This is a genomic window from Amycolatopsis sp. NPDC059657, assembly GCF_042734395.1.
Classification (GTDB): Bacteria; Actinomycetota; Actinomycetes; order Mycobacteriales; family Pseudonocardiaceae; genus Amycolatopsis.
This window is the reverse complement of the sequence record NZ_JBHWEB010000069.1, coordinates 1-54,055: the sequence shown is the minus strand read 5'-3', so window position 1 is coordinate 54,055 and position 54,055 is coordinate 1. Positions and strand designations below refer to the sequence as shown.

57 protein-coding genes are annotated in these 54,055 nt (G+C 64.7%); 16 read left to right on the top strand and 41 right to left on the bottom strand.

Translation table 11 applies throughout. The features are described 5' to 3' along the window. Positions 1-133: 133 nt before the first annotated feature. From ACFV15_RS31035 to ACFV15_RS31000, 8 genes are all read right to left on the bottom strand, one after another. Positions 134-322, bottom strand: coding sequence for a hypothetical protein (locus ACFV15_RS31035; protein ID WP_378354706.1), 189 nt, complete (start codon positions 320-322; stop codon positions 134-136). A gap of 32 nt (positions 323-354) precedes the next feature. Next, positions 355-1,248 (bottom strand): type II secretion system F family protein, encoded by an 894-nt coding sequence (locus tag ACFV15_RS31030; protein ID WP_378354704.1) that lies wholly within the window; start codon positions 1,246-1,248, stop codon positions 355-357. 4 nt (positions 1,249-1,252) lie between these two features. After that, complete coding sequence (locus ACFV15_RS31025; RefSeq protein ID WP_378354703.1) at positions 1,253-2,161, bottom strand: type II secretion system F family protein; 909 nt, start codon at positions 2,159-2,161, stop codon at positions 1,253-1,255. After that, positions 2,158-3,606, bottom strand: a complete 1,449-nt coding sequence (locus ACFV15_RS31020; RefSeq protein WP_378354701.1) for a CpaF family protein — start codon at positions 3,604-3,606, stop codon at positions 2,158-2,160. Before ACFV15_RS31020 ends, ACFV15_RS31025 begins: the two co-directional genes overlap by 4 nt. Then, positions 3,603-4,472 carry a chromosome partitioning protein gene (locus ACFV15_RS31015; protein ID WP_378354699.1) on the bottom strand — a complete coding sequence of 290 codons (870 nt, stop codon included), beginning with the start codon at positions 4,470-4,472 and terminating at the stop codon, positions 3,603-3,605. The genes ACFV15_RS31020 and ACFV15_RS31015 overlap by 4 nt, the downstream gene beginning before the upstream one ends. Before the next feature lie 38 nt (positions 4,473-4,510). After that, a complete protein-coding gene (locus ACFV15_RS31010) occupies positions 4,511-5,224 on the bottom strand; it encodes an SAF domain-containing protein (protein ID WP_378354698.1) in 714 nt (237 codons plus the stop codon). A gap of 113 nt (positions 5,225-5,337) precedes the next feature. Continuing rightward, positions 5,338-6,039, bottom strand: coding sequence for a hypothetical protein (locus tag ACFV15_RS31005; RefSeq protein WP_378354697.1), 702 nt, complete (start codon positions 6,037-6,039; stop codon positions 5,338-5,340). A gap of 320 nt (positions 6,040-6,359) precedes the next feature. Then, entirely contained in the window at positions 6,360-6,944 is a 585-nt protein-coding gene (locus ACFV15_RS31000; protein WP_378354695.1) for a hypothetical protein, read from the bottom strand. A gap of 228 nt (positions 6,945-7,172) precedes the next feature. Here ACFV15_RS31000 and ACFV15_RS30995 point away from each other — a divergent pair, with 228 nt between their 5' ends. Then, positions 7,173-7,802: a prepilin peptidase gene (locus ACFV15_RS30995; protein WP_378354694.1), complete on the top strand. Its 630-nt coding sequence runs from the start codon at positions 7,173-7,175 to the stop codon at positions 7,800-7,802. A 786-nt stretch (positions 7,803-8,588) separates the two neighbouring features. Here the strand turns inward: ACFV15_RS30995 and ACFV15_RS30990 are convergent. The 5 genes from ACFV15_RS30990 to ACFV15_RS30970 all read right to left on the bottom strand — a co-directional run bounded on the left by ACFV15_RS30990 (position 8,589) and on the right by ACFV15_RS30970 (position 13,343). Then, on the bottom strand, positions 8,589-8,927 hold the full coding sequence (locus ACFV15_RS30990) for a DUF6355 family natural product biosynthesis protein (RefSeq protein WP_378354692.1): 339 nt from the start codon (positions 8,925-8,927) through the stop codon (positions 8,589-8,591). Between the two features lie 95 nt (positions 8,928-9,022). Beyond that, positions 9,023-9,409 carry a DUF6355 family natural product biosynthesis protein gene (locus ACFV15_RS30985; protein WP_378354690.1) on the bottom strand — a complete coding sequence of 129 codons (387 nt, stop codon included), beginning with the start codon at positions 9,407-9,409 and terminating at the stop codon, positions 9,023-9,025. 188 nt (positions 9,410-9,597) lie between these two features. Further along, on the bottom strand, positions 9,598-11,871 hold the full coding sequence (locus ACFV15_RS30980; RefSeq protein ID WP_378354688.1) for a helix-turn-helix domain-containing protein: 2,274 nt from the start codon (positions 11,869-11,871) through the stop codon (positions 9,598-9,600). A gap of 21 nt (positions 11,872-11,892) precedes the next feature. After that, complete coding sequence (locus tag ACFV15_RS30975) at positions 11,893-12,216, bottom strand: hypothetical protein (protein WP_378354687.1); 324 nt, start codon at positions 12,214-12,216, stop codon at positions 11,893-11,895. A 197-nt stretch (positions 12,217-12,413) separates the two neighbouring features. Further along, a complete protein-coding gene (locus tag ACFV15_RS30970; protein ID WP_378354686.1) occupies positions 12,414-13,343 on the bottom strand; it encodes a UbiA family prenyltransferase in 930 nt (309 codons plus the stop codon). 230 nt (positions 13,344-13,573) lie between these two features. Here ACFV15_RS30970 and ACFV15_RS30965 point away from each other — a divergent pair, with 230 nt between their 5' ends. Genes ACFV15_RS30965 through ACFV15_RS30955 form a run of 3 tightly spaced genes read left to right on the top strand, consistent with a single transcriptional unit; the run spans position 13,574 to position 15,898 of the window. Further along, positions 13,574-14,146, top strand: coding sequence for a hypothetical protein (locus ACFV15_RS30965; RefSeq protein WP_378354685.1), 573 nt, complete (start codon positions 13,574-13,576; stop codon positions 14,144-14,146). Continuing rightward, positions 14,143-14,703 carry a hypothetical protein gene (locus tag ACFV15_RS30960; RefSeq protein ID WP_378354684.1) on the top strand — a complete coding sequence of 187 codons (561 nt, stop codon included), beginning with the start codon at positions 14,143-14,145 and terminating at the stop codon, positions 14,701-14,703. Before ACFV15_RS30965 ends, ACFV15_RS30960 begins: the two co-directional genes overlap by 4 nt. Before the next feature lie 4 nt (positions 14,704-14,707). Continuing rightward, complete coding sequence (locus ACFV15_RS30955) at positions 14,708-15,898, top strand: MAB_1171c family putative transporter (protein WP_378354683.1); 1,191 nt, start codon at positions 14,708-14,710, stop codon at positions 15,896-15,898. 266 nt (positions 15,899-16,164) lie between these two features. On the opposite strand, the gene ACFV15_RS30950 is transcribed toward ACFV15_RS30955, so the two are convergent. After that, positions 16,165-16,455, bottom strand: a complete 291-nt coding sequence (locus tag ACFV15_RS30950) for a hypothetical protein (RefSeq protein WP_378354681.1) — start codon at positions 16,453-16,455, stop codon at positions 16,165-16,167. Continuing rightward, positions 16,455-17,081 (bottom strand): helix-turn-helix domain-containing protein, encoded by a 627-nt coding sequence (locus ACFV15_RS30945; protein WP_378354679.1) that lies wholly within the window; start codon positions 17,079-17,081, stop codon positions 16,455-16,457. Before ACFV15_RS30945 ends, ACFV15_RS30950 begins: the two co-directional genes overlap by 1 nt. On the opposite strand from ACFV15_RS30945, the gene ACFV15_RS30940 reads away from it, so the two are divergent. After that, the gene (locus tag ACFV15_RS30940; RefSeq protein ID WP_378354677.1) at positions 17,080-17,502 is read left to right on the top strand and encodes a hypothetical protein; all 423 of its coding nucleotides are present in this window, start codon (positions 17,080-17,082) and stop codon (positions 17,500-17,502) included. The two genes, ACFV15_RS30945 and ACFV15_RS30940, sit on opposite strands and share 2 nt — an antisense overlap. Positions 17,503-18,066: 564 nt before the next feature. On the opposite strand, the gene ACFV15_RS30935 is transcribed toward ACFV15_RS30940, so the two are convergent. From ACFV15_RS30935 to ACFV15_RS30880, 12 genes are all read right to left on the bottom strand, one after another. Continuing rightward, positions 18,067-18,933 (bottom strand): S1 family peptidase, encoded by an 867-nt coding sequence (locus tag ACFV15_RS30935; protein ID WP_378354675.1) that lies wholly within the window; start codon positions 18,931-18,933, stop codon positions 18,067-18,069. Positions 18,934-19,004: 71 nt separating this feature from the next. Next, positions 19,005-19,391, bottom strand: coding sequence for a hypothetical protein (locus ACFV15_RS30930; RefSeq protein ID WP_378354673.1), 387 nt, complete (start codon positions 19,389-19,391; stop codon positions 19,005-19,007). Between the two features lie 510 nt (positions 19,392-19,901). Then, the gene (locus ACFV15_RS30925; RefSeq protein WP_378354671.1) at positions 19,902-20,669 is read right to left on the bottom strand and encodes a class I SAM-dependent methyltransferase; all 768 of its coding nucleotides are present in this window, start codon (positions 20,667-20,669) and stop codon (positions 19,902-19,904) included. Then, positions 20,666-20,929, bottom strand: coding sequence for a hypothetical protein (locus ACFV15_RS30920; protein WP_378354669.1), 264 nt, complete (start codon positions 20,927-20,929; stop codon positions 20,666-20,668). The genes ACFV15_RS30925 and ACFV15_RS30920 overlap by 4 nt, the downstream gene beginning before the upstream one ends. A gap of 336 nt (positions 20,930-21,265) precedes the next feature. After that, positions 21,266-21,586 (bottom strand): hypothetical protein, encoded by a 321-nt coding sequence (locus ACFV15_RS30915; protein ID WP_378354667.1) that lies wholly within the window; start codon positions 21,584-21,586, stop codon positions 21,266-21,268. Positions 21,587-21,725: 139 nt separating this feature from the next. Further along, positions 21,726-22,133 (bottom strand): hypothetical protein, encoded by a 408-nt coding sequence (locus ACFV15_RS30910; RefSeq protein ID WP_378354665.1) that lies wholly within the window; start codon positions 22,131-22,133, stop codon positions 21,726-21,728. Between the two features lie 355 nt (positions 22,134-22,488). After that, complete coding sequence (locus ACFV15_RS30905; protein WP_378354664.1) at positions 22,489-22,794, bottom strand: hypothetical protein; 306 nt, start codon at positions 22,792-22,794, stop codon at positions 22,489-22,491. After that, entirely contained in the window at positions 22,775-23,272 is a 498-nt protein-coding gene (locus ACFV15_RS30900; RefSeq protein ID WP_378354663.1) for a hypothetical protein, read from the bottom strand. Before ACFV15_RS30900 ends, ACFV15_RS30905 begins: the two co-directional genes overlap by 20 nt. Positions 23,273-23,291: 19 nt before the next feature. After that, entirely contained in the window at positions 23,292-23,558 is a 267-nt protein-coding gene (locus ACFV15_RS30895) for a hypothetical protein (RefSeq protein ID WP_378354661.1), read from the bottom strand. Between the two features lie 218 nt (positions 23,559-23,776). Beyond that, complete coding sequence (locus tag ACFV15_RS30890; protein WP_378354660.1) at positions 23,777-23,947, bottom strand: hypothetical protein; 171 nt, start codon at positions 23,945-23,947, stop codon at positions 23,777-23,779. Between the two features lie 228 nt (positions 23,948-24,175). After that, positions 24,176-24,514 carry a hypothetical protein gene (locus tag ACFV15_RS30885; protein ID WP_378354658.1) on the bottom strand — a complete coding sequence of 113 codons (339 nt, stop codon included), beginning with the start codon at positions 24,512-24,514 and terminating at the stop codon, positions 24,176-24,178. Continuing rightward, positions 24,511-24,816: a hypothetical protein gene (locus ACFV15_RS30880; RefSeq protein WP_378354657.1), complete on the bottom strand. Its 306-nt coding sequence runs from the start codon at positions 24,814-24,816 to the stop codon at positions 24,511-24,513. The genes ACFV15_RS30885 and ACFV15_RS30880 overlap by 4 nt, the downstream gene beginning before the upstream one ends. Positions 24,817-25,581: 765 nt before the next feature. Here ACFV15_RS30880 and ACFV15_RS30875 point away from each other — a divergent pair. Then, on the top strand, positions 25,582-26,433 hold the full coding sequence (locus tag ACFV15_RS30875) for a helix-turn-helix domain-containing protein (RefSeq protein ID WP_378354655.1): 852 nt from the start codon (positions 25,582-25,584) through the stop codon (positions 26,431-26,433). Next, the gene (locus ACFV15_RS30870) at positions 26,423-26,617 is read left to right on the top strand and encodes a DUF397 domain-containing protein (RefSeq protein ID WP_378354708.1); all 195 of its coding nucleotides are present in this window, start codon (positions 26,423-26,425) and stop codon (positions 26,615-26,617) included. Before ACFV15_RS30875 ends, ACFV15_RS30870 begins: the two co-directional genes overlap by 11 nt. Positions 26,618-26,893: 276 nt before the next feature. Here the strand turns inward: ACFV15_RS30870 and ACFV15_RS30865 are convergent, their stop codons facing one another. The 5 genes from ACFV15_RS30865 to ACFV15_RS30845 are packed head-to-tail and all read right to left on the bottom strand — an operon-like array spanning position 26,894 to position 31,373. Then, entirely contained in the window at positions 26,894-27,826 is a 933-nt protein-coding gene (locus ACFV15_RS30865; protein ID WP_378354653.1) for an aldo/keto reductase, read from the bottom strand. Continuing rightward, positions 27,823-28,488, bottom strand: coding sequence for a PolC-type DNA polymerase III (locus ACFV15_RS30860; protein ID WP_378354652.1), 666 nt, complete (start codon positions 28,486-28,488; stop codon positions 27,823-27,825). Before ACFV15_RS30860 ends, ACFV15_RS30865 begins: the two co-directional genes overlap by 4 nt. A 25-nt stretch (positions 28,489-28,513) precedes the next feature. After that, positions 28,514-29,776: a hypothetical protein gene (locus ACFV15_RS30855; protein ID WP_378354650.1), complete on the bottom strand. Its 1,263-nt coding sequence runs from the start codon at positions 29,774-29,776 to the stop codon at positions 28,514-28,516. Continuing rightward, positions 29,773-30,315 (bottom strand): nucleoside-diphosphate kinase, encoded by a 543-nt coding sequence (locus tag ACFV15_RS30850; RefSeq protein WP_378354649.1) that lies wholly within the window; start codon positions 30,313-30,315, stop codon positions 29,773-29,775. Before ACFV15_RS30850 ends, ACFV15_RS30855 begins: the two co-directional genes overlap by 4 nt. Then, entirely contained in the window at positions 30,312-31,373 is a 1,062-nt protein-coding gene (locus tag ACFV15_RS30845) for a thymidylate synthase (RefSeq protein WP_378354647.1), read from the bottom strand. The genes ACFV15_RS30850 and ACFV15_RS30845 overlap by 4 nt, the downstream gene beginning before the upstream one ends. A 230-nt stretch (positions 31,374-31,603) precedes the next feature. Here ACFV15_RS30845 and ACFV15_RS30840 point away from each other — a divergent pair, with 230 nt between their 5' ends. The 3 genes from ACFV15_RS30840 to ACFV15_RS30830 all read left to right on the top strand — a co-directional run bounded on the left by ACFV15_RS30840 (position 31,604) and on the right by ACFV15_RS30830 (position 35,749). After that, entirely contained in the window at positions 31,604-34,630 is a 3,027-nt protein-coding gene (locus ACFV15_RS30840) for an orotidine 5'-phosphate decarboxylase / HUMPS family protein (RefSeq protein WP_378354646.1), read from the top strand. Next, the gene (locus ACFV15_RS30835) at positions 34,627-35,100 is read left to right on the top strand and encodes a GNAT family N-acetyltransferase (RefSeq protein ID WP_378354644.1); all 474 of its coding nucleotides are present in this window, start codon (positions 34,627-34,629) and stop codon (positions 35,098-35,100) included. The genes ACFV15_RS30840 and ACFV15_RS30835 overlap by 4 nt, the downstream gene beginning before the upstream one ends. Positions 35,101-35,335: 235 nt before the next feature. Next, on the top strand, positions 35,336-35,749 hold the full coding sequence (locus ACFV15_RS30830) for an Lsr2 family protein (RefSeq protein ID WP_378354642.1): 414 nt from the start codon (positions 35,336-35,338) through the stop codon (positions 35,747-35,749). A gap of 690 nt (positions 35,750-36,439) precedes the next feature. Here the strand turns inward: ACFV15_RS30830 and ACFV15_RS30825 are convergent. Further along, positions 36,440-36,850, bottom strand: coding sequence for an Imm1 family immunity protein (locus ACFV15_RS30825; RefSeq protein ID WP_378354640.1), 411 nt, complete (start codon positions 36,848-36,850; stop codon positions 36,440-36,442). Beyond that, complete coding sequence (locus ACFV15_RS30820; RefSeq protein WP_378354638.1) at positions 36,838-37,572, bottom strand: DddA-like double-stranded DNA deaminase toxin; 735 nt, start codon at positions 37,570-37,572, stop codon at positions 36,838-36,840. Before ACFV15_RS30820 ends, ACFV15_RS30825 begins: the two co-directional genes overlap by 13 nt. A gap of 135 nt (positions 37,573-37,707) precedes the next feature. Between ACFV15_RS30820 and ACFV15_RS30815 the strand changes: the two genes are divergently transcribed. Together ACFV15_RS30815 and ACFV15_RS30810 are read left to right on the top strand one after the other, a co-directional pair. Then, positions 37,708-38,094 carry a hypothetical protein gene (locus tag ACFV15_RS30815; protein WP_378354636.1) on the top strand — a complete coding sequence of 129 codons (387 nt, stop codon included), beginning with the start codon at positions 37,708-37,710 and terminating at the stop codon, positions 38,092-38,094. Positions 38,095-38,160: 66 nt separating this feature from the next. Next, the gene (locus ACFV15_RS30810) at positions 38,161-38,517 is read left to right on the top strand and encodes a hypothetical protein (protein WP_378354634.1); all 357 of its coding nucleotides are present in this window, start codon (positions 38,161-38,163) and stop codon (positions 38,515-38,517) included. A gap of 6 nt (positions 38,518-38,523) precedes the next feature. On the opposite strand, the gene ACFV15_RS30805 is transcribed toward ACFV15_RS30810, so the two are convergent. Further along, complete coding sequence (locus ACFV15_RS30805) at positions 38,524-38,901, bottom strand: hypothetical protein (RefSeq protein ID WP_378354632.1); 378 nt, start codon at positions 38,899-38,901, stop codon at positions 38,524-38,526. Positions 38,902-39,038: 137 nt separating this feature from the next. Beyond that, positions 39,039-39,422: a TIGR02391 family protein gene (locus ACFV15_RS30800; RefSeq protein ID WP_378354631.1), complete on the bottom strand. Its 384-nt coding sequence runs from the start codon at positions 39,420-39,422 to the stop codon at positions 39,039-39,041. A 652-nt stretch (positions 39,423-40,074) separates the two neighbouring features. Here ACFV15_RS30800 and ACFV15_RS30795 point away from each other — a divergent pair. After that, entirely contained in the window at positions 40,075-41,457 is a 1,383-nt protein-coding gene (locus ACFV15_RS30795; protein ID WP_378354629.1) for a hypothetical protein, read from the top strand. Between the two features lie 367 nt (positions 41,458-41,824). Here the strand turns inward: ACFV15_RS30795 and ACFV15_RS30790 are convergent, their stop codons facing one another. Beyond that, positions 41,825-43,852, bottom strand: coding sequence for a trypsin-like serine protease (locus tag ACFV15_RS30790; protein ID WP_378354627.1), 2,028 nt, complete (start codon positions 43,850-43,852; stop codon positions 41,825-41,827). Positions 43,853-43,961: 109 nt separating this feature from the next. Beyond that, entirely contained in the window at positions 43,962-44,477 is a 516-nt protein-coding gene (locus ACFV15_RS30785) for a hypothetical protein (RefSeq protein WP_378354625.1), read from the bottom strand. A 455-nt stretch (positions 44,478-44,932) separates the two neighbouring features. On the opposite strand from ACFV15_RS30785, the gene ACFV15_RS30780 reads away from it, so the two are divergent. Continuing rightward, a complete protein-coding gene (locus ACFV15_RS30780; RefSeq protein WP_378354623.1) occupies positions 44,933-49,033 on the top strand; it encodes a polymorphic toxin-type HINT domain-containing protein in 4,101 nt (1,366 codons plus the stop codon). An 11-nt stretch (positions 49,034-49,044) separates the two neighbouring features. Then, entirely contained in the window at positions 49,045-49,500 is a 456-nt protein-coding gene (locus ACFV15_RS30775; protein WP_378354621.1) for a barstar family protein, read from the top strand. 674 nt (positions 49,501-50,174) lie between these two features. Here ACFV15_RS30775 and ACFV15_RS30770 read toward each other — a convergent pair. From ACFV15_RS30770 to istA, 3 genes are read right to left on the bottom strand one after another with little or no spacing between them, the layout of a single operon-like run. After that, positions 50,175-50,483: a hypothetical protein gene (locus tag ACFV15_RS30770; protein WP_378354619.1), complete on the bottom strand. Its 309-nt coding sequence runs from the start codon at positions 50,481-50,483 to the stop codon at positions 50,175-50,177. Continuing rightward, on the bottom strand, positions 50,443-51,264 hold the full coding sequence (gene istB / locus ACFV15_RS30765; RefSeq protein ID WP_378354617.1) for an IS21-like element helper ATPase IstB: 822 nt from the start codon (positions 51,262-51,264) through the stop codon (positions 50,443-50,445). The genes ACFV15_RS30770 and istB overlap by 41 nt, the downstream gene beginning before the upstream one ends. Continuing rightward, positions 51,261-52,886, bottom strand: a complete 1,626-nt coding sequence (istA, locus tag ACFV15_RS30760; RefSeq protein ID WP_378354615.1) for an IS21 family transposase — start codon at positions 52,884-52,886, stop codon at positions 51,261-51,263. The genes istB and istA overlap by 4 nt, the downstream gene beginning before the upstream one ends. 172 nt (positions 52,887-53,058) lie before the next feature. Between istA and ACFV15_RS30755 the strand changes: the two genes are divergently transcribed. Beyond that, a complete protein-coding gene (locus ACFV15_RS30755; RefSeq protein WP_378354613.1) occupies positions 53,059-53,685 on the top strand; it encodes an ATP-binding protein in 627 nt (208 codons plus the stop codon). Positions 53,686-54,055: the final 370 nt, after the last annotated feature.

The window sequence follows — 54,055 nt, the reverse complement described above, 5'->3', positions numbered from 1 at the left end:
ATGTGCCATGCCGGACAACCGACAACTTTCACGGCCAACCGACATCTCGCCGACAACAACACCGGTCACACCGACAACTTCAGCGGATCCCTACAGGTGGCTGGAGGGATGTGTGTGGTGTGGGCATGGCGGCCTACAGGTTGATGCCGTTGGCTTTGGCCGTGATCTTGGTGACCAGGATCGCGATTACCGCGAGCGCGGCGACGACCAGCAGCGCGGTCACCAGCACGGTCTCGGTCGAGTATCCGGCCTCCGGTTCGCGGCGTAGTGCCTCGATCCTGGCGCGTAGCGTTGTCCACAATGCGGTGACAAAGTCATACATCGTGTTCTCCTTTCTTAACTGGCAAGCGTTTTTCAGAGTCCATTGAGGACTTGCGTTAGCGCGGGGTAGGCGATGAAGGCGAGAAACCCGAGGAACAACGACATGACCGGCAGCGACATGCGTTCGGTCGCGGCTTGGGCGTCGCCTTCGGCGTCGGTGATCTGGTGTGTGCGCAGCGCGGCGGCTTTGGCCGCGAGGCTGACGCGGACTTTCGCGCCTTCGGTGCCGGCCAGGCTGACCGACGCGGCGAGTTCGGACAGCTCGGTGACAGCGAGTTCGTCGCCGAGCTGGCGCAGGGTGGCCCACGGGGTGGTGCGGGTCAGCCGCGCGGTGTCGAGTGCGCGCTGGATCTGGGTGAACGCCCAGCCGTGCCCGATGGCTACCGAGTCGTTGAGCGCGCTGTCCACACCGGCGCCACCGGCCAGCGTGATCCACACCAGATCCAGGTACGCCGACAGCGCGTGCCGGAACCCGGCCCGCAGCTTTGCCGCCTCGGACTTGGCGCGCAGATCCGGAAACAGAAAGCCTGCGCACGCCAGGACCAGGCCCGCGATGATCGGGAACTCGAAGCCCAGCGATAACCCGGCCAGGGAGAGCAGGATCTGCAGCAGTGCTGGGGCGAGGATCCCGGCGACGGCGAGGATCGCCTTCTCCGCCAGATGCGTGGACACCGGACGCCCGATGACCGTCAAGTCACGAGTGAGCCGGTCGCTGGGGAGTCCGAGCGCCCGCAGCGGGCTGACGAACGGGCGGCCCAGTTTGGCGGCGAAGCCGGTGTCGTCGGCGGTCACGATCGGCGGAGGTGCCGGGGGAGCGCTGCTGCGCGCGAGGATCGTGCCGAGTGCGGGGCGCGGCGGGAACAGCCACACCGCGAGCGCCCACAGCCCAATCCCGGCTCCCGCGCCCAAGGCCAATGTGGTGATCATGGCGTCACACCTGCCTTTCCACGGCCAGCGCTGCGGTGGATGAGCCGGAGTTCATGCCGGGGCAGGAGAGGAACCTCACCGGTTCGGCGACTTTGGCGATGCGCACCAGCCATGCGAATCCGATAGAGAAGAGGGCGCCGATGCCGAGCAGCACGATCTGGCCGCTGGTGGAGTCGTAGGCGGACAGGTAGGACCGGTTGAGCAGCACGACCGCGACGGCGAACGTGAGCGTGGTGCCTACGATCACTCGCACTGAGGTGCGGGTGCGGGCCCTGCCCGCTTCGACCCGCATCCGCATCGAGGCCTGCTCGCGGGCGGCGTGGGCAAGTGAGCCGAGCAGGTCGCCGAGCTGGCGAGCCTGCTGCTCGGCGGCGAGCACGAGTGCGGCGATCACGAGGTCACCGGTGGGGTCGGCGAGCTGCTCGGCCAGCCGGCGCAGCGACGGCGCGAGCCGCTCCCCGTTCTCCAGCCGGGCAGCGAGTTCGGACAGGTCGCCGCGGATCGCGGTCGGCGCCAGTGGCGCGGTAGCGAGGATCGCCTGCTCTAGTCCGGCGGCGGCGGAGAGGGTGTCGCGCAGCATCTCGGTCCAGGTGGCGACCGCTTCGATGCGCGCGACCCGGCGAGCGTGCTCGGGATCGCGGCCGAGAACGCGCGGGACGGCCCAGCACGCCAGCCCCGCCAGGATCGCGCCGACCACCCAGCCGGTGGCCACCCCGGTCAGCACAGCCACCGCCAACGCGATGACCAGCCGTGGCAGCCGGTGCGGGTCCCGCTGCCCAGCGTGCCGCCGGGGCCGGTGCGGCCGGTCTGGATCCACCCCACGCCAGCCGATGACCACGAGCAGAAGACCGGCTCCGGCGCCGCCGCCGAGCAGCGCGGCCACGGTGACCGACAGGCTCAATGACGTTGTCATGACGGCCACCACCCGTCGGGCTGCTCGAGCACGCCGGGGTCGAAGCCGACATCGACGAGGTCGTCGAGGGTGTCGGTGCGCAACGTCCCGGCGACCGGGCAGGCGCGCCGGTCGGCGCCGGGCCGGTACACCTCGTTGGACACGACCTGCGCGCCGTCGGCGTCGACGACCTCGCGGATCGAGGACACCACGCGCGTCGTGCGGTCGGTGCCGCGGGCGAGATGCACGACGAAATGGACCGCGCTGGCCACCAGCAGATTTGTAGCCTCGAGCGGGAGCCGTTCGACGCCTTGCGCGGCATAGGAGGCGAGCCGGGTGAACGCGATCCGCGAGCTGGACGCGTGCAGGGTCGCCATCGAGCCGTCGTTGCCCTGGCTCATCGCGTTGCACATCGGGATCACCTCGGGCCCGCGGATCTCGCCGACGATCACCCGGTCCGGGCTCAGGCGCAGCCCGCAGCGGACGAGTTCGGCTTGGGAGATCACGCCTTCGCCTTCGATGTTGGCCTCGCGGGCTTGGAACGCGGTCACGTCGGCGTGGATCTCGGGGTCGAACTGCAGACCGAGTTCGAAGGCGTCCTCGATGGTGACGATCCGCTCCATCGGGTCCATCTCCGCCGCCAGCGCGCGCAGCAGCGTGGTCTTGCCCGCTCCGGTGCCGCCGGTGATCAGGATGTTCTTGCGCGCCTTGACCAGCGCGCGCAGGAACTGCTCGAGACCGGGGTCGAGGGTGCCGCGGGCACGCAGCTCGGCCAAGGTGGCGGTGAGGTAGCCGTGGCGGCGGATCGACAGCGCGGTCACCCCGCCGTCAGTCACGCCCATCACCGCGAACAGCCGCTCCCCACCCGGCAACTGGAGGTTGAGGATGGGGGAGCCCTGGTCGAACCGGCGTTCCTGGCTCGACGCCCGCGCGGCGAGCAGCCGCACCAGATCGGTCAGCTCCTCGTTCGACCCGGCGATCGGCCCGACCTGGGCGCGGCGGCCGTCGTTGTACTGCACGAAGACCCGGTCGAACCGGTTGACGTTGATCGTCTCTACCGCCGGGTCGTCCAGCAGCGGCTGCAAGCCGGCCATCCCGAACAGCTCGTTGACGACCTCGCCGATCACCCGCTGCTCGAGGTCGCGGCCCACCAGCGCCCGGTTGTCCATCAGCTCGCGTTCGCTGTGCACCGCGACCGCGTCGTCCAGGATCATCCGCGCCAGCGTGTGCCGGGACTCGCGGGTCACGGTGGCGCCGGTGCGGCGCTGCTGGGCTTCGACCTGCTTGGGCAGCTCGGTGGCCAACGTGTCGCGCAGATGCTGACGCAGTCGCTCTTCGGCGGCCGAGGTCTCGACAGCCAGACGATCCTGCACGGGAATCGCCGCAGCCGGTGCCTGCGGTCGCAGCGGCACCAGAGGCGGATACCGGTTGCCGCTCACAGGCCGGCCATTGACGGGCACGTTCATGACGCCGCACCTCCCCGAGGCGCTTGGTCATCGAAGCCCGGCTGGGCAGGCCGCGGGGCTGGCGGCGGGCGAAGGCCATGGACCGCCACGAGGTTGTCGGGCACACCCGGTACCGCACGCAGAACAGGCGGCTGAAGGACAGGAACGACCTGCTGCGGCACCTGCGCGGATTCTGCCGACGCTGCCAGCGTGCGCGCGACTGTGTGCGCGAACCGGCCCAGCGGCGAGTGTGACGGTCCAACCCGGCGCCACCGGAAACCGCACGGCCGACCACAGAGCACCGCCGCGCCATAGACATCCTCAGGAACCCTGCCCCACGGAGACACGCCCAGTTCGCGAGCGACCTCCGTCGTGGAATAGCCGTCTCCAACGAGCAACAGCACCGAACGCCGCGCCCAGCGGCCGACCTCCGGCAGCCGCCGCGCCAGGTGTGCCAGGTCGTCCGCGCGGGATCGGGCCAGCAGCACCATCACGTCGGCGGCACGCACGAACGGCATCGCCGATGACCCAGCGTCAACCCGTCCGCAATCGACGATCACCGCTGCCCCCGGCTGATCCGCGGCCAGGCGCAAACCACCCGCATGCGCCGGGCGATCGGAGGTCAACGCCAGCAACGCCGCCCGCGCTCGATCCGCGTCCGGCGGGGCCGACACCACCAGCAGCCCACCAGGTAAGGACTGCGTGTGCTGCCACGCCAACGCGGGGTCGGCACTTCGGCGCCCGGCCACCGTCAGGCTCACCAGACCGGGTGCCGACTCGAGACCGAACCGTGTCGCGATGTCACCACCTGATGGATCGGCCTCGACCAGCAGCGCCCGAGCAGGTTCCGGCCAGCGAGCCGCCAACGCGACCGACAGTGTGGTCACCCCCGGTGACCCTTTCAAACTGACCAACGAGATCAGCATCAGCGCCCACCTCCCGCCAGCATCACCAGCGACACCTGCCCGGCCGGCACCGCGGCGACCTGGCGAGCGACCGCTTCGGCCAGCTGCACCGACACGACCGTCACCTGCTCGTTCGGCGGCGAGGTCACGCTGACCACCGTTGCCGGCCACGACGGTGCGGATGAATCCGGTGCCGGTGGACTTGCCACCGCCGCGCCGGCAGGGTTCGGCACGAACACCACCGTGACTCGCGTTCCTGCTGACACTTCGGGAGGAACCTGGCCCGATTTCAACGACAGGGAGGCAATGGCTTGTCCCGCAACAGGAATCACGGGCGCACCGAGTGAATCCCGCGTCAGCAGGGAACCTGCGGCGAGGCTGGTGGCCATCGTCTTGCCGACCACGGTGTTCGCCTGGGAGGCGTCCAGAGTGGCCACGTCGGGATCGACCGCCACACTGGCTTGGCGCAGGTCTTGGGCGGTCACCACGTGGCCGACTGGGACGGCGCGTACCAGCGCGAGGACGGGGCGCCGGTCGCCGGCGCTCACCGAGATCAGCACGAACCCCGCCGCGCATGCCACGACCAGCAGCCCGCCGAGCGCCAAATGGGGGATGCTCCGGCGACGGCCCACCCCACGCAGCCGTGAGAACGTCGCGGGTTTTCTTTTCGAGCTCAACCACGGCGTATCGGCGGTGCGGTCGTTGTCGGTTTGAGTGTCATTGGTGGTGCTCACGCAGGGCCTCCAGGCATGGGGGTAGTACGCCGCGTCGCCATGTGGAGATCGGCGTTCGGATGGACGAGTTGGTTCTGATTACGTTGTGAGGAGCGGGGATCCGCTGGAGAAGGTCAGCGGCCGCCGTTGTTGAGCGCTTGGGATTCGGCGACGCGGAACGCCGCCTCGCCGGTCGTGGTCATGTCCGGGAAGGTGCCGCCCTGGCCCGCGCCGGACCACGACACGGTCCAATGCACCGTCGCAACCACCGCAAACGCTTGCCCAGGTTGACGAGCAGACGAGATGCGATACGTGTGACCGCAATCCGGCGAGGACGCTTTCGGATCGTTCCCCGCGCGGAACGGTGTCCCCGCACCGCGGCAGGTCACCGTGCTGCCGTCACCCATCGACCAGGACACCGACGTCGGAGTTGCCACCGCCGTCACCGACACACCCGGCACCGACGCTGTCGCCGACACAGGGCCCCAGCCACCGGAGAGCCACACCCAGGTGGGCAGGTTCACCAGCTGATCCCCGACCGGGTTTACCGCGATCGTCGGGGCAGGCAGCCGCAACTGCTTGCGCGCCATCTGCGCGAGCTCAGCCGGTGAAGGCAACGCGGCGGCGCCCGGTGCTTGCCCATCCGCGATCCACACCGGCGGCCGGTACAGCCCGTCCCGGACGCCCGAGGTCGAGCATTTCCAAACGTACCAAGCCCCTGGCTTACCCGGTGCCGGCTGCGCGGCCAGCTGGCCAGCGTCCGACCTCGAAGGGCGCGTGTAGGCGGCAGGGTGTACAACGACACCGGAGTTCGCTGATTTGGTGAAGGACGCCATCGCGACTCCACCGGCTGGAGGCTGATAATTGCTCTTCACATACGAGCAACTCGCCAATGTCGACTTACCGCCTACGACGGTGTCTCCACTGTCTTTCCCGCTGTTGCCAGAACCAGGCTTACCTGGATTCTTGTTACCACCACCAGGTTTCTCGCCGGGCTTCGCAGGGGTTCCGCCCTTGCCCGCACCTAGGTCACAAACGGGTGTAGGGTTCTGGCTGCAGGCAGCACTGCCATAGCCGTCATCGCCAATTGCTTGAGCGGTTATGCAGAGCAAGCTGGCAGCTATGATGCTGCTGATGATCGTGATGCGGTGCATGGTCAGCACGTCCCGACATCGTGTACGCCAAAGTCTGAAACCTTCCAGGACCCGTCGGCTTGCTTCTCGACGATGGCATTGATCAAGCGACGGCCGCCGGGTTTGTCATCGGAGAGCTGGCCGTTGTCCGCGCGGTACTTCAACCACTTCGTCGAGTCACCGCAGTCGGTGACGATGATCTTGAGCGGATCGAGTGCGGGCTCCGCGGAGGTTACGTTCGGGCTCATGGTGGGCTCGCCCTTGGTCACCAAGCCGTTGTAGCGGTCGGCGTACAACCCGCGAGACATGTTCGTGAGTGCGATACCGGTTGCGTGCCGTCCGAGTTCCGGTGACTGCCAGTCCGAGGTAGCGCCCGCCGCGACGAAATCGCGCCACATACCGGTGTATGCGGCGAGTGCCTTTTGCTTCGCCTGATCCGCAGGTGAGGCGGGTGACGGCGTCGTCGCCGATGTGGCCAGGGGAGTGGTGGTGGCAGCTCGAGAAGTCTGGTCGTCGCCCGAGCTGCACGCGGTCACGGTTACCAGGGCTGTCGTCGCCACGCAGAGCATTCCAGCGGTGATCTGCGCCTTGGTGGTCCGTGCTCCCATTGCGTCTCCTCGGTTCGGCGACGTCGGAACGTCGAAGATTGTCAGCATCACTGTCATACACCGACTTGGTGCGGCGATTCCGCAGTACGAGTGGTCCGAACCGTTCCTTCCTCGGGTGGCGAAGAAGGTGTCACTCAGTCGGATGAACGCTGATGCGGGGTCGTGCTCGCTTGTCCACAGTGGTGGAATGGCGAAATTCCAGCTTCCTGTCGCCGGCAGGCGGTAGTCGTGGCGGGCTGGTTGATGGTCGGCTACGTCCTTCTCGGCAGTGCGGTAGGCACGGTGCTGAGCATCGCCGCCGTTCGGGTGTACGCGTCGGAACGGCAGAGTTGGCTGAGCGGACGGACGGCGAGCGCGGTCGCGACTGCGGCACTGTTCGCCGAGCTGGCGTGGTGCTTCGGCGCTCGCGCTGAGCTTGTTCCCTACGGCATCCTCGCAGCCGTCTGTGTTCCGCTCGCCGCGGTGGACCTCGCCGAGATGAGACTGCCGAGTTCTCTGGTGTTGCCGCTTTACCCAATCTTGGTCAGCTTGTTCGGCGCGATAGCGGCCATTCGACATGACGCCGCCGGCTTCCTGCGTGCGGCGGGCGGATGTATCGCGATGGGTTGCTTCCTGTTGGTGCTGGCCGTGGCTTACAGAGGCCAGCTTGGTGCTGGTGATGTCAAGCTCGGTGGCGTGCTTGGCTTCGCGGTCGGCTGGGTCAGTTGGCCAGCTGTGTGGGCGACCGCCTTTCTGTCGGCAGGACTGGCTTTGTTGGTTCAAGTCAGCCTGCGTGCTCGCCGTGATCGCGGTGATCTCGCGTTCGGGCCTTTTCTGATCGTTGGCATGTTCATCGCGCTGGCCTTGGCGAGCAAGTAGCGTTCCGACATCTTTCAGGACTTGCGGCCGCAAAGGCGGGGACGGACGCGTCGGCCTAGTGGGGTAGGGGGATGATGAGCGGTAGTTCGGGTGAATCGCCACGCCGACGCCAGCAACGCGACTCGGGACTGATGAATTCAGGGAGTAGCTCATTTGAGTCAGCCTCTCTGTGCGGTATGACGACTCTGTTTCCGAAGTGGTACACGCCGGCGACCCAACCGCTGAGCAGGTCGCGGGGAGGTGTCACCTGACGGTCATTCAGGCGCCGACACAGGCTCGTGGTTCAAAGGCAATCGGTCATCGAGAACCTTCCTTCGTGTCTTGCTGTTGTGCACGGATGTGCTAAGTCTGTCGCTTCTGTGGCGGTGATTCTCACGGAGCGCATGCACTTCGAGGCTCAACTGGTTGACTCATGTGGTCGCGTGTGGACCGCCATGAACTGGAGATGCACCATGTCCTCCGTGATCACGTGATGAGGATGTGACGGGCGTCTGGGGATGGGGAATCGTGTTCGACGCCCGTCACGCCTCGCGAACTCCGAACTCGTCGGAGCTGCGACTGGGGATCCTCAGGTAGGGATCGGGACCCGATGCTCGGTGTCGAGTTGTTGGCGCGGGAATTGACGTCGGCGACGGCAACTCGATCTTCAGATGGGAGGTGTGCTCGTAGGGGCGTGGGTCGCTGGCGTCGATCCCGAAGAGCTGTGGCTACAACTCGACACGGGCGAAACTCGGGTCGCCATGGTTAAGGTTGCTGCCTAGTGCGCGAACATTCGTCCCGGGGCGGTCAGCACCAGATGCCGCCATTCCACCAGGCGTCCACCACACGCCAGCGAATTCCAGGTTGAAGATTGTTAATGCCGGGGTGCACACACACTTCATGGATGCCGCCCCAGATGTCCTGGGCATCGACCATGACCGTCATGCCGGTCCCGGCATCGCAATGGCGGTACATGCCCATCGGGTAGTAACCGCAAACATCGGTGATCGATTCTGTGTCGAGTGGCGTGACAACCCTTGCGGGCGCGTCGATGTAGTTCTCGGCATGCGCTGTGACGGGGATAAACATCAGCGTGAGTGCGACGGCTGCTCCGCATGCAGTACGTCGTGCTGCTGACAGTGTCATCGCTGGTACTCCTTCCAGGAAGTGTGAATAGATGGTTCCCGCGTGTTCGGCGAGGGCGATGGAGTTGTGGACGCTTCGTTTCGAAGCTCAGCCGTTCAGTAGAGGCCGGGCGTGCAGCCAACGCGGCCGTTGAATGAGGCGCCTGTGACCTTGACGTACCACGGGAGGATGGGTGGCAGGTAAGTGAGACCGGGGCCGACGCAGACTCTGAAGCTGGAGGCCGGCCACGTCTTGGTGTCGAGTCCGACGTTATCCAAGGAACCGCAATGGCGATACATGCCGTCGTCGTTGTAGCCGCAGGCATGGCCAGCCGCCGTCGCATCGATGAAAGCTGGGGTCTCAGTGGCCTCCGCCTCAGTCGGCGTGGCGACCACGGCCAGTATCAGCGGAATACTGCACAGGATCACGCTGACCGCGTCGCGCCGACGTTCCCGCGACACCCACCTCGTCTTGTTCTCCAAGAAGCTCTGATTGTTTCGCATGGCTCCACAGTGGACGATCTTGCTGCACCATGGAGAAAATCCACGTTCACAAATCTGTCCTTTTATGGGGCACTTTCTGTGCTTTTCTTGTCAAGATCGAAACGGTTTTCATTACCGGAGGACGGCGGGCGGCAAGCTGCCTGAATGATATTCGCGTACGGTGCAGAAAGGTAGATGCTGAGGAAGGTTCAGCTGTCACTCGAGTGCGCGTGGGCATTGAGCGCGGCGACGCGAGCGTGCAAGTCGAGCGCGCGCGGATCTCGAAGATCGTTGAGTATGCCTGCTGCCGCTGTGTAGGATTCTCTGGCCTGGAGGGGCTTATCCATGGCGGAGAGTGTTTCCGCGTATGCAATCAGGGTCTCCGCTTCGGCCCGACGTTCACGGCTGTTGCAGCGAAGCTTCAACGCTGCGTCCAGATGCCCCAGGGCGACCCGGTGCCGACGGTCCCGCAGCAACAGCAATCCGTACTGATGATGCGCGAGACTGAGAGCAGGCGTAGCGTTCGACCGCTTGGCGTTCTCTAGTGCTGACAGTGCACACTGGTCCGCTGCGTCGTCGTCGCCGGCCGCTTGGTAGGCGTGGGCAAGCACCGCGCGCGTGAACGCCAGCCCGAAGTCGAAGTCCAATTTGGAGAACAGTTTCTCCGCCAGCTCGAAACGCGCCTGCGCCTCGTCGCGGCGCCCGGCGGAGAGGAGTGCCGCAGCGAAAGTGACCGAAACCCAGCCAATCAGGCGGTCGTCATTGCCCAACTCGGCGCGCAGCTCGAACGCCTCGCTCAGGCGCTCCAAGGCTTCTTCTGTTCGCCCGAGCTCATGCTGCACCCAGCCCAGACTGTGCAGCGACCAAGCGATTCCCTGCGGACTTCCGCAATTGCGTGCAGCGGCAAGACCTTCCGTGGCAGCGGTCAGCCACATGCCCCAGTTCTTGGTTACGTAGAAGTAGGGAAGAAACAGGGCCGGCAGCATCCATCCAGCATCGCGCCCTCGGCCACCGCGCGCGTGCCGGGCGACGTGGACGGCGGTCTTCACCTCGGTGTCGCACCAGGCGATGGCCCCGTCGTAGCCGCTCTCGGCGAAAGTTAATGGTTCGACTTCACTGTCAGGCTCAGGTGTGAATGCCGAGCCTGCCCAGCGCGGTGCGAGAGTATTGCCAGCGTGCCAGGCAGTGGCGGTGTACCACGCTAGTACACGATCGCGCGCGCGCTCCACTTCGGACAACGGCTCGTCGATGAAGGCGCGCTTGGAGGCATACGCGCGCACCAGGTGGTTCATGCGCAGGCGACCGTCGGCGTCCTCGTCGAGAAGGTGCGTCTGGCGTAGCGCCTCGAGCGTGGGGCGAGCGGCCTCGACTGTGAGGCCTGCGGCCGCGGCGGCGGACTCGGTGCTGATGAGGTGGGCGGGGCTGATGCCAAGAAGTCTGAATACCCGCTTGGCCAGGGCGGGCAGTGCCAGGTAGGAGAGATCCAGAACACTATGGATGTTCACCGCCGCGTCAGGCGAGGTGAACAGGTCCAATCGGCGCTCTTCGACCGCCAGATCGTCGGCCAATGTCGCCAAAGACCGGCGGTAGCGCTGTCGAACGTGCTCAGCCGCAATCAGGACTGCAGTCGGCAACAGCCCGCAGCGACGCACGACAGCTTTAGCGGCCACCGGTTCCGCGTTCACCAGCGCGTCACCGACGCGCTGCCGCAGCAAGGTGAGCGCCTCCTGAAGCGACAGCGGGGGAAGGTCGATCTGCAGGCCGCCGCTGCGCAGCAGGAGCGTCCGTTGATGTTCGCGACTCGTCGTCACCACGGTGCTCCCGGCCCCAGGGAGTAGATGCCGGACCTGCTCGTAGTCGGCGACGTTATCGAGGACTACAACGGCTGGCCGCTGCGCGAGCAGTGACCTGTAGAGCGCCGCGCGGTCGGACAGCGTGCCGCGCTTGGCGCTGTTGCCAGCGCCAAGCGCATGCAAGAACGCCTCCAGCACATCATTTGGGTCCGCGGCTATGCCTGGTGCTAGGCCTCGCAGGTCGGCGTACAAGCAGCCACCCGGGAAACGGTGCTCCACGCGAGCTGCCCATTGCAGCGCCAGCTCCGTTTTGCCGACCCAGAAGCCGCCTTCGATCACTACCGTGACGGCTACTCCGGGGCGGTTCTGCGTGATCAGCGCCTCGTCGAGCTGATGCAGATACTCGTCGCGGCCGACGAAACAGGCCGCGGCGGGAGGTAGCTGCATCGGCCTCGGTGGTGTGTGGCACGCAGCTTCTTGAGCCTGTGCGATCCGTTCCAGTTCCCCGCCGGCACCAAGTGCTTTGTCGATCTTCGTGACAACCGCTGGAAGCAGACGGCGGTGTCCGTGCAGCATCTTCGACAGGTAGCTCGGACTGTAGTTCGCTCCCGCGGCGACGTCCTCCAGTTTCATGCCCCTCGCCCGCGCTAGGCGGTGAACGGCTTCAGAGAAACTGTTGATCGACCTCATGGCTCACCGCGGATCCATCTCTTATTGCGCGGCGCAGGTGTGGGTGAACTCCGCATCACACCAGTTAGTCAGCACAACGTAGCCACCCGGGGGTAAGCTGTTGTCGACGATGATTTGGTACGGCTGGCGCTCGGATTCGAGATACGCCCGGCACAGCAGTACGCTGGCCCAGTCAAGTCCTATCCAGTAGGCGTACTTCCAATGCATCGACGGTGCAGGATCCCCGTCGCGTATGGGTTCGTAGCGATCGGGTTCCGAAGCACCAGCCCAGGTAACCCAGGTGCGGCGCTGCTCGGTGAGCTGCACGAAGTCGTAGGCATCCATCTTGATCACAATGGCCGACATGTGCGGGGTCCTTCCTGCGGCATTACGCGTGGCGACGTGACGGCGGCCTGGCCGACCACCACGTCGCCACCTCCTCCTGCCCGGGGGATGAACGCAGGAGGACACCCAAACTTGCGTTTCAGTTAATATAGTACCTCGAAGTCTAGATCAACATCGAGAGAAGTCAACTGGAACGCAAGTTTTATCCGAGGGGCAGGTCAGAGGGCGATCTGGACGAGGGGCACGGTGGCAATGGCGGCTTCACCAAGCGCAACGAGCGGGAGGATGCGCGTTCGGAATCGTCTCGAGTCCAGCGCGACTTGTTGTGATTGCCGGGCCAGCGACGGCGCGAACGCGACCAGGAGCACGACCACGTGCGCACTGATCCCCAACGCCGCCAGTGCGGGGCCGAAACGCCACCACAGCCCGACGTCAAGTATCGCTAAGCCAACCGCCATTGTGGCGCATGATGCCAACGTGACCTGGTGGCGGCCGTGCAGCACGCTGGGCGTGTTGAGGCCGGCGGCGGCGTCCGCGTGGTGGTCCGGTACCGACCACCACGCGGTGCGACCAGCGGACAACACCCCCAACGCGAAGAAGATCAAGCAGGTGGTGATGTCGAGGTCCGGCCGGACAGCCCAGTATGAGAGCAGGCACGGCGTGGTCGCTACGGCGGCGCCGTATGCGGCTGCGCCAGCGAACCCTCGGGCCTTCAGGTGTGCGGGCGGAACGTTGTAGAGTCCCTGCAGCGCCACAACCGTGAGGCCGGCAGTCAGACTCATCCAGTGACCGGTGGTCAAGGTGACCCAGGCTAGCAAGGCGATCCCGACTGCGGCCTCTGTGGCCGCCCAGAGAGCGACGTGCTCGCGACCGAGTTCGCGCACCGCAGCCGCCTGATAGCTCTTGTCCTCGTGTCTTTCGTCTGTCGGAACGTCGACCAGCGAGTTAAGGGCCAATCCCGAGGTGAAGAGCAGCCCGTTCGCCAGGGTGGCCGCCAAGATCGTGAGCGACGCGAGTTCGGCGACGCTGCTCACCGCGTACAACGATCCCCAGGTCGAATAGCATAAAGCATTAACAGGCAACGGCCACTCAAGGCGATGCGCGATGATGAGATTTCGGAAATACCGCAGCCCCGCGATCGTCAGCACGATGCTCCCTCGAGTACCCGAGCATGCCCTTGCCGCCTCGTTACGCCATAGATGATCTTTCGGGTGGCACCCCTTCCTTGAAACTTGCGTTCCAGTTAAGCTTCCTTTCGAAGGATGGCTACGCCGAAGTTGGAAGTCAACTGAAACGCAAGCGGTCACCCAAGCGAGGTCGCTCACTTGGCGTAGTCCGGGACTGATCAGGTCCGACCGAGTACGAGAGGAGTGAGTGCGTGACGACAGACGAGCACTCACCAGAAGCCGACCGCCAGAAGCAGCGGGCGCCGAGCTCGGTCTCCGAGAAGCTGAATTTCCTCATCGAGCGCAGGAAGAAAAACGGCGGCACCTACAAGAGCGTGCACCTGGCCAAGTTCGTGGAGGAGAAGACGAAAGGGTCGTGTACCCCGGCATACATCAGCAAGCTCAAAAACGGCAAAGGTGATCTCCAGATCAGCTGGGCGAAGCTGGAGGCGATCGCGCTGTTCTTCGAGGTGAGCGCGGACTTCTTCCGCGAAGACTACGACTGGTCCCCGGAACGCCTTGGTGCGCAGCTCGACCTGCTCGCGGCCCTCGGCAAAGGTGACGCACGGCTGCGGGCCGCGCGCGCCATCCTCGGCATGAAACAGGACGAGGTGACAGCGATGCTGCCCCAGCTCACAGCACTCGTCGACAAGATCAACAGTGGCAGCGCGGCTTCGACCCCACCTCCGCAGCGCCAAGGCGCCGAAGGCAGGCCGGCGACATTACTACCGCAGTTCCGCGCTGCAACCAGCGGAGATCCACAAGAACAAGGGGGGCCACTGTGAGCGTCTCGGACCTTATGCTCAGGCGCCGCTACAAGAAGATGGCACGCGCGCTGATCGACATCGACCCCACGCGAGACCCGATCGACAGTTTCGTGGCGGAGCTGTCGTCAACCCTTGACCGCGAAGTCAAGCTGCTGCCGACCCAGTTCGGCGTGACCCGAGCGTGTGGCGTGTTGATCAGCGACGACCCACGCAAGACCTACTACATCTGCTACCCCTCGGACGCCAAGCGTCTGCTCGCCGCACAGGTGGTCTTCCACGAAGGCGCACATGCCTTGCTCGGCCACGACGACGACTTCCGCGGCAACGAAGACTTCAGCAAGGTCGACTCCGCTGAGTTCGACGCGCTCCGCAAGCTCCTGCCCGACATCGATCCAGAAGCGATCCGCAGGCGTCTCGCCCGCACGGAATACGACGCACCACAAGAGACGGCGGCCGAAACCCTCGCGTCGTACATGACGGCCCAGATGTCCGGTCCGGGAGCCGCTCTCCGTCGCCACCGCGGCAGCGACAACGACGTGCTCAGCTCACTGTTCGACATCCCCCAGCCGCATTGAACCCATGATCGGCTACTACGTCTGCGGGCTCGCGATCGCAGTCGCCCTCATCCGGGTCATCGCCCGCCGCCGCCTGCCCAACGGCCCAGTGACCAATTACCTGATCGCACTGCTGCTGACCGGCGGAGCGGCGTCCGTCTTCATCTCGCCAGCGACGATCTCGGCCATGGCCACATCGAAGCTCGAGCCCTTTCCTCATTTCACGTACTTGATCGGCAGCCTGCTGTCGATTTCGGCCGCCTTCTGCGTCACGGCGATGCTTTCGTACGGCCTCAACGCAGATGAGGTCGCCTACCGACGCACCCGCAGGTACGCCATCCTGCTCGCTCTCTGCTCTGCGGCCATGGTGTCGCTGCTCCTGAGCCTCCGACCGGAACCCGCCGAAGACTTCCTGGCAACGTATGGATCAGACGGCCGAGTCGTGGCGTACCAGATCATTTACATCGGGTTCATCGCCCTCGCCGCCTGCGAGTTCATCGTGTTTATTACGGCCTATCTGCGCGACCGGGCCCCGCGCAGGCTGGTCAAGGTCGGGCTGCAACTCGAGATCGGCGGCGGGATCTGTGCGACGATCTGGTGTCTATGGACGCTCGCCCACAGCCTAGCGGGTGCCTTCGGCGGCATCACTTCGATCAAGTGGGATGCGGTCTCAGAGGTGATCAGCGCGGTCTGCCTGTCCTTGATGGCCTTAGGCGCGGCCTGCGCCTGGACGATGTGGACAACTCCCCTTCGCAGCCTCGCGGACAAACTGTGGGAATTCCATATGTGTCGGGTCCTGCGTCCACTGTGGCTACGACTCAGCATTGTCGGAACCCAATGGGCGCTGCCGATCCCGGGGCTGGGGCTCGTCCGGCGAGTTGTCGAAATACGCGACTTCCAATATCGCCTGCGGGGATACGTCCATCCGGACGTACAAGCGTGGGCAAGGGCGCGAGCCGAACTAGAAGGATTGTCCCAGGAGGACGCCGATGCGCTTGTCGAGGCCGTGGCGATCCAATCAGCCGTCGATGCCTTCGAAGCTGGCCACTTCTACGGGGCGTACCTAGTCGACACACCTTCAGGTGTGACCATCGACAGCGATGACGAAAACCTTCTGATGGCCGACGCCCGTTCCCTGGCGCGGGTCGACGAGATGATCCGCACCAGCCCCATTGTGCGCCAACTTTGCGCGCAGGTCGCCTCGGCCCGGGATTGACCGCCACCGAATGAGCGGATGCCTCCGGAGACCTGATTATCGCCACACTCGCTAAACCACCGCCGGTGCATCCGGCACCTGCACTGGTTCGAGTTGGCAAGGCGCGTGGAAGGGTTCGCCGCTGTCCGTGGCGCCCGTTAAAACCAGCGCCTTCCTGTCGGTGTTCTGACTCGGGCGTCTCTCCACCTCTCCGAGGCGCCCGCACCGCCCCCGGCCGCTCCTCTGGGCACCACGCTTCGCTGAGTCGAGTAGGGGGCTTCTTTCGGCTACTCGACCGAGTCGGCGTCGTAGGTCCGTGCCACCGCAAGGCCGATCTCGATGCCATGCTTTAGAACCGTGGTGTAGTCCAAGCCCAGCACCACGCAGATCTTCGCCAGCACAAAGGGAGACATCCTCACGTCGCCTGTCTCCACCTTGAAAAGGGTGTTGAGATTGAGACTGAAACCAGTGCGCCGCAGCACCTCCGGTCGGGACAGAAGCAACTTGTCCCGCTGTGTAGAGAGCAGCAACCCGATAGCCTGGGCGCACTCGGCCTCGCCGGCTTCTACTCGTGTCATCAGCTGTCATCCACCACGATCAGCGCTTCGGCTTCCGCCCGCCGGATCGTGTCTGCCGGACAAGTGCCCAAGGCGCGGCACATCCTCACGTCCATGTCGACAGTCGCCTGTCTGAGTCCCAGCTCCCAATTTCGGTAGGCATCTATAGTCGCCCCGCACTTCATTCGAATCACAACATCGTTCCGGCTCAAACGCTTTTCCAAGCGGACCCTCAGGAGCAGGTGTCCCATAGCCTCAGTGAATCGGGCTGTTGAGAGCATTTCGTATTTTTCGAGCTGCTCCTGCGTCAGCTCTGGAACGGGTTCATCTGCGGGAATATCAAGGATTGGTGCGCGCGGAGCCCTGTTCGTCTCGATCTGTTTGAGGTAGTCAACGGCTGCTGCAGATTCAGCCTTGGCGAGAACTGTCGCAGGGCTCAGATTCAACACCTGGCACGCGACAATAAACTTGTCCAATGGTGCGAGTACTTCAGCTCTTTCCCATCTGGCATATGCGCCGGGACTCAACTGGCCGCCGATGCGCAATGTAATATCGCGCCAAGACAAGTGCATCCCATGTCGCGCTTCTTTGAATTGCTGCCCGATTGAATTCAGTAGCAGTTGTCTGTCCAAGTTCTGAAAAAGCATGTCCACTACCCTGTTTCTTATTCTTGTGGTTTATAGCGTTGGTTCACCGGCGGTGATCGGCTTGCAAGATTTCCGTGATGTGCTCATGTACCAACGTCGGGTCGAGCTGCAAACCACCGGAGATCATGTGCATCCGGTAGAAGTCTCTGCCGGCCCTCCTCGATGGCAATCCCGATCTCCGCTGGCATCGACACTAGGCGCATTCGGCGTCAGCGGCGGTGGTTGGGTGGAGGGGGGTGGCAGGTCTGCCAGTGAGCGCCACCTCAACGCTTCAGAGAGCTTCTTTTCCAGCCCTGCAAGGCGTTGTATGGTTCGCGTGTACCTGCTGACCTGCGCTACGGTCGCGACATCTTCGGATGTGCAGGTGAAGTCGGTGATCGTCGCGTACAGCACGCCGCTGGCCTGGTCGAGAATCGAATAGACACCGGCGAAGCGGTCGTTTCTGCAACGTGCCTGTGCGGACTCGATAGATTTGATGGCCGCGTGCATCCACAGAACATCGACAAGGTCGTCGTTCACCGGGCCGTTCCGTTTCCTGCTGGCTTCCTGCTGCGGGGAGACGGGGTGACGTGGTCTGCCGGGTGTGACATTGACCAACCGGGGCGGCGCGGTTCAGGTGGCAGATCGCCTGGATCGCCGGACCTGCTTCGCACACCGGCCGTAGTCGTGCGGTGATCGTTGCGCGGTACCGAACGCCGCGTCGTTTTGTGGCTGGTTGGCCAGGTCGTGTGAGACATGTGGTGGTTCCATTTCGTGGTGAATGGCGGGGGTCCTGCGGGACTGTGTTGAACCTGCAGGTGGCCACACCCTGGGAGCCCGCCGAGGCCGCGCGCAGCGAAGGTCGCGTGACAATCCGCGCGGCTGGCGGGTTTCGTTGCTAGTACTGGTGGTCGGCTGCCGGAGCCGGTCGGAACTGGGCGCTTGCAAGGCGCGCCGCCTTCTCCAACGGTCCGGCGGCGCGCCCGGGTGTTGCTGGGCCGCTAGATCACGTCGCACGGCCGTAGTAGAGGTACTTCCGGTAGAACGGCGCTGCCTCGACGATGTCGGGGCCGGTGCCGCACTCAGCTGTGCCGCGGCTGGTGATCCCGACGAACTTCGGCACACCCCGGACGAGAACAACGCTGGGTCCGCCGGAGTCCCCCCTGCACAATCCGTCTGTGCCGTGCGGATTTCCCAGGCACGTCTCCGGCTTGGAGATGAAACCGGCGCTGCACTTCTCCGGCCGCAGCGCGGGGTGTTCGATCTGCTGCAGCGCACGGGGCAGCGTCGTGCCGTCGGGCGCGTCGATACCCCAGCCGTAGGTGACAACCCGGTCGCCGGGGTTCGCCGGTGCACTGGCGAGCTGGATGGTCTGCAGGTCCAGCTCGTGGTCGAGCGTGAGCACCGCGACGTCGTCCACCGGCTTGTCGGGCGCGCCCGCGCCCCACTGCCACCCCGGATGCACGTCGATCCGCACAACGCGTGCGGTCTCCCCGCCGGCCGCGCGGTCCTTGCTTGCTCGGACGAAGAAGGACTTCGCCTCGACGGGAATGTCCGCAGACTCGACGGTGAAACGGCTGATCAGCGCCATCCTGGCGGACGCGCTGGGCTGCGGTGGCATGTTCTGGACGCAGTGCGCGGCGGTGACCAGCTTGCCGCGGAAGAGCACCGTGCCGGTGCACGTGGTCTTGTTGGTGATGCCGTAGGCGGGCGCGTCGTAGTTGAGCGCGGCTACCCACGAGGTGTTGCCGGTGGCCTCATGGCCGCCGATGATGTACGGCTCAGCGCCCGCCGTCGCGGCGGCGGGCGCGGCCTGTCCGGCCAGTAGCAGTGCTGCCGCCGCGAGACCGCTGGCGATAGTACGTGTTCTCAAAGTCCTTCTCTCATCTCGATTTCTCATGTTGTGAACGACTTCGGGCATCGCGCCCGAAGAACAAGGGGGCGTCAGCGGTCGCCGTGACCCGGTGGCGTGGGCGCCTCTGCCAGTGAGGACCAGCCCAGAGCGGTCGACAGCTCCTTTTCCAGTTCCGCCAGGCGCTCTGTGGTGCGCGTGAAGCGACGGACCAGCGCGGTGGTGGTCACCTCGGCGCGTGCATGCAGGTCAAAGTCGAGGACCACCCCGTACAGGGCGCCCACCGCCTTGTCGAGAACCGAGCGCGCCCCCAGATAGCGGTCGCTCGCGCAGCGCCGCTGCGCGGCCTCGATGGCCTTGAGCGTCTCGTGCAGCCACAATTCACACTCCGAGGCGGTGGTGTCGGCGACGTCGGGAGCGCTGATCAACGCGGTGCGTGCGGAGTCGAGAAGCGTGTGCGTACGACGGAAAAACTGCATGTCAGAACCACCACGCCGCGCACGTGATCAACCGGGTGCAGGCAGAGGCGCGGATGGCATCGGTGTGGAGCTGGGCGACGGAGGAGCGCGCGTCTGCTTCGTGTGCCCGGCGCGTGAGGCCCTGGTGGGGATGAAGGTTGCTGATGGTCATGGAAAAGCCGGTTTCTGGGGGCTTGCGTCTACTGTGGACGCGAGGGTGGCATGGGCTGAGACTGCGCTCGACTGATCGGGGAAGAAGTCGGGTTGAAGCTGCAGCTGAAGTTGGCTGTACTCCGGCTGATCGGGATGGTCGAGTTGGAGAAAGTAACTCACGCGGTCCTCTGATATTCCAGTGCCGTTGTCGGTGTTCAGTAACCGTGGTGCGGATCCGCAACCGTTGCCGCTGAGTGTGTAACAAGCGAAGTCGGGCAGTTTCTACTCAGCGTTGGAGCTGTCGCGCTGGCTTGAGACGCATGCGAACCCGTGCGGCCACGCCGGTCGCGGAGGTTCTCGGCGGTGCCGCTGGTTCTCTCAGAATCCTGTGTCCATACGGTGAAACTCGGCGACGTATGTGTTCCCTTGCGATTCCTTGACCGCGGCGAGGCGCCACCCATGGTGCAGGGTCAGCCGCGCAAGGTCTGATGCCGAGGCGTACAGCAAGTCGGACCACGGCGTCGCGACATCCTGGTATCGAACCCGTGCGCGCTGCTGTCCCGGCCACAAACCCGCGCGCAGGTTGTTCGCCGCTAGTTGCTTGCCCCGCGGTGAATCGACATCAGGGACAGCGCCTTCGCCGATCAGTTTCGCGTCCCGGGCCGTGACCTGATGCAGCTGCCGGAGGGTAGCCCCAGCCTTGTCGGGGGACCGCAGCAGCAACAACCCCATACCTAGTAAGAGAACCGTGTCGAACCGCCGTGGGGCATAAATTGAGGCAACCTCATTCAGATCACCGCACGTCACGTCAGTCACACCGCGTAGCTTGGCCACTTCCACGGCCCCGGGCGAGATGTCCAAGCCGGCCACGGCGAGCCCGTCGTCTTGCAAGGGCACCGCGAACCGTCCCGCCCCGACGCTGAGGTCCAGCACATCGCCTTGGATACGTTCGTAGCCCCACCAAGTCTCGTCTGGCCAATCCAAAGGCCGCCGGAATAAGTCCTTGGTATCGACGATGCTGAGGTAGCCGTCGTAGAACTCGCGGACGTGCTTACCCTTCGCCCTGGTGGCTTCGGATGCGTTCGCGTCGCGCAGCAGTAGTCCCATGGCGTCGCCGATCCGTGGCCCCGTGTACTCCGTGTTCACCGCGTTCCCTTCCGCAGCCAGCGATACGTCTCCGTGGCCACCGCGACACCGGCGAGCGCGCTGAGCGCCCACAGAAGAAACAGCAGCCCATCAGCCTTCGGCGAGTGACCATCGGGCGAACCGGCCTGCTCGAACGCGCTCAGGTAGAAAGCCAGGAAGTACGACAGGATGGCCAGCAGCACGGCGACAGCAGCGCCGGCTCCGCATGAGAGCCACACCGCCGTTGCACGGCGGTCGGCATCGGGATCGTCCGGGGTCACCGGGTCGCCTCAGCGTCGGGAAGCCAGAAAAGCTTGCCGGTGTACGACGCGACGGTGAAACGACGTATTTCCATGTGCAGGAACACTTTCTACTGATATTGAATGGCGCCGGAGCTGTCTGGAATCGGCACCCGTGCCGCGGGTTTCCTCTGAACAGGGAAAGAAAGAGAGCCTTGCTGCAGGCGCCGTCGCAGCTCCCAGCGCCACCCACGAAGTCCGTCATCGGGCGAGGAGCTCACCTGGCGGCTCCGGCCACCTGCCAGCGTCGATGACATAGAAGGCCATCGCCCAGGCGCCGAGAACCCTGATACACGTGAGTGAACAGCCACCGGCCGATCAGCACGACACCACCTCAGGATGCCGCTGCGTGTCCCGCGCGGCTTTGTCCCTCGCGTAGACGACCATTTCCCGCGCGCGTCGCTCCGCGACCAGCGGAGCAAGTCCAACCTGGGAAAACAGCAAGAACAGGTGCAGGGCGGACATCGAGGTGCCGCCGCCCTCCAACTGCCCTAGCGTCCGAGCGTCCATCGTGAGGCCGGTCTTGGTGATCAACTGCTCCGGCGAAAGGTGGCTCGCGAGCCGTTCGTTGCGCAGGATCGAACCCAACGCTCGCGCGTGTGCCGCTTCGTCGTCGGTTGACCAGGTCATACGAGACATAGGTCGACTCCCTTTCGTTGTGGATGGCAGAGTTCAGGGCTCCGTCGTAGCCTGGGGTAGCCACATCGCGGAGGGGATCCGCCTGGCGCCACGTACTGGGTTCGCGTCGTCAAACCACTACGGGCGACGGCCTGTGGAACTATCGATCTTCGATCGGAACAGGCCGGAACGATGCGACGACCCACAGTTTCGGAACCTCAAGTCCAGGAAGGGCATCCAGTTTTCTCTCAGATTCCTCTTCGAGAGTGCCCGGATCGGGAAGGCCGATCATCTTTTCCAGCACTGACACCGCCTTGCCGTGGGTGCTGAAGAGGTGGTGTTTTGGATTGAATGGCCCATTGGTGTCATCCGACGGGTCGCAGAACGCCCGGTACCCCAAGGCACTAGAGTCGCCCTGGACCAGGATGACGTCTGAGATCTCGTCGGTGTGTACTCGGAGGTAGCCGATCCCGATCGGCTGTTCCTCGGGGCCTGCTATGTACCCCTTGTACCCCATGAGGGTCAGCTTCCGGATGAGCTCGGCGAAGTACTCCTCGGGTGAATTCACTGTACCCACGCCTTCTTTCCGCGAGGTTCCAGCCAAACGGGGATAGGGCACGTCGTCGATGGGCCGGATTGGATCGCCGAGTAACTCGAAGTCTCGGTGTTGTGTGTATCGGTGAGTCGTGGCAGGGCTGTCCGCAATACTATGCCGACCCATTGCGAGACCCCACAGTCGTCCTTGTATTCATGAGTTCCTACCAATCTGCGCGATTGAAAAAGTAGAATGATGTGGCTAGCTGCTACTCCAAACCCTGAGTGCGCTCTTGGCCGCGTTACTTTCGGCGAGCGAGGTCGAGTGCCGCGCTGTGGTGACGCCTAGCTTTAGCCGAGATGGGTGAGGTGTCCACAGTGGATATTGTCTAGATCGTGCCGTTGGCCAGCAGGTGAAAGAGCGTCCACTGGCCAGCCACAATGGCGCCTTGGGAGCCGTCCGGGCGCCGCATTTCCCAGCGGAGTTCGTTGCCGACATGCCTGGCGGCAACGTCGCCAGGCACGAAGTGCTTGTTGCGCAGTACTTTCGCCCGTGTCTCGGCGTCCGTTCGGGCGTTCTTGAACCCGTCGTCGTCCGCAGCGAACCACACTCCGCTGGAAGGGTTGCTCAGCGGGACGTAGTAGGCACGCATGAGCACCGACCGGGCGGGGAAGCTACGCGGGCTGCTCAGCATCAGCCGCCGCACCCCCCTTGGCGTCATACGCACGGAACAACCTCGCGAACTCACGCAGGGTGCCCTTTTTGGACCCGATCCGGCCCTCCTCCACGTCGTAGGCGAGCTGCAGCAGCATCCTGCGCAGGTCCGCGACTGTCTTCTCGCCTCCAGCGGGTTCAAGCCGGTAGCCCGGCCAGTAGGCGACGATCTCCTCGCCCGTCATGCCCTCGGCGGTGGTGGTGCGGGTAGCCGCCGCCATCCGCTGGATCTCCCGCACCGGATTCCACTCCTGGTCACCGACCGCCTGCAGGTTCGCGGCAACCAGAGCCACGATAAATTCCGCTAGCTGTCCGGCGTTCTCGAAGTCGACAGCCCAGCACGTGTTGCTGTCAGGCAGTCTTCGAGCTGGCGTGTACGTCTCCTGGACGTCGTCCCAGTCACGCCCGACCGAACGCAAAGCCTGCTTCACCGTCGCGCGGTCAATTGTCGTACTCATACCGGTTTCTCCGCTATTTCTAGGATTCACTTACTTCTTGTACTGGTTGCCGCGGGTCGGAGTGCTCACCAAGCGCGACGCGCCCACGCTCGGTGATGTGGACGTAGCGGTATCCCGGCCAACGGCGTTCGCTCAGCTCGACCAACCCGTGCCGCTGAAGCGCGAACACCGTCGGATTCTGCTGGTCGGTGCATGGCGCGCACCCGCCGCGCAGCACGCAGTCGGTCAGGACGGCGTGCTGGACGTCGCTGAGCCGGAGCGGCTGCCCGGCGTCAGTTCGTAGCATCGGTTACTCCCCTTCGCTCCTGCGTGCGTATGGCGGCCGGGGTCGAACCACGCCTTCGGATTGGTAATTGCCCGCGAATTTTCCGTCGGTTCGGACTGGAAACACCGGGGAACTGAGCGAGTCGCCGGCGCGCGTGAGTCCACGAGCCGGCCCCTCGGCGAGGCGCGTCAGCATCGTCTGGGGCGCGCTTCGGCGGCGATGGTTCGTTGGCGCACGCGCTAGCGCGCGACTTCGACCCATATGACGGCAGTTCCCGGCGAAGCGCGGATCTGCAGCCGTGCGTCGCAGCGTTCGGCAAGCAGTGACACGGCATCCAGAATCGCGTCGCACGTCTTGCGGTCGCCGAGATACTCGATCAGCCGGTCCTCGAGCTGCTCGAAGTTCTCCATTCATCCCCCACATGGTGTGCACGAACGCGCACACCAACGGCCGCATGTTCTGGGGCGGCCCCTCAGCGCGGTTGACGATGGGCGCCTGCTCGGACGCAGTAGTGCTTGGCGTAGCACAGGTGAACAGCGTGTCGCCTAGGTTTTGCTCCGGTTCCGCTCGTGCATGATGTGGAGGCCACGCCCAATCTGCATGAATTGGATTGGTCGCGATGATCCGCTCGGAGGCGCTCACGGCGTCACCGGCCCGACGGTCGGCCACCCGAGCACCTCGCGCAGCACATCGGCGACCGCACCTGGCTGCGCCTTGAGAGTCCACGGTGCGTGGCGGGTGACCGCATCACCGTGCTTCGGGTCGTGCTCGCGGCGGTAGCGCCAGGCCTGCGAGATGAACTCGCTCACCGTGAGCGTGTCCACGTACTCGATACCGTGCGAGGCGCCGCGCAGCTCACCCGTGATCACGGTGGCCGCCTCCGGGGCGTCCCCCACCTGGAAGGTGTAACCCCGCTCCTCGAGGAGCTCGATGAAGCCGACGTCCTCCGGCGTGATCCACGCCGGGTAGCCCCTCACAGCTCGTCCGGAGATTGGGCAACCGACGGCCATGCCTCGAGCACGGTCTTCAGTACGGTGCGCAGTGACCCGGCGGTGTCGAGCACGACAGTCGTTCCGGCGCTGTTCTCCTGCACCCGCCAGCCGCTCGACGCTGCCTGCCGGCAGAGCTCCACCTTTTCGCGGTAGGCCCCGAGCTGCCGGATGCCGTCGATGGTGTGCATGCCCGGCGTGTCGCGCACGCTGAACGAGAAGCCGCACGACTTGGCGCGTTTCACCGCGGCGAGCTCATCGCCGCACAGCCATCCTGGATACTCGGTCACGTCGACACCCGTCCCGATATCGACGTGACCGAGCTTGAAGCGACACGAGGCAAGGGCTGCGGGACGCACGTGCCTCGTGCCCACCGGCCGCTGCTTCCTTTACGGGGGGTTCGGGAAGTCGCGGTCGGGGCTTGGGGGGTCTTGGTCACGTTGCCTGCGTCGACCTCGCCGAAGATCTTCACCGGTGTGACCGAGCATGCTGATGCGACTGTTGGGGTATGACGTACAGACGCACGCGGCCTGAGCAGGCCCTGGGGTCGACAAAGTTCTGACCTAGGCCGGTCGATTTCTGATCTGCGCAGGTCGATCGACGTAGGCCACACGACCTCACTGGCAGTGCGAGATCGCTGTTCAGGGAACTGTCCGCGCGACTGCTTCTTGGTGGGTGTGTGGCTTCTTCTCCACAGAACGGTCGCGAGAACCGCTGCCGCGATACAGATGCACGCTGCGGCGACGGTGCCTGAGACTCCACCTTCCGCGGGCTCGTATCCCGCCCCCAATGCAAGGCCGCCGCTCGCCTCAAGCGCCGATAGCCCCATCGGTCGCCTCCCGTCTTTGGGTCGCACCTACTTGATGTCTGACCTGCGTCGACGGGGTGAACAGAGGCGCGCTTCACAGCCATTTTCGTAAAGGGCACCGTCCCCTGCGGGGACGCCCACCCCGTCGACTAGGCGACCCTAAACCCGTGCGCACGCACGGTTCAATCCTCCTTTTGGGTTTAATCCGTGCGCACGCACGGTTTATGGTGACGCTATGCTGCCGCGCATGGCTGTATCCACGCGCGCGAAGGCGAACCTCGGGCAGTTCATGCGCAACATCCGCGTCGAAGCTGGCTACTCGCCAGCCGAGATCGCCGAGCTCCTCAAAGTCACCGTCAGCACGTACAACCGTTACGAAGTTGGGGATGTGCTGCCGCCCTACGGTGCGGTGTTTGCGCTGCTCCAGATATGCGGAGCAGACGAGGTGAAGGAGCAAGCCGACGAGCTTTACGAGGACGCGAAGAACGAGCCCAAACCGATCCGTCTGCCTAGTGGTACGTCCCGCGCCGTTCGGAAGTTGATGACTGCGGAGCGCGACGCAGAGTGGATCAAGGCCATCGCCGGGCTACCCGTGCCTGGAATGCTCCAAACCGGCAGGTATGCCAGGGCGCTCGTTGAGGCGAACCGCAGGCTACGGGATCCGAAGGTGTCGCCAGACACAGTTGTCAGGCTGCGCCTCGAGAGGCAGAAGCGGCTTTCATCCGCCAAGCCGCTTAGGTACCACGTGATCCTCGACGAGGGAGTCATTCGTCGCGAGGTAGGCGGACCTGCGGTTATGCGTGAACAGCTTGAGCATATCTTGACGGTGGGCGGCCAAGACAACGTCACTGTCGAGGTGCTGCCGTTTGCGGCAGGAGCCTATGGACCAATGTCTGGACCGTTGACGCTGGTGGGCTTCCCTGAGAGTGACGAAGTCGGTGTCTACCTGGAGCACCCTGCGGGTGGCTCTTGGGTGGATGATGTGGGTGAAAGACGCTTCACAGCCACGTTCGAGGATGTATCGGACCTCGCGTTGGGGTGGCCCGACTCGGTGGATCTGATCAATGGACAGATAAGGGCACTGACGAATCGTGAGTGATGAATTGGTGTGGATTAAGAGCAGTCACTCGGGAGGAGCCGTCAACGACTGCGTTGAAGTCGCGTTCCCGCGTGACGGCGGAGCCCGTGTGAGGGACAGTAAGGATCCCGACGGCGGTGATTTCGAGTTGAGCGGTCCAGGTTGGCTGGGACTCCTTGCTGCTCTGGACGATTGTCGACACTAGGTGACCGAATTTCGCTCTAGCGGGCCTCAGTCCCTTAGGCGCCGGGGCCCGCTAACCCAGCTGTCTGGGTGCTGCATAGGGAGTCGTTGCTCAGCCCTGAATCATGACCATTCGTACCGCCAACTCCGGTTCGTTTGGCTGATCGTCTGCCAGCAGCCGGGTAGACACCTGTAGACGCCTCCGTGAGCGTACGGCAGCGTCGGGGCAGCCGGCCGCAAGTGCCAAACGTCAGCAACGCAGTCGATGTTGGGCCTTCGAGCCGCCGTTGAGAAGGAGCTATGGGCCTCCGGCCGACGCGATCTCCTCAATTTCGTCGTTACTCAGGTCCAACTGTCGAGCGAGGAGGTTGTCTCGGAGGTGAGCGGGACGGCTCGTTCCTGGAATGGGCATCACTGCTGGGGATGCGTGCAGCAGCCATGCGAGCGCAAGCTGTGCCGGTGTGACGCCTCGGGATTTGGCCAGCTGCGCAAGGCGGTTTTCGGCTTGGAGCAGGTGACCGGCAGCCAGTGGCGCATACGGGACGAAGGGGATTCCGTGCTGTGTGCAGTAGCGTAGGACGTCCTCATGCGTTCTGGCTCCGATGCTGTACTTGTTTTGCACGGCAGCGACGTTGACGTGTGCGCGAGCTTGCAGAATCTGCGGAACTGTGACCTTGGATAGGCCAATGTGCTGGATTTTGCCTTCTCGTTGCATGTCTGCCAGGACGCCGACTTGGTCTTCGAGTGGGACTGCCGGGTCGATGCGGTGGAGGTAGTAGAGCCCGATTCGTTCCAGTCGCAATCGGCGGAGGCTCATTTCCACGCATTGGTGTAGGTACTCGGGCCTTCCGAGGGGCGCCCACCTGTTGGGTCCTTGCCGGGTCATGCCGCCCTTGGTGGCGATCAGTAGGTCATCCGGATATGGGTGCAGTGCATGACGGATGATCGATTCCGCTGTGGACGGTCCATAGGCGTCGGCGGTGTCGACGTGCGTGATGCCCTTCTCAACCGCGACGCGAAGAACGTGGATGGCGTCGTCCCTGTGTTGCGGCGGGCCCCAGTGTCCGGGACCGGTGAGCTGCATGGAACCAAACCCCAGACGGTGGTTCCGATCTGCGCCGACGGGCAAAGCACGAACAGACACGGCTTGTGCGCCATCGCTCATGGTTGGCGAGCTTGCCGCGCAAGCGGAGTTGAGCAGGCTGCCCGGCTTTTCGTTGTGGCTGTTCACAGGGAATCCCAGAGGGTGTGCTGCTCGGCGGGTTGCGCGGGGTGGGGGTTTCCGTCCAGATCGAGTCCAGCGGTGCTCAAGAGAGTGCCGAGCTCCGTCTCTGTCGCTGGCCGCTCACGTAAGAAGGTCAGGAGCAGAGTCGCCGTGGCTACTGTGTCCCAGAGGGCGCGATGCGGTTGACCGCCGTGTGACGCTTCGGTGATGGTCTCGGTGAGTTCGAGGCGTTCGATCCACGCCTGCAGCCCGTGTCCCTTCTTGAGTTCGGGATGCCGGTGTTTGGCCAGTCGCAGCGTGTCAATGAGCCCGGCTGGGGCCGCGCTGGGCACTGTCTTGTGTAGGAGGCGCCAGTCGACGCGGACGTTGTGGCCTACCAGGCGCGCACCAGCGACCATGTTGATGATCGTCGGCGCGACTTCGTCGAGGGAGGGTGCCTGCTCGAGGACTGCATTGGTGATGCCAGGTGATGTCCAGGGGCCGCGCGTGATTTTCCGCTGAGGGTTGATCAAGGTGCTGTACGCGAGATCGAGGGCAGGGGCACCGTCGCGGATCGGAACGAGTGCGATCTCAAGGATCGCCTCCCCAGCGGGGTCTTGGGGTCCGCTGCCTTCGAGGTCGATGGCGACGAGGTCGGCGTCGGTCCAGGGGACTGTGTGGTCGGGCACGGTCGCTCCGTTCGGTCCTGGTGGGTTACTCGTCATCGAACCGCGTCGCGTGGGCGAGTTCATGGCGCACCGCCGCAATGCGCTGCTGATCCGCCTCATCGGGGGTGAACCCGAGGAGGGACCGGCCGTGATTGCCGGTGAAGTGCGGCAGTGTGGTGTCCCAGATCTGGAAACCGGTTTGGTGCTGGATGGGATAGCGCTGCTGCTCGCTGAGACCGCGCGTCCAGACGTGGCCTTCGTCGAACACGACAGGGGAGGAGTATCCGAGCTTGTCGAAAATGCTGTTGAGTTCGGCGTCGGTGGGTGGACGGTGGGCGTCGCGGCAGCGGTTCTGTTGGGCCAGCGGGCAGATGTCGCAGAGTTCGTTGACGCCCCAGTGGCCGTTGTAGTCGGCGACGTCGTGGACGGCGGCGACACCGCACGATGTCTTGCGGTACAGCGGTGTGCTGATGCCTGACGCTGTCCACGCGGCGACCACCTTCGCGTCGATTTCCGCGGGCATGGCCTTGCGGCGGGCGACGTCGTCGAGATCGTAGGGCAGTTCAACACCGAGTGAGCGGATGAACTCCGCGTTCTCGGGTTTGTGGTAGTAGCCGGTGAATACGATGCCGTCCGCGTCCCGCCCGGCTTCGAGAACGCGGGCCATGGTGTCGGGCTGGTCGTTCCAGCCGGGCACGATCGGCCGCCAGTAGAGCAGCACCTTCGTCCGGCGCCCAGGCGTGCGTGCCGCGGTTTGCAACGAGGTGACGGTGATCGAGCTCTTGGCGATCGGCTCGATCCGGGTGTCCTCGATGCCGGAGTAGGTGAACAGTAGCGTTACTCGCAGGTTCGTGAGCGCCTCCAGTTGAGCCATGTCGTCCTCGGTGACTCGGAAGCGGGTGATCAGCAGGACGAGGTTGGTCAGGCCACGGCCGTCGAGATCCTGCAACGCGCCGAACAGCTCGGGCTTGACCGCGGGCAGGAAGGGGTCGGTGGCCTTGTTGAAGATCTGGATCGGGGTCACGTGCGGTTCGAAGCCAGCGTGGTCGACCAGGGCCTGCACGGCGGTGGCCGTGGTCTCGATCAGCTTGGGGATCTTCTGCTCGAAGTTGCCCCAGAAATGGCGCACACAGTAGGCGCAGTCCAGCGGACAGCCGATGACGTGGTTGAGCGAGAGGCCGCTCTTGCGGTAGCCCACGTACTGCGCCATGTAGGGGTCGAGACTGGCGATCTGATCCGGCGGCATCATGGTGAGCCGTCCGGCGCCGCGGGTGATGGCGGTGTCAAGGCTGACCGGCGTGCGGGTCATGGGATCGGTACCTCCGAGCTGTCGGCGAGCGTGGGTGGATGGAGGAGATCGGTGGCGCGGTGGCCGCCGAACCAGATGTGGAAGTCGCGTGCGGCCGCGGCGATGTCGTCGGAGCTGTGGACGAGGTTGTCGACGAGACGGTGTTCTCGGCGGGCGGCGGTCAGGCTGTCGTCGCCGAGGTCCGCGCGGATGGTCCCGGGCTGCGCGGTGCTGGGATCGAAGTCGCCAAGCAGGGCGCGCACGCGAGTCGCGGTGTCGATGCCGGTGTCCGGGTTGTAGCCGAGGGCGACGACGACCTCGTGGCCGCAGTAGCGGTGGCGCAAGCAGGCGGCGACGTCGACATCGAGGCGGTGGCGGTACACGAACAGGTCCCAGTAGTGGATGAAGATCTGCCAGTCGGCCACAGTGACACGTTCGACCGCGACGAGGGTGACCTCGGCGCCGATACGGCGCAGCACTGCCTCGACGAGGTCACGTTCGAGGCAGTCAGGCTTGAGCAGCACGACCGTCCATCGCGACCAGTCAACCTGCCCCGTCACATGTCCCCCTGGACGAGCTCGGTCGCCAGCGAGACGCGCGTGGGCCACTTGTGGTGCAGCAGCCATCGGTGCGCGGGATCGAGAAAATCGAGCAGTTCCTCGTCGACAGCGCGCTGCGGCTCGTGGACGATGTGCCGGTACACCTCGAGCACGCCGACGAGTTGCTGCCAGTACTCGGGCAGGCCGGTCCCCGCGAGGGAGTCTCGGGTGTGGCGGAGACGGTTGGCACGCAGCTGCACCTCCTCGGCGCACACCAAGTCGACCATGTCGCGGGTGGTGGCGATCGGCATCCGCTGCGCGGGATGCAGCAGCAGTGAGGGATGTGCCGCTGCTTCGGTGACGACGGCTTGTGCCTTGGCGAGGTGCTGGTCGCCGATGTGCATCGACCCGACGTGATGTGCGTAGGTTCCAATTTCGAGCCCGAGCAGGCGGGCCGCCAGTTCGTGGATGAAGGTGAAGGAGAACACGTCGGACACCAACCCCTGGAAGGCGTCGTTGGCTCGCATGTAGCACACGCTGTGCAGCCGGTCGTCGCGCCGGAACAGCTGAAAGGCGATCGTGCAGGACACATCGGGATGGGTGCCGTCCCCGACTTCGTGCGCTCCGAAGATCGGCATGACGGCCCGTTTGGTGTCCGCGTCCTCGCGGATCAGATTCAGGGTCGCGTCGAACGCGGACAGCCCACCCGCTCCCGTCGTGCGGAACATCCGCGTGCCGTACGCGGCGCCGGCGATCGTGATCCCGTCAACCGAGTACGAGCTCATGCGCGGCGCGTAGTACCGCATCATCGCGACATCGTCCCGACCACTGAGGAACCACAGAACTTCCGCGACGTTGAAGACGATATTTGCCTTGCGTGCGGCGAACTGTGGGACTCGCGCCGCCGGGTCGTCCAGTTGAAAGGAGACGTTCAAACGTTCAGGCCCGGCGTTTCCGCGCGTGCAGATACGGGCGGGTGCTTGAGTGAGATCCGCGAGGACTGCGGCGTAGGCCTGGTGGAAGCCGGGAAACGAGGACGGGGTCAACGAGGTGGGGGCCGGTGATGCGCTCGGGGGCATGGCGGCTCCTTCAACAGGCTGGTGCCAGCGCCGGTCGCGCTGGTGATCGCTACTGACCGTGCCGGTCTCGAGGTACCTACGGGAAGGTTCGCGTGCGCGGGAGGTGATCGGTGGTGATCGGTGGTGGCGAGTGAGCAGGCCGCTACGCTGGGAAATCGCATGTTCTCGTGATCAGCCCACCGGATGAAGGAACTTCCGTGACTCGGCTACCGACCTGGACCCCGTCCGAGGTGAAGCTGCTGCGCGACGTTCAACACCTCAGCCAACGTGCCTTCGCCGCGCGGCTGGGCTACGCCCAAAGCACCGTGGTCGGCTGGGAGAAACCCGATCGCGGCTCAACACTGCAACACGAAACGATCGAAGCCCTCACGACCGAGCTCAACCGCCTGCCCGAGGACAAACGGGACCACTTCGACCGCGAACGCGGCATCTCCGGCGGCAGGCTCGGCTCAGGCTCGGCAACCCGGACAGCCGCCCTCCTGGCCACAGCCGTCCCCGGACCGGGCACACCGCTCCCGTACTCCCCGCCGAGCGACACCATCGACGCCGCTCGCAACTTCCTCACCTCGTCCGCACGGGTCTTCCTCGTTTCCGGTGCTGCGGGAACAGGCAAGACGAGCCTTACTCGGTACCTGGCCGAGCAGTTCGCCGACCAGGCCGATTGCCAGCTGCTCGCGGTCAGCGGCTGGGAAACCAGCTCTACGGATCTGGCCGTCGAGATCTTGCGCTACGCCTCCATCCCACGCGGTGACGACGCTCTGCTCACGCTCGAGGAGCACGCGTCCCGACTCACCCGGCCGTGCCTGGTCTTCGTCGACGGCATCGCCACCCACGACATGTTTTCTCTGCTGTGTCGACACGTCGACACGATCTTGCGCCAAGTCATCGTTCCGGCACTGCGGTTCGTGCTGACCGTGCGGACTCCGCCCGCACTTGAAACGACCGCCTACCCCTTGCTGCACGCATCCCTGTTCACTTCAGCCGGAACGAAGGACCACGAGACTCAGCACAGCCTGACGCCGTGGCCCGCTGATCTGACGCGGCGCACGTGGGAACGGGAAACCGGCACCCCTTTTGACAGCCTTCCGCCCAGCGTCCGTGACCTGGCACGCACGCCCCTGTACATGAAACTCGCACTCGACACACCTCCCGAGCTGGCGGGTGGTGGTCTGGGTGCCTACGCGCTCCTCCACCGGTGTGTACGCCGAATCCTGGGCGCCGACAGGGAAGGACACAGGTTTGCGCAGCTGACCGAACTTGCTCAACAGCAAGGCGTCGACGATGTACCTGTCGCTCTGCGTCGAAGCGCCGACACTGCAGGCCGCGCGCTTGATCTGCCATCGGACATACCCGCGACCCTAGTGCTGGCGGAATCGAACCGTGCTCCTGAGTTCGTTCACGACGTTCTGCGCGAGTTCTTCCTCGCCACACATATCGCCGATCTCATCGAGCAGCGGGGGCGGTCAGTAGCCGCGGTGCAAGCCTTCAATGAGCTGGCCGATCGAGCGTCGATCTCCAGCACCGCGCGCGGCCTGCTCGACCTCGTTGTGCAACGGCTCGACGATCTCGACTCCGCCCTGCTCATCAGCATCGTGACGGCGCCGAACGCCTCACTCCGATCGACGGTTCCGTTGATGATCTCCATGTCCAGCGACGCGCAGTACCTCACGCCAGCAGTGGTGCGCGCCTGCGCTGCGCGCGCGGAGAACGGCCCCGAACCAGCGTTAACCCGGGCGTTGCTGGCCAGCCCGCGGCTGCACCACGCTCTCGGGGCCAGTTGCTACCGGTGGCTGCTCACCATGCTGCGGCGCTTCGGTGCCGACCTGTGGCCGGAGATGACTCGGTTCGTTGAGGAGAACTTCGACAGCACCGATGCTTACACGCTGCTCGACTTAGCCGATCTCGCGGACAGCGACGAGGCGACCTACTTCGCCCGGCATTTCTACCTCTTCTTCGCCGACTCGACCGGGAGCACGCTGCAGACGTTTCTGAGCCATGCGAACTGGCGCGTGCGTGCCGCATTGGCTGAAGCTCTCGATAGCCCGACGGTCGTCATTGACGCTACCGGCCTGACCGTCATGGCCAGTCTCGTACGCGATCCTGACTACAAGGTCCGCGCCGCCGTCGCGCCCGTAATTGCCCGCGTACCGGGCCATGATGCGTCCACCCACCTCAAGGTCCTGCTCAACGACGAGAACTGGCACGTCCGCGAGCGCGCTCTGCAAGGACTCGACAGGCTCGGCCTGCCTCCGCGGCGGCCCGACCTCATCCACACGGCCCTCGCAGTCCTGGACACCGACACCGCTTGGTCGCGAACTCCTGGCCATATCCGACCGAGCCAAGACCGTTTCCGCGTGCTCCACGCCAGCACGAGCCCGACCGTCAACCAACCTCAGCAACGCTACGACGATGAAGTTCTTGCCACGATCCTGCGTGAAGTACGCACGGGCTACCTCACCCCGCCGGATGACCTTCGCGCCCGGCTGGTCGAACGCGGGCGAAGCAGCAGCCGCTGGCTGGTCCGACGGGAGGCTGGCCACACCGCGGTGACGGCCCAGGAGCAGCCGGAGGACACCGATCGCACCCGTGAACGATTCCGCCGCATCCGCAATCGCCGCGCCATCCAAGTCGCGCTCGACCTCAGCGACATCAACGACGCCGTACGCGTCGCCCGCGCGGTCGCCAGCGCGGGAGTCGACTTCATCGAAGTCGGCGACCCCCTCATCAAAAAGGTAGGTGTCGGGGCGATCGAGCAAATTAAGACCGCTGTCGAGGACACCAAGGTCGTCGCCGAGATGATGTCCGCAGACTGGGGTCGTGACCAGGTGATGCTCGCAGCCCAGGCGGGCGCCGACATCGTCCAGCTCATCGGTCCCGCCACAGCGGCCAGCGTTCACGCCGCCGTCGACGCCGGCCGCCGCCTCGCCGTGCCCATCCTCCTAGACGTACCGATCAACACCGACCATCGGTGGATCACCGAGATGGAACGCGCCGGGATCGACGGCCTCACCGTGACCACCAACATCGACATCGGCATCGGCAGCACAACACCACTCGACGTCGCGCGCGAGCTTCGGACGTGGACCGCACTCCCAGTCGCGGTCAGCGGTGGGTTCAGCACGACCGACACCGCGATCTTCTCCAGTAAGGACTGGGACATCCTCATCATCGGCCGCAGCATCATCGACGCCATCGACCCGGCAACCGCAGCCAAAAACCTCGTCGAACTGGTACACCTCAACGAAAGGCAACCGTGAAGATCACACCACTGCACCAGAACGACATCCCCGAGCTTATCGAGCTCATGAAGCTGGGCGAGCCCTACATTCGCCCGCGCACAACCTCGGACTACTGGCTCTACGCCAATCTATTCTCCAGCACCTGCCCGATCGCCCGAGTCAACGGTCATCTCGTAGGCGCCATCATGGCCTTCCGCAGCCAAGAGCGCCCCGACGACATCTATATCCAAGACGTGATCACCCACCCGGAACACCGCCGACAAGGCATCACCTCCGCCTTGCTCACCGCCATCACCGACCGAGCCACGGTTCTCGGGGCTCGACGACTCTACCTCACCTCCGAACCCGACAACTTCGCAGCGCACAGAACCTGGCTCAAGCGCGGCTTCATGAACGCGCCCGGAGATCAGCTTATTGACGGCGTATTCGTGATCTCCGATTTCAAGGGCCCGGGTAGGCATCGAGCGGTATATGAAAAGAGCGTCTGAGTCGAGCTGAAGGGTCGGCAGCGACACCGCCTTGACATCGCCTTGCTGTAAGACGCTGATGGGCAAGCGGAAACCTGCAACGCACTCGGTGACCTCGCCGTCGAGTACCCTGACGCGGGCCTTCTGTTTCCTGCCGATGCATTAGACGGCCTATTGGGTCGGTTGACGCATGACAAAACAATGCCGGGTATGCTGTCCGGTAGGCCCGCAATGTCTTGAAGAGAAGAGTAAGAAAATGGCACAGAAGCTAGTCGTCGAGATGGTCGACGATATTGACGGTACCCCTGCGACGCAGACCGTTCCATTCGCATTGGACGGTGTGACGTACGAGGTTGACCTGTCCGATGAGAACGCGGCAAGTCTTCGCGATGAACTCGCGCGATTCATCGAAGTCGCCCAACGTACTGGTGGCAGGAAGATCCGTTTGGCGACCGGTCAGTCAGCGGCGTCCGCGTCGCAGACCGATCGTGAGAGGTCCCGTCAGGTTCGAGTGTGGGCGCAGGCGAACGGCTATGAGGTGTCCAATCGCGGGCGGCTGTCCGCGGAAATCCTGGACGCCTATGAGAAGGCTCAGGCGACTGCAACGGAACCTATTGGTTCTCCGGGAAAGCGGGGCTCACGAAAAAAGGTTGCGGCTGCCAAGCGCTGAGACTCTCCTGCGGTTCTCGTTGTACGGCAAGCATAAAAGCGCCACCGAGCCGCGCTAGCGCCTGACGGACCTCGGCAGCAGCCGCAGGCCGCTTGAATCAAGCCCGAATTGCTACCGGAGCGGAGTGGTTCCAACTGCCGCCAAGCAGTCGCCGCTGAACGCGGCTACGGTTGGGAAAGGTGGCGCACCAGCGCCGCCTTTCCCAACCGAACATCGGCTCTGCGCTTTGGGCCCCGACCAGCTACGGTGGCCGATCACTACCCGAGACCCGCCGAGCCTGCATCAACCGCGGGGTGCCCGACCCCCCCGAACGCCTGGCGTCGGCTCCAGCCGCTGTTGCAAGAATTGCCACGAAAGGCGCACTTCGCGTGAGCCTGCTGGTCCCATCGAAGAGCGGACCGCGATGATCTTCACGCTCGCCTTGGTCGCGAGCTGAAGTCCCTCGTCGAGGGCGGCCCGCAACCCGTCCCGCTGGACAATCACCTCAGATCATTGCTGAGTTCCTGCGCGAACATCGCTTCTGCGAGCTGTGTTAGCGACTGGTCGCAGCGGCCGACCATAACCGAAATGCGCCTGGCCCTCGTCAACCGACGAGTGCCGGCCCCGACAACTCGGCAGCGGCTCCGGGCACTCTGTAAGTGTGGCCACGACGGCGCACTGCTCTGCACGGCGTCAGAGTCGGAACCGACGCTAGATCTCGCGCCAGGTCACTCCTGCGGGGCGGGCGCCGTTGGAGGACACGTAGTCGCGGACCGCCTGGCGAACAGCGGCCGCTGAGACTTCCGCGTTGCTCGGCACCTCGCGCTCATGTGCCTGGTAGTCGTAGGCCACCGGCTCCGGCGTCGTCGCCCCGGACGTGCTGATGACGCTCGCCTCGCCCTTGCCCATGTAGCCGACGAAGCCGACGCTGTCGTTACGCAGACCGAATTGGAGGATGGACCTGTGTTCCTCGCCCTCCCAGGCAAGCTCGGCGATCACGCCTACCGGCGCCTCGGTCGCCTCGGTGACCATGCGGTCAAGGAGGGCATCAACCTGGTCCCGTTCGGTCAGTTCGAACGGCTCGGCCTGGCCCGGGTCGTACCAGCCTTTCACCACTGCCATGTAGCGCCTCCCTTGTAAACTTTCTTGAAACCGTCGGGCCCGTGCACCGTCATCGTGCTGCCTTCCGGCAGCACGATGCTCAGCAGGCCGTCACAGCTCGTCTTGCCGGTGCATGGGATGTTGTTGATGACCACGGTCGCGTCCGTGATGCCGTTGTCGCGCATCTCGGCGGCGAGCTTGAGCTCAACATCCGCAGCGGCCGTGATCGGCCGCCGGTCGCACCCCGCCTCCTTCAAGATCTCGTCCACCCGTTCCGTGCGGTCGTCCCGGCCGCTGGTAATGGCCGTGCCGGCTTCACCGGGGGCAAACCAGGTTCCCACAGTCTTCACCCCACGGCGGCCAGCCACCGGAGGCGGCAGCTCCTGGCGCGCCTTCTCCACCGGATCCTCCGGCTTGGTCTGCGCGGCGCTGGACGGTGCGGCCTGTCCAGGCGACCGGCCACCGCCCGGCGCGTCGTGGCCGCCGGTCAGGGACTTCGCGTATGCCGACAGGCCGGCGGGCACCTCGGCCACGAGCTGACCGACCTCGGCCGCGCCCCCGGCCGCCGCCATCAGCGCACCGACGGCGTGGCCCACCTCGTGGTCGGTACTTCCCTGAGTCGCCTGGACCAGCGTCTGACGGGCCTCATCGACGTACTGTGCGGCCTGCCGGAGGCGTTCAATCGCCACCTGGGTTTTCGCCACGGCTTCGTTGACGGACGCCACAGTTTTCTCGACTGACACTGCCGCTCCCCACCGTCGCCGCCGGTGAGCGTGACCGTACCTCGGCCGACCGACAGAAACCGAGCTACCGGCCTTCCCGATGCTGACCAGCCTAAAAGGACAGCTTGACGTGATCAACATGCTGTAATACCGGCCATGTCATCACCGAAGACAGCGCCGGGCAACCAGCCAGACTGGACACCGATCATGGAGGTGCCCGCCGGGAAGCAGTCAGCCATGTCCCAGCTGAAAGCGGACTATTCCGCCATCCTGCGGAAGATGCCGAAGACCGCGGACGAAGCACTCGACCTGGCACACCAGGAGTACATCGCGGCCGAGACGGCGACCAAGACGGCGACCCGCTACTTCTTCCGGTTCCGGAAGCAGCGAAGGTTGCTGGACGTGGCGGGCCTCAGCTACAGCTCGGCGACCTGGCTCATGCTGGAAGAGCAGCGTCTCCGCATCGTCGAGCTGCAGGCGAACGACTCGACCGACCGGCTACAAGCGACAGACCCCGGCGTGCCGTGTTCTGGTCGCGACTGAACCAAGCCGCACCGCTGTGAACAATCCCAGCTTGCACACGTAACGAACATATGTTCGACTGCTGGTATGGCGACGTACACGAGGCCAGGGTGGTGTCCGCCCGTCGAGGGCGACCGCGCCCCATGCCGCTGGACGATCGCCTTCCTTGCCGTCGACCCGCAGCTCTCGATCGACTACTGGTCAACGCAGAGCACGCTGGTCGGCGGGTACCCCGACGGTGTTGATCTGGAGAAGATGCTGACGGCGTGGTTCCGCGAACGCGGTGGACCGGCCGCCTGGTGGCGTTTGACCGTGCGCTCGTGCGACGACGAACACGACATCGCCAAGGTCGAGCTGTGGTTTGAAGCGCACCACCCGCCAGTCAAGCCACGGCCGCGTAAGTGGCGGTCGCCGTACGTCCAGTATCCGGAAGGGCTCGAGTAGCTCAGCTCACCGCCGGATACCCAGATACGTCAGCTGTCCCGGCTCGATGCAGAGCCGAGCCTCCAGTTCGCGAATCGCCACGAGCGTCTGGTCGACCATCTGACGGCACGCCACCTGTGTTCCTCGGTCCTCGGGATTGTCGGCCGTCGCGATCACGCCCACCGTCGCCGAGTCGAACAAGGTGTCCAGCGCGTCAAGCCCGTCGCGCGTCTCGGGAAACGTGAGCAGCAGGGCGCACCCGCGTCCATAGCGTCGCGAAGGCGCCTGCTCGTAGACCTTCCACGGCAGTTCGCGGTCCGCAGTGTCCAGCTCTTCGCCCGGGCCGTGCGACGTTCCCTCGAACCACCCATCGACGAACGCACCCGCCATCTGCAACTTCACCATCGGCACCCCTAGGGTTCTTCGTGCCGAGCGTCGACGTGCGCCCGCGTAGGATCTCCGATAAAACGCCGCTGGCAGCAAGGGTCTGAACTGGTGATCTTGATCGCGACCCAGGCGACCTATCCCGGTTCGCCAACCGATCAGTGTTCGACCGTCGCGTCATCCACCCAGCGGGCTAAGACGCTGAAGGCTGCGAGCTGCTCTAGAGCAACCGTCTCGTCAAGTTCGGCCTGTACGGCGTGGTTATTCGGGTTGCGGATAGCTGCGTACAGGCCCTCGGCGAACGCTGAGATGCCCCTATGGATGCTTTTGTAAGTGTCGGAACCGTCGTCACGCCACACGCGGAGTTGTGGATTGCCCGGCTTGGGGGAATCACTGCTGAACGTCGGCTGGAACAGCTTGACCTCGGATACGTCCATGCGGCCGACCTTGGCTTGCGTCTCCGCGTTGACGCGAAGCGCTACGGAACTGATTGCACTCCGGTAATGCCCGCTTCGCCAAAGATCTTTTGCAGCCTGCCACACCCAAGGGTGAAACCGGCCAGCGCTGAGACGGGGAGCATTGTCGCCCAAATTTTCGTCGATCTCGGCTTGTCGCGTAAGCACAACCTTTGCGCGTGTTGGTGGCCAGTTTGAACTCCCCGCTGGCGGCCAGTTAGTGGGGAGTTAGCTGGCCATGCTCCCGGTTACGTAGCGTGCTCTCGGCAGGCGTGGCCCTAGCCCGTGGAGAGCTGCCCGCCCATCGGGTTGGAGTGGCTTCGATCTGTCGTTGCCAAAGTCGAGGGACGACCACCATGTCGCCAGTCTTGGTACCAACTGACACCGGCGCAGAAGTGGAACGGGTTATTGCGCGGTTCGTTGGGCCGCGGCCGCGTTCCTGAACGCGCGACTCGCGGCATGAGAGTGCGTTGGACGAGGGACATGCGTTTGCGAGGTAATCCGATTGCTTGTGGGTGCTGCCACCGCCCTCATTGTGAGGGTGTCTGGAGATGTGTGGTTGAAGGAGGTAAAATCGGGACTCCGCGGTGCTTTCAGCTGGCGCGGAGATCGCACGAACAAGCATCGTTATGCCTGTTCCTCGACGACCGGGGCGGGCGGGCGATGGAGTAACCGGCGGATCTTCTCCGGCGACGAGTTGGGGGTGGGCTAAAGCATGACTGTGCCTACACCTTTCCGGATGTCCATCCAGGTCGACCTGCTTCCCGTCCGCGCCGGGCTGCCGATGGGCGGCTACGGCTGGAGCGTCGACCGGCGTTCCGACGGTTCGGCCGCCAACCCGCTGAAGATCCGCTGCGTGATCCTCGTGTCGCAGCAGGGCCAGCGGATCGTGCTGGTCCAGACGGACATCATCAGCATCCCCCGCCCTCTCTACCAGCGGATCCTCAGCCGGTTGGTCGCGGCAGGCGTGGTCAGCGGAGCACAGAACTTCGTGCTGGCGCAGAGCCACACCCACTACGGTCCGATGGTCGGCGACAAGCCGGACCCCTACGTCCTGCTCGGCAGCGAACAAGCCGCCGCGGACGCGAAGGCCTACACCGACGAATTCGTGGAAGCCATCGTTCGCACGTCCGTGGCGGCGCACAACAAGCCGCTGGTCGAGGTGACCCTCGGGTATGCGGAAGGCTACGCCGAGGTCGGCGAGAACCGCCTTGTCCCGGAGGCCTCCACCATTGGGAAGGGGGCCCCGCACGAGGTCCCGGTCTTGGTGGCCCAGCGGACCGACAACCGGGACCTGTTCGCGGTGCTGGCCGGGCACGTCTGCCATCCGGTCTGTGCCGCATGGGCGTCGACGGCACTCGACGCCGACTTCTGCGGGTGGGCGGTCGACAACGCCGAGAAGCGACTCGGCGCGCCCGTTGTGTTCTTCCAGGGCGCGGCGGGAGACGTCGACCCCCGGAACCCGCCGCCGGGCGAGGACAAGGTCGCGTTCTGGGGAACGCGGCTGGCGGACGCCGTGGTCGCGACAGTCCGCAACGCGGCGCACTTCCCGATCACCGGCCCGATCACCACGGCGATCACCGAAGCGAAACTGCCGTATGCGGTCGACTTCGGAGACGGCACACAGGTGGACGCACTGCGGAAGAAGTACCAGGACCGCATCACCGCGAACGACGAAAGCCCGATAGGACAGGCCGGTGTCCGGCACGCTAAGAGGATGATCGCCGAGCTCGACGCGGGCAACCGGCCCGGCTACCTGCCGATGACCGTGCAGAAGCTCGACCTCGGCGGCCTGACGATCCTCACGATGTCGCACGAGGTGCTCAGTGGCTACCACGTCGGCACCAAGCGGAACTTTGCGGCCAAGTACGGCACCAAACCATTGTGGGTCATGGCGTACGCGCACCACATCGACTGCTACGTGCCCGCCTACGACGTGCTGTCCGAGGGCGGCCGCCCCGAATCAGGCTGGGCGGGCGATCCGAAGATCATCGGCGTCGGTACCTATGGGCTCTCGTACTCATTGCTCGCACCGCTGTCCGCGGGGGCGAGTGCCAACGACCCGAACGGGGTGGAGGCGGTCGTCGTCCAGGCGATCAATCAGATGCTCGGATTGTCCTAGAAATCGGTGAGGATCATGCCTATGGGCGTTGAGCTGGAACTGCATTCTTGGCGTTACTGCGGAAATGCGCCACAGCTGCTCGCTCCGCCCGCTCATCGGCATGGCAGCGCGCAACTCGCGGCATGACAGTGCGTTGTCGTTAAGGTATCTGCGGTCACCGTTGGGAAGACAGTCATTCCGTGGTATTCCGCGTGATTGGAGGTGCGTCGCCAGCCGGCAGTTGAGTTGCGGATGGTCACGTCGGACCAGCGGGAACGCGTCCGAGGCTCCACATCGCGAGGGGTTCTTAGCATGTGCGTGCCGCCACCCCCTGCGGGTGGCGGCACGCGTTGACTTGATCAGTTGTCGCCTAGCAGACTCAAGCTGGCTAGAGCAGTGTTGTTTTGGATGCACTGAGTTCGGCAGGGGTGCCGGTCCAGGCTATGACTTTGGGGTCGAGGCCGGTGGGCACGGCGTGCCAGGTGTGGATGGCGGCGTGGTTGTCGCTGGCGTAGGTGTAGAGCGCACCGATATCGGTACGTCCGTCGCCGTCGAAGTCGCCGACGGTCCACTGGGCGAGGCTGGCGGTGAACTGGCCGGGGCCGCTGTTCCACTTCTCGACCTTGTTGTCGAAACCGGTGGCGTTGGCGTTCCAGATCTCGAGGGAGGTCTGGTCGTTGCCCAGGTCGCGTGCAGCGGCGACGTCGGTGCGGCCGTCGCCGGTGAAGTCACCGGTGATCCAGTGGGTGTGGTCTGCGGTGAAGCCGCCGCCGGTGCTAAACCGTTCGGTCTGAGTGCCCAGGCCGGTGGCGGTGCCGTTCCAGGTGAACAGTGACGCACTCAAGACGTCGTTGTTGTAATGATAGGCGGCGCCGATGTCAGCGCGTCCGTCACCGTTGAAGTCACCGGCGATCAGCTGGGCTTGCCCGGCGTTGAAGTTGCCGCTGCCGCTGTTCCATTTCTCTTCGTTGCCGCCGAAACCGCCGACCTTGGCGTACCAGACGAACAGTGATGTGTTGGCGTCACCGTAGTCGTAGGTGGCGGCCAGGTCGGTCCGGCCGTCACCGTTGAAGTCCCCGGCCACCCAGCTGGCCTGGGCGGCGTTGAAGTTGCCGGGGCCGCTGTCCCACTGGTCGCCCTGGTAGGCGAAGCCGTCGGCGGTGGCGTACCAGACGAACAGCTTTGTCTGCACCTCGTCGGGGTAGGAGCAGAACGCGGCGACGTCGGTGCGGTTGTCGGCGTTGAAGTCTCCGTGCAGCCAGCGGCATGCGGAGGCGTCGAAACCGTCATTGGTCCACCTCTGCGTGAACTTGTCGACACCAGCCGGGTTGGCGGTGGCCGGCCACATCAGTAGCGCGGACTGCTCGCCGCCGTAGTAATAGGCGGCGGCGAAGTCGTCGCGGCCGTCGGCGGTGTAGTCGCTCTGCGCGATCCACTTCGTCGTCGCCGACGCAATCGTGGACAGCGGCCCGTCCTGCCCGCCCGCGGTGACCGGCACGACCCGGTAGTACCAGGCCTGCTTCGCACCCAACGGCCCGTGGGTGAACTTCGGCGTCGTGACCGTCTTCAGCAGCGTCGCCGGAGTCAACGGCACGTCTGGGGTGGTGGCGCCGTAGACGCGGTAACTGGGGTAGCTCTGCCCGGCGTTCGGCTTCCACGTCAGGTTCACCGACCGCGTCGCCACGGTCGCGGTGAGGACCATGGTCTTCTGTTCGGTGACCTGCTGGTCGATCCATGCCTTGAGGTCGTCGACGCGGACCTCGGTGCTGCCTTGGCGGGTCTCGTTCACAGCGAGGCAACCGTGCTGCCAGGTGGTGCTGCTGATCGCGACCAGTTCCAGGTGCCCGCTGGTTTCGAGAATCGCGGGGCCACCGGCGTCGCCCTTGCAGGTGTCGGCGCCGTTGTCACCGGTCAGCGCGAGGGTGGTGGCGGTACTGGAGGCGACGGTAAAGGCGCCGGTGTGCAGCTGGTCAGGAACCCACGTGGTGCTGGTCCGGCCAAACCCGGCGACGCGCAGCTTCGCACCGGCCGCCGGAACCGCGGTGGCCAGCGGCACCGGGGCGATATCGGTCACGGGAGCGTCGAGGTGCACCAGCATCGCGTTGCGGTCACCACGGGGAATCAAGCCCGTGGCGTGCAGAACGTGCCCAGAAGTACCGGCCAGGTTCGTGCGACCCACCGTGACGGTGGCCGGCTTGACGGGGAGCCCGCCCTGCGGATTGCCCGGGAAGCACGAAGAGGCGGTCAGCACCCACCACGGATCGACCAGCACACCACTGCAGGCTTGCGTGTCGGTATTGATCTTTGCGGTGAACGCGTACGCGCCATCCGCCGCGACTGCACTGTTCGAGATCGCGCCCGCCGGCACTGCGGCGGCAAGTCCACTTGCAGCGAGAGCGGCAACAATGGCCGTCACTCTCGCCGTCCTTCGATAGCCCATCAAAAATCCCCTCAAGAATGAATTTCGATCGACTCGACATCGGCAATGTGTCCACTATGGACAATGTCGAGGTGTCCGCACACGGTCAGGACGACGCGTCCAACTGAAGGAGCACGGTGGGTGCGCCGGGCGGGCTGGCGGCGATACCGACCTGCACGGTTTCTTTGGGGCCGACATCGACGGTGGTGTGCACTCCGGCGTCGGTGCTCAGTTCGGCGCGGATCTTGTGTCCGGGGCCTTCGGCCAGTCCATCGCCCGTGATCGCGTAGACGGCGGGGATTTTCAGATTCAAGTGCCCGCCGGGGCCAGTCACCCGGAAGCAGATCCAGCCATCCTTCGCCGGGCCGACCGGGCTCGTGGACTTGACAAGGATCACTCCGACGGTGTCGGCACGTCTCGGACAAGAGTCGGCTACCAGCAGGTGCCCGTCTCCGCTGATCAACTGCACGCCATAGTCGGCGAGGATCCTGTCCGCATCCGGATAGCTGAAATCCTCCACAGCGGACGGCTGCTGGTCCGGGTCGGGCCCGGCACCGCTGGCAGCGGTCACGGTGCTCACTGTCACGATCGTCACGGCTGCCACCGCAGCGGCGACGACCATGGAAGTCCTGCTCAACGCGCGCATATACGTCCCCCTGCTCAAATGGCTGATTTGTCGCAAATCCGACATTTGCCTCGAAGCTTTTGCTGCTTCTTCAGTCCCCCGACGCGGCGCAGTGAGATTACGGCACGAGTTCCTCGTTTAGCCAGGGCCGTTTGTGTCGTGTGACCTCTGTCATGGGTTAAGTGGTGTAGACCGCACGTATAGCCTCTGTTAATTTTGATTGGCGGGCGACAGGTAACTCGACCTTATCGTTCGCGACGGTCCGAGGGGGACTTTTCTGAATGCGTACTGCAAGAAGCCGTTTTCGTGCTGCGTTGATCATGGCATTGACAGCGAGCCTGACGTCAGGAGTGATTGGCTCGCCGACGGAGGCGACTCCGGTATCGCTGACTGGTTCACGGGCGGTCGCGACGCAGGCCCCATCGGTGGTATCTGCCTCTGACCGTGCGAAGGTGTCGTTGCTGTGGCGATTCGGTGGCCCGGCGACCAAGCGTGACGCCGGTCAGGCGCTAGTAGGTACCGATGCTGACGTCGCAAGGTTCTTGACGACCCAGCTGGACACCGATGCCGTGATCGATCGCGATGTACGCGTCAACCAGATCATGTCCAGCGGGGGCGTGGCCACGAAGGCCGCAGCTCAGCAAGCGCTGAATGCGAATACTGACGAGGCGTTGAAGGCCTTCCTGGATCACGGTTGGCAAACCCCGCACGCCAATGATCTCGATGTGCGGGTCAACCAGGTGATGTCCGGTGGCGGTCCGCAACTGAAGCAGGCGGCGCAGCGGGCGCTGAACGCGGGCACAGAGGAAGCGCTCGAGGACTTCCTGCGGACGGGTTGGCAGATCCCGTTCGGGATCGACCAGGACGTCAAGGTCAACCAGGCGATGTCGGCTGGTGGCCCGGAGGTGCGCAAAGCCGCACAGCAGGCACTGAACGCGAACACCGCAGAAGCGTTGAAGCAGTTCCTCGCTTTCGATTTGCCGGTCGCACAGGCGCGCGACGCGGAAACGGCGACGATCGAACAGCTAGTGTCGACGGCGAAAGCTGCCTCGGAGCAGGCCGCGAGCGAGACTCAGGCGGCAAAATTCGAGGCGGATCGAGCCGTCACCGAGGCCGCCGCGGCGCAGGCGGCGGCGCAGGCTGCGAAGGCCGCGTCGGAGACAGCTCAGGGGCACGCTGGTCAGGCCACCGAAGCAGCCTCGAAGGCGGCGTTCGCCGCTAATCAGGCCGCGATCACAGCTCGGCAGGCCATCAACGCGTCGAACGCGGCGTCGAACGCGGCTCGTATCGCTGCCGCTGCCGCGTCGCGGGCCGCCGTCGCGGCCTCGCGAGCAGGACAAGCCGCTTCTCATGCCTATGACGCCGCCGCGGCCGCTGTCAGCGACAAGAACAAGGCCGACGCCGCGACAGCTGCCGCAGAGGTCGCCAAGGCAGCGGCTCAGGGCGCGGCCGCGGCTGCGGAGTCGGCGAAGTCCGCCCGCATCGCCTCACAGCAAGCGCATGAGGTCGGCGACGCCGCGAAACGGGCCGCCGCGAGCTCGACTGTGGCTGCCGCGGACGCGACAGCTGCGGCGAACAATTCCGCCGCAGCGGGCGCCGACGCCCGGCAGGCGAAAGCCGCTGCGGCGACAGCGCGAGCGCAAGCCGCTCGTGCGACAGCTGCCGCGAACGCCAGCCAGTCATGGGCACAACAGGCAGCCGACGCCGCAGGGCAGGCAGCCGACGCCGCGACCGCGGCTGCTGCGGACGCGATGGCCGCCAGGCAAGCAGCACTCGATGCTGTCGCGCATGCCGGAAACGCCGCGGACGCCGCGGAGAAAGCCACCGCACACGCGAACGCCGCCACAGCGGCCGCGAACGCCGCGGTTACAGCATCCAACCAAGCCACACAGATCGCTCAGGCAGCCCGCAAGGCCGATGCCGACCGACTCGCCCTCGCCGCCCAGAACGCTGATGACGCGGCCAAGGCCGCCCTCGACATCCACGTCGCCCGACCCGCTGTTCAGCGATGGGACACCGACCAGGCCAGCAGGTGGGATGCGGAAACCAATCGATTGATCGCGGAGGCGACCGCCACTGGCGCCGCGCGAGCGACGGTCCTCACCGATGCCCGCAAGGTCGCGATGAACCTGGCTGAGACCGGTGGCTCATGGACGAAGGCCAGCGCCATTGCCGCGTTGGGCGGGACTGACGACGAGGCAGCTGACTTCATCACCACGGGTCTTTTATTTGCCGCAGGCCAAGACGACCGAATCATCTTGCGTGAGCTCCGTGATGCCGGGACAGCGAGGTTTAAAGCAGCGGCGGACGCGGTGCTCGCGGCGACTGATATCGCCGTTCGCGACTTCCTCCGCACTCGCAACTACCCTGATCGGGCAGCGGACGACGATCTGCAGGTCAACCAGATCATGTCCGCCGCCCGCGCGGCAGGACGAACCGTAGTGGTGCAGGAAGCACAGAAGGCGCTCAACACCAACACCGCCCAGGCCATACGTGCGTTCATCGACACCGGCCAGTACACGGCTCTCAGCATCGATGATCAGGTCAAGGTCAACCAGGTCATGTCCGCAGCCCGTGCTGCAGGCGCCCAGGAAGTGGTAGCTGCGGCACAGGCTGCCCTTGACGGCCCCCCGTTGCTGCTGCGCGAGTTCCTCAACGTCGGCCAGTATCGGGCGGCCCAGCGGGATCAGAACACCGCAGCACACAATGCCGCTATCGACAGCCTGCTCGCCCAGGCGTCCAGTGCGGCCGCGACCGCTACCCACGACGCCAAGGAAGCGCAGGCTGCCGCTGCGACCGCTCGCAACGCTGCCGATGAGGCCGCAGGCTACGCCGATCAGGCCAAGACCGCTGCCGCCCAGGCAACCGACTATGCAAACCAGGCCAAGGCCGCAGCCGACCGAGCCGCCGCGTCCGCCGAGCAGGCGAAAGCGTCGGCCGCCACCGCTGCACGCGCCGCAGCCTCCGCTGTCGCCTCGGCCGACCGGGCAAGTGTGTCCGCTATGTCGGCTCAGCGCTCGGCCACTGCTGCTGCGGTCTACGCTCGCGAGGCGGCCGATTCCGCGCGTGTCGCACGTGAAGCCGCGCTCGCCGCCGGTGCCGATGCGATCAAGGCGGCGAAAGCGGCCTCCGACGCGTGGCGAAGCGTCGCGACCAAGGCAGAAGCCGAAAAGCAGAATGCGATCGAGCAACGGAAACAGGCCTGCAAGCCCAGCTCGCGAACCACGGCTCAGGTCATTGAGCTCAGCGAAGCGGACTGCAATCTGGTGTTCAGCGGCACACCGGCCGAAAAGCAACGTATCCTCGAACGACTTAAGCAAGAGTGTCGCGACTATAATCCCTATGGCACTATCGATTTTGACCGGTGCATCGATCCCCATAATCTTCTTAATCCGAGGTTCCTTCCCAACGGTGACAGCTGGAAGGCGCCCAGCACATCCCCAGAGTGGCTTGGCCAGCTTGCAGAAGCCGCCAATGCTCTTCTCCTGATTCTCAGTGTTGTGTCGTGCCCGGAATGCGATCTTGCAGAGGTTCTCGGCGCTGCAGCAGCCGAACTAGGCGAAGTCAGACTCGCCGAACTCACCGCAGCAGCGGTGGAGGCCGCAGGAGCCGGTGGCAGGGCGATCGACTTTCTGGGCGAGTCCGCAGCCGAAATCAGAGCAGCCGAAGACCTAGTTCAACGAGCCATCGCGGAGGAAGCCCGCCTGGCCGATGCGGCACGAGGATGGCCAAACAACCTGCCGTGCCTTAACAGTTTCGCACCCGAAACACATGTTCTCATGGGTGATGGGACCACCAAACCCATCAAAGACATCGTGGTTGGCGACGAAATCACCAACGCCGACCCCGGCAACAGTGACCTACAGCGACATGCTGTCACAGTCGTTCATGTCACGGACGGTGACACTGACTTCGTGGATCTCACCGTCGACACTCCTGATGGACTGAAAACCATCACGACAACTGGACATCACCGCTTCTGGGACAGAACAGCTGAAGCCTGGACCAACGCGGCTGACCTGAAAGTTGGCGACCGACTCCGTACTCCTGGCGGCGAAGCCGCAGTGGCCGGTAGCAAGCGATACGCGAACGGGATTCGCACGTACAACCTCACCATCGACAGCCTTCACACGTTCTTTGTCTTGGCAGGTGATACGCCCGTCCTGGTGCACAACACCGGGGCCGCCTGCACTCCCGGCGCTACACTGGGCGATACATCGATCGGAGGCTGGATACCGAATGACATTCCCGAGGAGTCACTCAGGGTAATTTCTGACATTAAGAAGTATGGAGTTGAAGCCGAAGGAGGATGGGGAAACTGGGCAGGGCCGACAATTCCCAGGGAATTTGAAAACGATGGCAGGCAAGGAGGTTTCCGTCTTGCAGACTTCGATAGTTCCGGCAAAAGGATTATCTATCGAGAGTGGGGGACCTATCAATCTCCCTTGAACCCACGGCCAGGCAATGAGCGCATCGTCACCGGGTCAGATGGTTCAATATACTATACTCCTACTCACTACCAAACATTCATTGTGGCGGTACCTGGAACATGAGGTCGATCGACATGTGGACAGAAGCAAAACCCTGGCTGCACGCAGTAGAGAAAGATGCAAACTCTCCCATTGTGGATGTGCTCCCACCTGGGGGGACGACCTTTGTTGCACATCTGAATGGCGCCAGCATGACGACGACAGATGGAGTCTTTGAGCAATTCTATAACGAACTTCGATTCCCGGCATACTTTGGCTGGAACTGGAACGCGTTATTTGAGTGCCTGCGAGACCTGGCGTGGATTCCGGCGGATCGCTACCTTCTGGTGATTGAAAATCCGGGAGAAATTCTCACGTCGGATGATGACGATCTCGATCATCTGACTCGAATTCTCTTCAAGGCCGCCAAGGAATGGTCCAGCTCTCTTGGAAAACCAAACGGTATTGCTACACCCCTGAATGTGATATTCATTTGCGATAAAGCGGACATTGCGACAGTTCGGCAGAACATCGCTGTCTATCAACCGTGAAGCCTAACTGTTGCTAGCTGATGTTTCGACCGAACCCGACGGGAATCTCGGCCGCGATTCCCCAGAGTGCGACCGGCGTAGGGCCTCTTGCGCCTAGCCCCGCACCGCGGTTTGGCCGTCGATACTCCGCAGGGAGATGGTCGCTACCTGACTCCAGAACGCAACGTAGACGGCGCCGATGCCAATGGCACCGATTCGGGACACGCTTGGCGGGACTCGTTCTCGGACTGGCAAACGTCCGCTCATCGGCAGAAGAGGGTGTTCGCGGTAAGAGGAGACTGACCCGCGAGCACCGTTATCGAGAACGTGTTCTTACAACGCCGCCGAGCCGCAAGGTTGTCCTGTCGCTGGCAGCACGGTGGTCCCACGACCTTGGCAACTGACAGATCCCTGTGCTACCGCGCCGCGCCGTGCTGGCGGTCCAGGCGCGATCAAAGTCGCGGCATGACTTGCATGGCCGCGGCGTCGACGAACCTGCTGCGATCACTGACCGTGAAACTGGCCGCCAGTGGGGAATCCAACTGGCTGTCCGTGGGTGGCCGTCCACGGGGAATTCCGACTGGTGGCTTTGACGGTGTGAAGTGACCGCGAATGTTCGTGTGCTATGACCGCACTTGCCGATCAAGTGCTTGATCAATGTCGGTGAGAAGTGACCGCACTTGGAGGCGTGGGGTTCACTGGTCGTGGGGCCAGCGGCTGTCGGCGATGGGTGATCCGGGGTCGTAGCGGAGTTGTGTGTCGTCGGGGCTGGTGCCGAGCGCGTGGGCGATCTCGTGCCAGGTGTGGCCGTTGGCGCGTGCGTCGTGCACGAGTTGCGGCAGGCAGCGTTGGGCTTGCTCGATGAGGCTGACGGCCAAGGCGATCGTGGCGAGGTCGTCGCCGAGCCAGTAGCCGCGGCGCTGGGCGAGGGTGGTCAGGGCGTCGTCGATGAGGTCGAAGGTGTCATCGCCGCTTCGTGGGCTTGGATTGTTGTTGCTGCTCATGGTCTTCTGCTCGGGCTCGGCTGTGGGCGAGGCGGTAGGAGTCGGTGCCGGTTTCGATGATGTTGCCGCCGAAGGTGAGGCGGTCGACGATGGCGGCGCAGAGGCGGGGGTCGGTGAACGTTTTGGTCCAGCCGCCGAAGCTTTCGTTGGACGCGATCGCGACGGAGGCTTTCTCCTCGCGTTCGGTGAGGACCTGGAACAGCAGTTCGGCGCCGCGGCGGTCGAGTTCCATGTAGCCGAGTTCGTCGATGCAGAGCAGGTCGACACGGCCGTAGCGGGCGATGGTCTTGGTCAGGATCATGTCGTCGGCGGCTTCGACGAGTTCGTTGACCAGCTTGGTGGCCAGGGTGTAGCGGACGCGGTGCCCGGCCATCGCGGCTTCGGTGCCCAGGGCGATGAGCAGGTGGGATTTGCCGGTGCCGGAGTCACCGATGAGGCAGAGCGGCAGGCCTTTCTTGACCCATTCGCAGCTGGCGAGGGTGTGGATGACGGCGGGGTCGACGCTGGGGTTGGCCTCGAAATCGAAGGCGCGCAACGACTTCTCGCGGGGAAACGCGGCGGCTTTGATGCGGCGTTCGGATCGGCGGCGGGCGCGGTCGTCGCATTCGGCCATCAGCAGTTCGGCGAGGAACCCGCGGTAGGTCATCTGTTCGCGGGCGGCGGCGTCGGCGACGTCGGGGAACTGGGTGCGGATGGTGGGCAGGCGCAGCAGGCGGCAGGCTTGGTCGACGGCGGCGTCGGCGGCTTGCTCGGTCAGGCCGCGGTGGCGTTGAGCGCTCATGAACGTGTCCCTTCTCTGGGAGTTCGGCGGCTGGGCAGAAGCTGGTCGTAGACGGCCATCGACGGCAGTGGCCGGGTGTCGGCCGGCAGCTGGGCGAGCCGCCGTTCGGTCAGTGACGTCACCGCCGTCGCGGTGACGGTCTGCTCGGGAGCCGGGGTGGGTGTGGTGTCGGTGTCGGCGGCTTTGCGGGCTTCCAGGGCGACCGCGTCCGCGGTCAGCGCCCCGGCGCGTAGCGCCGCGGCCAGCCCGGTGACAACGTGCTCGTGGACCATGTGCCGGTGCAGCAGCAGAACTTGGATCAACGCCCGGGTGCCATCGCGGTCGCCGTGAGCTTTGCGCGCGGCTGCCCACCAGGCGTCGTGGACCGGGGTGAACTTGCCTGCCGCGCGGGCTTGCTCCAGTGCAGTCGCGCCGGGCAGCGCACCGGGCTTGCGGATCAACGCCTCCAGGTAGTGGTCTAGCTCAAGACGGCTGCCAGCCTTGGCCAGTAGTCGTTCGTGGCGGGCGGCCTCAGTGCGGCCGTCGAAAACGATGAGTTCGCAAGCGTGCAGCAGCACCCGGACCCGGCGCCCGATCAGCCGGACCGGCACCGAGTAGTGGTTGGTGCGGATGCTGATCTGGCTGAACCGGTCGACCCGCGGGGTGAACCAGCGACCGGTCTCGAACGGCTCCGCCGGCAACGATCGCAGCAGCGGCGCCTCGAGCGCGAACATCTGCCCGACGGTGCGTGGGCGAGCCCCGACCCGCCGGTTGTCATCGGCGGTGTCCCAGGCCTCGACCTGGGTGTTGAGCTCGGCCAGCGAGTCGACTTCGGGAACGGGGACCAGGTGGTTGCGGCGGAACCAGCCGATCTGCCCCTCGACCCCGCCCTTCTCGTGCGCGCCCGCCAGGCCGGGCTGGCAGTAGAAGGGATCGACCGACCAGTGCGACCGGAACGCGGTCCAGCGTTCGGTTTCCACCCGCTGCCGGGAGAACCCGAGCACCTGCGCGACCGCGGCCTTGAGGTTGTCGTAGCGGATCTGGCCCACCGGCACGCCACCGAGCACTCGGAACGCGTGTTCGTGCCCTTCGAAGAACGCTTCCTGTCCACCCGAAGGAAAAATCTTGTGGACGGCCTTGCCGGAAAAGGACAGTCGCAGTGAGAACAGGAAGCAGGTCACCAGGGTTCCGCGCAGCCGGACCGCGACCTCGCCGAAGTCGACCTCGGCTTCCATGCCCGGGCGGTGTGACTGGGGCACGAACACCTCGGCCGCGCCGCGGCCGGCGTCGATCCGGATCTCGGGTTTGCGGACCGCGACGTAGGCGCGGACCACCTGATACGACACGTCGACCATGGCATGCTCGTCGATCAACCGGTCGAAGATCCGCTTCACCGTGTGCCGCTGTTTCCGTGGCGCATCAAGGTCAGCGCGCAGGATGTCGTCGATCACCGGCTTGAACGAGTCCAGTTTCGACGGACGTGGCGGCGGCTTCTTCCGCGGTTCGGGCCACGCCGACGCCAGGGCCTTGATCACCGTGCGGCGCCCGATGTTGAACTTGCGCTCCAGAGCCCGCCCGGACAGCCCGGCACGAGCGTCCCGGCGGATCGCCGCGTAAAGCTCTACCTTCGACGTTGGAGGCATCGGTGCTCCCTCAACCAGAGCACACGCATCCTCCCACCGCACGCAACCCCTCGCAGCCATGCACGCGCGCAGTTCCCTGCCGCTGACGCGCAGCTATGAAGGCAGCGCGGCGGAGGCATTCGGACCGACGGCGCTAGACGTGATTCTTCGGTCTGGCTGGGATCATTGTTGGGTGAGTGAACCACAGGTTCCGTGGCGGAACACAACGCACGATTGGGCAAGCGCCGTCGATGTCGATCACCTGGCGCGCATTCGGCAGAACCCGGGGACGTTCGCCCCTGGCGGTGTTGGGCACCTGATCCTCGAGGTTCTTGCCTACGCGGCCGAGGAAGCCGAGAGCAACGACGGCGGACGATCCACCCTCACCCTGCACCCCGACGGCTCAGTGTCCCTGGCGGACAACGGACGAGGCACCGACACCCGCGTCGACGACCAAGGCCGCACCGTGAAGAAGCCGATCATGGCGACGAAGGACCTGCGGTTCTTCGACGTCCCCGAAGCACAACTGCTTCCCGACGGCCACCCGCGCCGGGGCATGTCCATCGTCGCGGCGCTGAGCGAGTGGCTCGTCCACACCAACCGGCGCCACAACGGCTCCTGGACCCAGCGCTACGAACACGGCATCCCGGTCACCGACCTGGTCCCGATCGCCGACGACGGCACTACCGGGACAACCGTCCATTTCCGCCCGCAGCAGAACCTGCGCATGGCGGCTCAGCCCTCGGCAAGCTTGCTGGAGCAATGGACCGAGTTGTGGCCACAGCTGTCCGTCGAGACGAACGACGAGCGAGGCGGCTGACCTCGATCGGCGTCAGGACCTCGTCACGGACCGTCAAACGGCGCAGACTTGTGATCCGCTCGCACCCATCTCAGGCCGCGGTCACATGCCACGGACACCAGCTCCGCACCCCTCGGGGCCGCGGTCATGACTGACCGACAAACGCGGTCACATCAGACAGACAAAACCAGACTGGCCGCTGACATGCGCGCCCGGCAGCCTCAGCGTGCCCGAAGAAGCGGTTTCGGACATGGCTAGGTGCTCGGTCACGCCACCCTGGCAGCACGCGGTCGTAGATCTGCTCAACGACCAGCGCGCTGGCAGCCGTATCGAAGGAACTTCCTGCCCTGTAGACGGTCAGGAACAGATGTGGGTTCACTGGGGGGGGGGC

Excerpts from the sequence above, each read along its gene's own strand:
- ACFV15_RS31035 (WP_378354706.1), bottom strand. The coding sequence starts at position 322 with ATGTATGACTTTGTCACCGCATTGTGGACAACGCTACGCGCCAGGATC.
- ACFV15_RS31030 (WP_378354704.1), bottom strand. The coding sequence starts at position 1,248 with ATGATCACCACATTGGCCTTGGGCGCGGGAGCCGGGATTGGGCTGTGG.
- ACFV15_RS31025 (WP_378354703.1), bottom strand. The coding sequence starts at position 2,161 with ATGACAACGTCATTGAGCCTGTCGGTCACCGTGGCCGCGCTGCTCGGC.
- ACFV15_RS31020 (WP_378354701.1), bottom strand. The coding sequence starts at position 3,606 with ATGAACGTGCCCGTCAATGGCCGGCCTGTGAGCGGCAACCGGTATCCG.
- ACFV15_RS31005 (WP_378354697.1), bottom strand. The coding sequence starts at position 6,039 with ATGGCGTCCTTCACCAAATCAGCGAACTCCGGTGTCGTTGTACACCCT.
- ACFV15_RS31000 (WP_378354695.1), bottom strand. The coding sequence starts at position 6,944 with ATGGGAGCACGGACCACCAAGGCGCAGATCACCGCTGGAATGCTCTGC.
- ACFV15_RS30990 (WP_378354692.1), bottom strand. The coding sequence starts at position 8,927 with ATGACACTGTCAGCAGCACGACGTACTGCATGCGGAGCAGCCGTCGCA.
- ACFV15_RS30985 (WP_378354690.1), bottom strand. The coding sequence starts at position 9,409 with ATGCGAAACAATCAGAGCTTCTTGGAGAACAAGACGAGGTGGGTGTCG.
- ACFV15_RS30980 (WP_378354688.1), bottom strand. The coding sequence starts at position 11,871 with ATGAGGTCGATCAACAGTTTCTCTGAAGCCGTTCACCGCCTAGCGCGG.
- ACFV15_RS30975 (WP_378354687.1), bottom strand. The coding sequence starts at position 12,216 with ATGTCGGCCATTGTGATCAAGATGGATGCCTACGACTTCGTGCAGCTC.
- ACFV15_RS30955 (WP_378354683.1), top strand. The coding sequence starts at position 14,708 with ATGATCGGCTACTACGTCTGCGGGCTCGCGATCGCAGTCGCCCTCATC.
- ACFV15_RS30950 (WP_378354681.1), bottom strand. The coding sequence starts at position 16,455 with ATGACACGAGTAGAAGCCGGCGAGGCCGAGTGCGCCCAGGCTATCGGG.
- ACFV15_RS30940 (WP_378354677.1), top strand. The coding sequence starts at position 17,080 with ATGTCCACTACCCTGTTTCTTATTCTTGTGGTTTATAGCGTTGGTTCA.
- ACFV15_RS30945 (WP_378354679.1), bottom strand. The coding sequence starts at position 17,081 with ATGCTTTTTCAGAACTTGGACAGACAACTGCTACTGAATTCAATCGGG.
- ACFV15_RS30930 (WP_378354673.1), bottom strand. The coding sequence starts at position 19,391 with ATGCAGTTTTTCCGTCGTACGCACACGCTTCTCGACTCCGCACGCACC.
- ACFV15_RS30915 (WP_378354667.1), bottom strand. The coding sequence starts at position 21,586 with ATGTCTCGTATGACCTGGTCAACCGACGACGAAGCGGCACACGCGCGA.
- ACFV15_RS30905 (WP_378354664.1), bottom strand. The coding sequence starts at position 22,794 with ATGCTGAGCAGCCCGCGTAGCTTCCCCGCCCGGTCGGTGCTCATGCGT.
- ACFV15_RS30900 (WP_378354663.1), bottom strand. The coding sequence starts at position 23,272 with ATGAGTACGACAATTGACCGCGCGACGGTGAAGCAGGCTTTGCGTTCG.
- ACFV15_RS30895 (WP_378354661.1), bottom strand. The coding sequence starts at position 23,558 with ATGCTACGAACTGACGCCGGGCAGCCGCTCCGGCTCAGCGACGTCCAG.
- ACFV15_RS30890 (WP_378354660.1), bottom strand. The coding sequence starts at position 23,947 with ATGGAGAACTTCGAGCAGCTCGAGGACCGGCTGATCGAGTATCTCGGC.
- ACFV15_RS30875 (WP_378354655.1), top strand. The coding sequence starts at position 25,582 with ATGGCTGTATCCACGCGCGCGAAGGCGAACCTCGGGCAGTTCATGCGC.
- ACFV15_RS30855 (WP_378354650.1), bottom strand. The coding sequence starts at position 29,776 with ATGACCCGCACGCCGGTCAGCCTTGACACCGCCATCACCCGCGGCGCC.
- ACFV15_RS30845 (WP_378354647.1), bottom strand. The coding sequence starts at position 31,373 with ATGCCCCCGAGCGCATCACCGGCCCCCACCTCGTTGACCCCGTCCTCG.
- ACFV15_RS30830 (WP_378354642.1), top strand. The coding sequence starts at position 35,336 with ATGGCACAGAAGCTAGTCGTCGAGATGGTCGACGATATTGACGGTACC.
- ACFV15_RS30825 (WP_378354640.1), bottom strand. The coding sequence starts at position 36,850 with ATGGCAGTGGTGAAAGGCTGGTACGACCCGGGCCAGGCCGAGCCGTTC.
- ACFV15_RS30815 (WP_378354636.1), top strand. The coding sequence starts at position 37,708 with ATGTCATCACCGAAGACAGCGCCGGGCAACCAGCCAGACTGGACACCG.
- ACFV15_RS30810 (WP_378354634.1), top strand. The coding sequence starts at position 38,161 with ATGGCGACGTACACGAGGCCAGGGTGGTGTCCGCCCGTCGAGGGCGAC.
- ACFV15_RS30805 (WP_378354632.1), bottom strand. The coding sequence starts at position 38,901 with ATGGTGAAGTTGCAGATGGCGGGTGCGTTCGTCGATGGGTGGTTCGAG.
- ACFV15_RS30795 (WP_378354629.1), top strand. The coding sequence starts at position 40,075 with ATGTCCATCCAGGTCGACCTGCTTCCCGTCCGCGCCGGGCTGCCGATG.
- ACFV15_RS30785 (WP_378354625.1), bottom strand. The coding sequence starts at position 44,477 with ATGGTCGTCGCCGCTGCGGTGGCAGCCGTGACGATCGTGACAGTGAGC.
- ACFV15_RS30775 (WP_378354621.1), top strand. The coding sequence starts at position 49,045 with ATGTGGACAGAAGCAAAACCCTGGCTGCACGCAGTAGAGAAAGATGCA.
- ACFV15_RS30770 (WP_378354619.1), bottom strand. The coding sequence starts at position 50,483 with ATGAGCAGCAACAACAATCCAAGCCCACGAAGCGGCGATGACACCTTC.
- istB (WP_378354617.1), bottom strand. The coding sequence starts at position 51,264 with ATGAGCGCTCAACGCCACCGCGGCCTGACCGAGCAAGCCGCCGACGCC.
- istA (WP_378354615.1), bottom strand. The coding sequence starts at position 52,886 with ATGCCTCCAACGTCGAAGGTAGAGCTTTACGCGGCGATCCGCCGGGAC.